Source organism: Bacillus sp. T17B1, assembly GCF_026796395.1.
In the GTDB taxonomy this organism is placed as follows: domain Bacteria; phylum Bacillota; class Bacilli; order Bacillales; family Bacillaceae; genus Bacillus; species Bacillus spizizenii_A.
Genome location: NZ_JALAYA010000057.1, coordinates 1 through 56781, shown reverse-complemented (window position 1 = coordinate 56781; position 56781 = coordinate 1). Strand labels below are relative to the sequence as shown.

Sequence of the window (56781 nt, the reverse complement as noted above, 5' to 3'; positions counted from 1 at the left end):
CGTGACTGAAGAAATAACAGGCCTGGACTTAGTTGAGCAGCAGCTGCGGATTGCTGCGGGCCATACACTCACATTCTCCCAAAAAGACATTAAACGAAACGGGCATGCGATAGAGGTTCGAATATACGCGGAAGATCCCAAAACCTTCTACCCTTCACCAGGTACAATCACTGCGTTTTCACTCCCTAATCAAAAAGGGGTCCGACACGAATGTGCGGTAGCAAAAGACAGCACCGTCACCCCTTTTTATGACCCGATGATCGCCAAGATGATTGTCAAAGGCCAAACCAGAGCGGAAGCCATTGAAAAGCTGGAGTCAGCGCTCGGCGACTATCGAATAGAGGGAATCAAAACAAATCTTCCGCTTCTCATACAGGCTGCGGCATCAAAAGCATTTAAAGAAGGGGATGTCACGACTGACTTTTTGAAACAACACCTATAAAGGAGGCAGTTGTCATGACGGTTAAGATACAAATGGCGGGAAACCTGTGGAAAGTGCACGTGAAAGCCGGCGACCACATTGAAAAAGGCCAGGAAGTTGCCATTTTGGAATCAATGAAAATGGAAATCCCAATCGTTGCAGACAGAAGCGGAACCGTAAAAGAAGTCAAAAAAAATGAAGGCGATTTTGTGAATGAAGGTGACGTGTTGCTCGAATTGAACGATTCCACTCAATAATCTGGAGGAAGACCATGTCATATCCTAAAAAAGTAAAAATCAAAGAAGTCGGTCCGCGTGACGGCTTACAAAACGAGCCCGTATGGATACAAACAGAAGATAAAATTGCTTGGATTAACCAGCTATCCCGGACAGGGCTTTCGTATATTGAAATCACATCCTTTGTTCATCCAAAATGGATTCCGGCGCTTCGAGATGCTATCGACGTGGCAAAAGGCATCGACCGTGTAAAAGGGGTAACGTACGCGGCACTTGTCCCGAATCAAAAGGGGCTGGAGAATGCGCTTGAAGGAGGCATTGACGAAGCTTGCGTATTTATGTCCGCCAGCGAGACGCACAACAGAAAAAACATCAACAAATCCACTACTGAAACCCTTCATATTCTCAAACAAGTAAACGAAGACGCAAAAAAAGCAAACCTCTCAACAAGAGCCTACCTCTCAACCGTTTTCGGCTGTCCGTACGAGAAAGATGTCCCCATTGAACAAGTCATCCGCCTTTCTGAAGCCCTATTTGAATTTGGGATTTCTGAACTGTCGCTTGGAGATACGATCGGAGCGGCAAATCCCGCCCAAGTTGAAACCGTGCTTGAAGCTCTTTTGGCACGATTTTCGGCCAATCAAATTGCCCTGCATTTTCATGATACGAGAGGAACGGCTCTGGCCAACATGGTCACAGCTCTCCAAATGGGCATCACTGTGTTCGACGGCTCGACAGGCGGACTTGGGGGCTGTCCATATGCTCCCGGTTCGTCCGGAAACGCTGCAACTGAGGATATCGTATACATGCTTGGACAGATGGACATCAAAACAAATGTAAATCTTGATAAACTGCTATCCGCAGCCAAATGGATAGAAGAAAAAATGGGCACACAGCTGCCAAGCCGAAATTTACAGGTTTTTAAATCATCATTATAAAAGAGAGGGCAAATACAATGGGAGAATCAATTCTTTTTACTATCCAAAATGAACATATTGCATTGATCACCTTAAACAGGCCTCAGGCTGCAAACGCTCTTTCAGCGGAAATGCTTCAAAACCTGCAATTGATTCTACAGGAAATTGAATTCAACTCGAACATCCGCTGCGTCATCCTCACAGGCACCGGTGAAAAAGCGTTTTGCGCAGGGGCAGACCTAAAAGAACGGATAAAACTGAAAGAAGATCAGGTCCTGGAAAGTGTATCTCTCATTCAAAGAACGGCGGTATTACTTGAAGCCTTGCCGCAGCCAGTCATAGCTGCGATAAACGGAAGCGCATTAGGCGGCGGGCTTGAATTGGCATTGGCATGCGACCTTCGAATCGCAGCCGAATCAGCCGTGCTGGGCCTTCCGGAAACAGGGTTAGCTATTATCCCAGGCGCTGGAGGGACCCAAAGGCTGCCCCGGCTGATTGGCAGAGGAAAAGCAAAAGAATTAATTTATACAGGCAAACGTGTAACCGCACACGAAGCAAAAGAAATAGGCCTTGTAGAGCATGTCACGGCTCTCTGTGACCTCATGCCAAAAGCAGAGGAACTGGCCGCAGCCATTTCCGCCAATGGGCCAATCGCTGTCCGCCAGGCTAAATTTGCAATCAATAAAGGGTTGGAGACAGATCTTGCTACAGGTCTGGCGATTGAACAAAAAGCATATGAACATACCATTCCAACAAAAGACAGGAGAGAAGGGCTTCGGGCGTTTCAAGAAAAAAGACAGGCCGTATATAAGGGGATATAAAAGGGGGGCATTGCTCATGGATTATGAAAAGGAACGAACAGAACGGGCCGAACGGATCCGAAAAGGCGGGGCGGAAAAGTATCATCAGAGCAACAAAGAAAAAGGCAAGCTCTTTGTCAGAGAGCGGCTTGCTCATTTGTTTGACGATGACATTGAATGTGAAGACGCATTTTTTGCGGAATGTATGTCAGACGGGCTTCCCGCTGATGGAGTGGTGACGGCCATCGGCAAAATCGGCGGCCAAACCGTTTGCGTTATGGCCAATGACTCAACAGTGAAAGCAGGCTCATGGGGAGCAAAAACCGTTGAAAAAATCATCAGAATTCAAGAAACAGCCGAAAAATTAAACTGCCCGCTCATTTATTTAGTTGATTCGGCTGGCGCCAGAATCACAGACCAAATCAATGTATTTCCAGGGAGACGCGGCGCGGGAAGAATTTTTTACAATCAAGTCAAATTATCGGGACGCATTCCGCAAGTTTGCCTGCTTTTCGGACCGTCCGCAGCAGGGGGCGCTTATATTCCGGCCTTCTGTGACATTGTCGTTATGGTAGAGGGTAACGCCTCCATGTATTTAGGCTCGCCGAGGATGGCGGAAATGGTCATTGGCGAAAAAGTGTCTCTCGAAGAAATGGGAGGGGCCCGTATGCATTGCTCAATCTCCGGCTGCGGAGATATTCTTGCAGAAACTGAAGAAGAAGCCATACGTCTGGCACGGACTTATTTATCGTACTTTCCGGCTAATTATCAAGAAAAAGCGCCTATGCAAGAGAAACGCCCGCCAAAACAATTCGACATCCCGCTTGCCGACGTCATTCCGCAAAACCAAAATGCGCCTTTTGATATGCAAGAGCTGATTGAGCGGGTCATTGATGAAGGCTCATTTTTTGAGATTAAAGCCTTATTTGCACCGGAAATATTGACGGGACTCGCACGAATTCACGGACAGCCTGTCGGCATTATCGCTAATCAGCCAAAGGTAAAAGGAGGCGTCTTATTCCACGATTCAGCAGACAAAGCGGCTAAATTTATTACCTTATGTGACGCGTTTCATATCCCATTGCTGTTCCTAGCAGATATCCCCGGCTTTATGATCGGCACAAAGGTAGAACAAGCGGGGATTATCAGGCACGGTGCAAAAATGATTTCAGCAATGTCGGAAGCAACTGTTCCAAAGCTCTCTGTCATTGTCCGAAAAGCGTACGGAGCGGGGTTGTACGCAATGGCAGGCCCCGCATTTGAACCGGATTGCTGCTTAGCGCTCCCAACCGCCCAAATCGCCGTTATGGGCCCTGAAGCAGCTGTAAACGCCGTCTATGCTAAAAAAATCGCCGAGCTGCCGAAAGAAGAGAGGGCGCAATTTATCAACAGCAAACGGGAAGAATACAAAGAGGACATCAATATATACCGCCTGGCTTCAGAAATGATCATTGATGCCGTGATACCAGCCAATTCGCTGCGTGATGAGCTGGCCAAACGGCTCAAGGCATACATGACAAAAGAAATGACATTTACCAATCGAAAGCATCCGGTTTATCCTGTATAAATAAGCAGGGACTTAAGGAGCGCAAAAAGCGTTCCTTATTCATTTACAATAATTATATTATGTAAACAAATTACCCTTGCATAAAACACCATGTTTTTTAGAATAGTAAATAAAAGCTGCCGCACCTCTAGCGGCAATTTCCAGTTCATCATAAAAAGGGGCCTGCATGATGTATCATTTATATTCACATAACGACTTGGACGGAGTAGGTTGCGGAATCGTAGCAAAATTGGCATTTGGGAAAGATGTTGACGTCCGGTATAACTCTGTCAACGGCTTAAACGCTCAAGTGCAGTACTTTTTAGAAAAAGCGAAAGAAAGTAACAGACAAGACGCATTATTCATCACCGATCTCGCCGTCAACAAAGAAAATGAAGAGAGATTAAATGAGTATGTTCATGCGGGAGGAAAAGTGAAGCTGATTGATCATCATAAAACAGCGCTTCATCTGAATGAGCATGAATGGGGATTTGTCCAAGTGGAATACGACGATGGAAGGCTCTCATCTGCGACATCGCTTTTATATGGCTATCTCGTTGAAAATGGCTTCATGAAACCGACAAACGCATTAGATCAATTCACAGAGCTCGTACGCCAATATGATACATGGGAATGGGAACGATATGAACAAAAACAGGCGAAGCGGCTTAATGATCTTTTCTTTCTGCTGTCAATCGATGAATTTGAAGAAAAAATGATTCAGCGTCTCTCTGTGCATGACGATTTTTTCTTTGATGATTTTGAAGAAAAGCTGCTTGACCTAGAAGACGAAAAAATCGAACGCTATCTCCGCAGAAAGAAAAGGGAAATGGTGCAAACCTTTGTTCATGAACACTGTGTAGGTATCGTTCACGCAGAATCGTACCATTCAGAGCTTGGAAACAGGCTTGGAAAAGAAAATCCCCACCTTGATTACATTGCAATATTAAGCATGGGGTCAAAACGGGTCAGCCTGCGCACCATACATGATTACATCGATGTGTCAGAAATTGCGGGCCGATACGGAGGCGGAGGGCATGCAAAGGCATCCGGCTGTTCTATAACCGACGAAGTCTATGAATTGTTTGTTGCTGAAGCATTCCGGATTGAACCTGTCCGCCCAGATGCTTTCCGTAATATATATAACCTAAAGGGATCGGCGAACGGAGCATTATATGAAAATCGCGCACAAATGAGATTTTTTCTGTTTCCATTAGACAACGAGTGGAATATCCAAATTAACGGAGAAACCCAGGATAAAACATTCGCAGCTTTTGAAGAAGCAGAGTGGTTTATAAAAAGAAATTATGCAGCATCACTCGTGTGGGATGAAGTATTTGTCGCATTTTTAGCGGAGCATTTGAAGCAGGCAAATCAGCATCGCAGATAAAAAATATGCATAGGGGAGAATCAATCATCCCTATGCACATCCGCTAGCTATCGTTTAAATATAGCTGCACGTTTTTTAATCAGAAAATAAAGGGCGATAACGACAATAGCCAGTATCATAATCGGCGTAGTATAAGTGCCCGCTATGTTCTCAACGTCATCCCACTGACTTCCGAGCTGAATGCCTAAATAAACAAAGAGGATAGACCATGGAATGATAGCAAGTACAGTCAGTACCACAAATTTAAGAAACGGCATTTTGGCAATGCCTGCGGGAATGGATATCGCATGTCTGACAACTGGTATAAAACGTGCCGAGAAGACAACACCCGTTCCGTACTTTTGAAACCAGTTTTCTGACATGTCAATATGATGCTTTTTAATCAATAAGTACTTCCCGTATTTGTCCAAAAACGGTCTGCCGCCATAGCGTCCGATCCAATAAATAAAGATCTGGGCAATGGTGCCCCCGATAACACCCGCAATGATTGCGCCAATAAATCCAATCGTGCCTTCCGATACCATATAGCCGCCATAGGCCAATACAATTTCACTCGGAATAATTTCAATCATCAAGCCAATCGCAATGCCCGCATATCCCATGTTCGTCAGCCATGTTAAAATTTCGCTTATCAAACTGCCCACATTCTTCACACCTGTCCTAATCTTTTTCTCTATTATATGACTGATTGACGAGCAAGATGGTTACAATTTTTTATCGCAGCAATTCTTTCGTTTCCCGTTTGATCACATCTTCTAAATAGGCCAAAAGCTGAGATCTCATTTCGGGGCGCATTAAGCCGATTTCAGTGCTCGCTTTAAAACAGCCCAGCTTATCGTCAATGTCATATCGATTTCCTTCCAGCAGCCGGGCATGGATAGGCTGCTCACGGCAAGCTTCACGAAGCGCATCTGTAAGCTGAATTTCGTTGCCCGCGCCTCTGCCAATGGACTTTAAAACGGGGAAGATCGATGAATTCAGCACATAACGTCCCATCACGGCGATTTCCGAAGGTGCTTCTTCAGGAAAAGGCTTTTCCACTAAATCTTTCACTTCAAATACAGATCCGTGAGAAGCTGATGCATTGATAATACCATATTTACTGACATCCTCAGGCAGAACGGACTGTACACCGACAACCTCTGTACCGTATGCATTGTATACATCCATTAATTGCCGAAGAGCCGGTGTTTCAGACACCATAATATCATCGCCTAAAAGGACCGCAAACGGCTCATCGCCAATAAAATGTTCTGCGCACAAAACGGCATGTCCCAATCCAAGAGGCTCCTTCTGTCGAATATAATGGATATTCGCAAGATTTGCAATGTCCTGCATCTCGTCTAAGAGATCTGTTTTTCCTTTTTCAATCAAATTCTGTTCAAGCTCAATGGATCGGTCAAAATGGTCTTCAATCGCTCGCTTATTACGCCCTGTAATAATCAAAATATCCTCAATACCTGACTGAACCGCTTCCTCAACGATATATTGAATAGCAGGCTTATCAACGATAGGGAGCATTTCCTTAGGCTGAGCTTTCGTTGCCGGTAAAAAACGTGTTCCTAAACCTGCTGCTGGGATGACGGCTTTTCTGATTTTTTTCATTTCCTTCACTCCATTTCAATTTTCTTACATCAACTCTGATTTTTTCAGCGGATCGCGGAAGACCCAGAGACGATTCCCGATAAAATTAATGATCATACCGCCGACAGTTGCAATCAATTTGCTGATGAGAAGAGACAATCCGGCTTTTTGAAGTCCGGATAGCAGCAAAAACGTCATGCCAGACGCTGCGAGATTAACGGCGATAAACCGAATCATTTCCTGTTTGTCGGCTTTTTCTTTCACTTCAAACGTCCAAATCCGATTCCAAATATAACTGTTGGCGATTCCGGCCGTATAAGAACAAACCTGGGCAATGAGATATGGCACATGTAAAGCGGTTAAAAGGAAAAATACACAAAAGTCAATAAGCGTGTTGCCAACGCCAACGGTACAAAAACGTATAAGCGTAGTGGTTTGTTTTTTCAGCATAACGGCATACCAATTTACCTCCAATCGAAGAGCAGTAGTGGCCGCGGAAGCCATCTTGTATAATTACTTTAAAGAATAGAGTTGAATAAACAATTACTAAAATATGAACAAACCATTAAAAAAGAAGGAGAGGACGATAACGAAAAACTTCTGCAGCCTGTGTTTATTTTTCTTAGTTTACATAATATATATTCTAGGAAGTAAACAAAATAAAAGAATTTCTGTCTCAACTCAAAAGTATACTTAAGTTAGTGAGACAGAAGATGAAATTTTACTATTGAGTGTCCAAATCAAAAAAATGGCGTTGTCAATCCATAATATATTGCTTCTAAATCTCCCAGCGTCATATCGCCATATGCGCATTTGATAACCGAGTCAGCAAATACATCGTAGTCATAATCTGTAGAAAAACTTTGCTGCAGCTGTTTTTCATAAGCTTCAATCTGTTCTTTTTGATGTTGGATATCATTTTCCTTACCCGGATAGTCCGGACCATTTATCGCATTATTCATTTCTTTGAACAGCATCATATACTGCTTCAGTGTTTCATCCACAACCTAACCTCCTTTTTTTGCTGTATAAGATGATGAAAACGGACATCATTGCTGATGCCCGCCAAAAGCTAAACTGATCTGGGTTCCGTTCCCCAAATAAGTTTTCCATGTTTATATAGTGTGATTTTTTTCATTGATTTAAACGCATTTGATTGGAAAAAATCCAATCCTCGCGTTGTGCATAATTGCTCCAGTCATCATTCTGAAGACAAAGCTGTATATTCTCTGTGCTGTGTTTGCTCGCTCCTGGTGACAGCGTTCCATTTTTAAACCCTAGTTCCAGATCTGGTTTCCGTTCGTACTACCATCACCTGCTCTGTATTGCACAGAGAAGCTGTTTTTTTGTTTGGGTTAATCTTGTGTTGGCGTTTCAACGCTTCCCTTCATCGAATTTTGGTGCCGAGAATGTTTTCTCTTACGAACGTTCCTGAAGCGGATAAATCTGATAACAGCCACCCTCCTGTTTTAGATGCTCCCGGCTTTAAAGCTGAAGAAGATTCCTGCTTATCAGAAAGGTTCCAGTTTACCCAACTGATGTTCTTGCTGTTGAGATAATTTAGCCATTCCCGTGACTGGTTAAGAAATACTCCGCCATTTCCAGAAGCATCGCTTGTCCCCCACTCCGTCACAAAAATAGGTGCTCCTTTGCTGAGTGCATAGTTTGCTTTATCCCGTAAAAACTGGCCATGTGTGCCGGCATAAAAATGAAGCGCGTACATGACATTTGCATCCTGAAGCTGATCATCGGCAGCATCATTCACATCTTGGCTCCATGTGCCGGTACCGACAATGATGATATTGTCGGGATCGTTTTTGCGGATAACGGGAATCACTTCTTCCGCATACGGTTTAATATCACGCTTCCAGTTCACATCGCCGTTTGGTTCGTTCGCAATTTCATAAATCACGTTTGGCGTGCTTCCGTAAAGGCTTGACATTTCCTTGAAGAATTCTTTTGCCTTCTCTTTATTTTGGTTAGGATTGCCGTCATTTAAGATATGCCAGTCAATGATGACATATATCCCAAGCTCTTTTGCCGCTTCAACCGCTTCTTTTACTTTGTTTTTCACAGACGGATTATCAATATAACCGCCGTCTGCCGTATACATCGCCGCTCGGAAAACCGTAATGCCCCAATCGTCTCTCAGCCATTTTAAGGTGTCTTTATTGACAAAATCACCATACCATTGCAATCCATGTGAACTGATCCCCTTCAGCTGCACCGCCTTTCCGTCTTGATTGACTAGCTGTGTTCCTTTTATGCTTAGCTGCCCATTTATGGATACTGGCGTTTCCCCCCCTGCTGCAGATGCTTGTGGAGCAGGCATACCGCCGATTGCTAGTAATGCAATGAATAAACATACGATTAAATTAGAGACTGAACGTTTCATATAGAATATTCTTTCCTCCTTTAAATCATTATGTGCTTAGCAACTCACAGCTCTCCTCCCTTTTTTGTAGCACGGACTCATTGTAAAAAACCTTTCTCATGATTGTCTATCAACCTAATTTCTTGTTTTTAGGCGGTTTAAAAGGCTGCCAATTTGCTCTTTTTGTCTTGTTTCAGATACTGCTAATACAGGTAGACCACATATAAAAGTGTTTAACCAGGACTTTACACGTTGCTTTTTTATGAAATCATAACATTCCGCTTCTTTTCGCCAAATAAAAAGGCTGCATTCAATTTGAATGCAGCCGAGTTCTTATACTTCTTGTCTTTCATCATCCCAAGTTTCAGTGTTTTTAAGACCCGGGATGTTTTTCGCTTTGAATACAGGATCAAGTCCTTGTTTACGCTGTTTCGCGTAATCTTTATACACTTTGTGAGCAACGTTCGACAGCAGTGTAATAACAATTAAGTTAATCAGCGCCATGATCCCCATAAAGAGGTCCGCCATGTCCCATACAATCTGGAACCCTGCTACACATCCAAAGACCACCATAGCAATAACCGCGATGCGGTAAATATTCAGCCATGTTTTGCTTGTTTTAATAAATTCAATGTTTGTCTCACCATAATAATAGTTTCCGACAACTGAACTAAAGGCAAACAAGAACATTGCGATTGCTATAAAACCAGGCGCCCAACCTCCAATATGATGGCTCAGAGCAGCCTGTGTCACTTGGATGCCGTCTCCTTTTGGTGTTACACTGTATAGTAAAATGATAAACGCTGTAGATGTACATACGATAAATGTATCGAAAAACACGCCTAATGTTTGAATAAAGCCCTGCTTTGCCGGATGCGAAACATGAGCTGTCGCAGCAGCGTTAGGCGCGCTACCCATTCCCGCTTCGTTAGAGAAAAGCCCGCGCTGTGCACCGATGACGATGATCGCTCCCAGTCCTCCGCCAACAACTTGTTCAAATCCCAAAGCATTTTTGACAATTGTCGCAATTACGCTTGGGAATGCAGAAATATTGGTGAACACAACATATAGTGCAATGAGAATATAAAGACCCGCCATTACCGGAACAATCAATTGTGTCACTGCGACTACACGTTTTAAACCGCCGAAAATAATAAAAGCCGTTAAAGCAGCAAGAACAATAGCCACAACTGTTTTGTTCACATGAAATGCGCCTTCTAACGCTCCCGCAATTGTATTGGATTGAACAGCGTTAAAAATTAAACCGAATGATACAGTAATTAAAACAGCGAATACGATGCCGAGCCACCTGACTCCAAGACCTTTTTGAATATAGTAAGCCGGTCCGCCGCGGAAATCGTTTCCGTCCTTCACTTTAAAAAGCTGTGCTAACGTACTCTCAACAAAGCTTGAAGCCATACCTACAGCAGCTACAACCCACATCCAAAAGACAGCGCCTGGACCGCCTGTCGCAATTGCTAAGGCAACACCAGTCAAATTGCCTGTCCCGACTCGGGATGCGGCAGAAATAAAGAACGCCTGCATAGATGTTACACCTTTATTTCCTTCAGACTTCTCACCTACTATTCTGAACATTTCAATAAAATAACGGAATTGGATAAAACCAAAACGAAGTGTAAAAAATAGTCCAAGTCCTATTAAAATATAAAATAAATAGTTCCAGATAAAATCACTTGGAATATTGATCAAACTGTTGAAAAAAGACTCCATATTGACCTCCCGTTTTCATCAATTCATTGTGAATTCATATTTGATGTTAGATTTTTTAACATAACGAGTTTTATTATATCACAATATGTCGAATTAGGAAGTTTTTTCGTGAAGGTTATTGTCTTAGACTGATGTTTTACTCCTTTTATCCCCTCATTCTCTATTATTTTCCTATGAATAAAGGTATTTCTTATAAGTAAGAGTTCTCTTTTTATAAAGTAAGATTTCTTTCCTGCCACCTTCTGTTCTTTGATAAATAAACTCATAAATCCTAAACAACCAACATATCTTTTAAAATGTGTTTTTATTCACATCTTAGATCGGGTATACATACACTAATAAAAGAAATTATCCTTTCAAAAATATGCAAAAAGATATATACTTAACAAAGTGAAATTTATTTTTAAATTTAATAAATCAAGTTTACTTTTAGAATGGATTAGGGTATTATTATAAAAATATTCAGTAATATTAAAGGAGGGGAGATCAATTGAAAAAGTAACGATACTAAAAGCGTCCATCTTATTTTTGGCGATTGCCAGTTTTCATTTGTTCTCAATTCCCCACGCCTTTGATATCGGCCATCATTATAAAGCTGTAGCTGACCAGCAAGAAATGCATGAGATGAAAGCCGGCCAAAATGCTGATGATGAGAAGAAATCCTTCACAGGAGCATTTGCGCTTACTGCTTTATGGGCAATGGCTGTTCTGCTTCTGACCGCTGAAAGCAAAAGTACGGGCTACTCCCGTAGGCGCCAGCGGAAAAAAAGCTTTATACTGGCCAAATTTTATCAATCGTCTTATTTCGGCAAACCTCATGTTCAACATCACCCGATTATATAACGAAAATATGAGGAGGCTGTTAAACATGTTGTTTATCTTAAGAATGGTGATTTTAGGCTTGTTTTCTTTCACAGCACTGAATTTATTTGTATGGCAAGGAATCGAATTTGTTCATGCCTTTACAGATCTTTTCACCAGCCATGAAAGCTAATTGAAAATGAAAAACGAAACCCGCTCATATCACATGAGCGGGTTTTTTATTATTGTTCTGTATGAAGGCGCCAAACAGCTGTAACCTTGCCTGATTCCTCTTCATCAATAAAGAAAGAGCCATTGCTGTACCTGTCGTTGGTCCGCAGGTCTTTTGCCAGCAGTTCTTTTCTTTCGCCTTTTTCGGTTTCCACCATAAGTCGCTGTTCAAGACCGCAAGCGAACAGTGCTACGACCCGGTGAGGATTTTTCTTCAGTTCCCTTAGCATAACAACACCGCGTTTTGCACGGGATGTTTTTTCAAACTCGGAAAGACTCATGCGTTTCACCGCTCCCCGCTGTGTGAACAATACAATTGAATTAGATTCTTGAAGAATTTCCCCGGAGACAACAAAGTCATCTTCTTTTAAGTTAATCCCTTTGACACCAGCAGCGCGCGCGCCAACTACATTTACTTCGTCTTCTCCAAACCATAAACCGTACCCTAGGTGAGTGGCCATAAAGATCTGGCTTTCCCCATTTGTTACATGTACATCAATCAGTTCGTCTTCACCCTTCAGATTTAAGGCCACAAGCGCTTTAGAATAACGCTGTGCTTTATAATGAGTGAGCTCTGTCTTTTTCACCATTCCGTTTTTCGTAAAGAATAATAGATACGCCGACGGATCAAATTCTTTTATCGGTATGGCCTTTACAATCGTTTCATCACGGTCAATGGTGATCATATTTGAAAAATGCTGGCCCATGTCCTTCCATCTAATATCAGGCAGCTGGTGAACCGGACAATAGATGTAGCTTCCTTTGTTCGTAAAGAGCAGCAGCACATCCGTCGTATTCATTTCAAACTGATGCAGCATCCTGTCCGTATCTTTCATCCCGAAATCCTGGCCATTGGAAGCGGCAAATGAGCGCTGGCTCGTCCGTTTTAGGTAACCATCCTTCGTAACGGTCACATATACATCCTCAGACGCAACCATAACTTCAAGGTTAATCTTAATTTCCTCAATTTTTTCTTCAATGACGGAGCGTCTCGTGTCTGCATATTTCTTTTTCAATGCTTTTAAGCTGTTTGTAATCACTTTTAACAGCTTTTTATCATTGCTCAGAATGGATTCGAGCTCTTCAATTTTTTTACCAAGCTCTTCTGCCTCTTCTTTCAGTGCTGTGATATCTGTATTGGTTAAACGATAAAGCTGCAATGACACGATGGCTTCAGCCTGAGGCTCTGTAAATTCATATTTTGCAATTAAGTTGTTTTTAGCGTCACGTTTATCGCTTGAAGAACGAATTGTTGCAATGACTTCATCCAGAATGGACAAAGCTTTCATGAGTCCTTCTACGATGTGATGTCTGTCTTTTGCTTTTTGAAGCTCATAAACGGACCGGTTTGTGACGACTTCCTTTTGGTGGCCGATATATGCATCCAAAATAGACGGCAGGCTCATCAACATCGGGCGGCGATTATGAATAGCCACCATGTTAAAGTTATAGGTGATTTGCAAATCAGTATTTTTATATAAGAAATTCAAAATGCCATTGGCATCCGCTTCTTTTTTCAGTTCAATGACCACTCTCAGCCCAGTTCGATCCGTTTCATCACGAACCTCTGAGATGCCTTCAACCTTTTTATCAATGCGGTACTCGTCCATTTTTTTCACAAGGTTTGCTTTATTTACTTCAAATGGAATCTCCGTAATGACAATTTGTTCACGTCCGCCTCTGATTGTTTCAATTTCAGCTTTTCCGCGGATAATGATTTTTCCTTTTCCGGTTTCATAGGCTTTTTTTATGCCGTCAACGCCTTGAATAATACCGCCTGTCGGAAAATCAGGCCCTTTAATGACTTCCATGAGTTCATCAACAGAGCAAGATGGCATTTGAATGCGCTTGATAACAGCATCAATGACTTCTCCCAGATGATGAGGGGGAATGTCGGTCGCATATCCCGCTGATATCCCGGTAGATCCGTTGACCAATAGGTTAGGAAACATCGCCGGGAGTACGACAGGCTCCTTGCTTGTATCATCGAAGTTCGGCACAAATTCAACTGTATTTTTGTCAATATCCCGAAGAAGCTCAGAAGCGATCGGTGATAATCTCGCTTCTGTATAACGCATGGCTGCCGGGGGATCCCCGTCGATGCTTCCGTTGTTCCCATGCATTTCAATTAACACATTTCGCACTTTCCAATCCTGGCTCATCCGCACCATTGCTTCATAAACCGAACTGTCACCGTGCGGATGATAGTTACCGATGACGTTACCAACCGTTTTAGCCGCTTTTCTGAAGTTTTTATCAAACGTGTTTCCATCTGTATGCATCGCATACAGAATTCTGCGCTGTACGGGCTTTAAACCGTCTCTTGCATCAGGAAGCGCCCTGTCTTGAATAATATATTTACTATAGCGTCCAAAACGGTCGCCGATCACCTCTTCTAATGGTAAATCATGAAATAATTCTGGCTGTGACAACATTAAACCTCCTCAGCGACCGATAAGTTTTCATTTTCTAAAATATTGCTTTCTTCATCTAAGCCGAAAGCGACGTTTTTCTCAATCCACTTTCTGCGCGGCTCAACTTTGTCTCCCATTAGCGTAGTAACACGTCTCTCTACTCGTGCCGCATCGTCAATTTTGACTCTTACAAGCGTACGGGACTCCGGATTCATCGTCGTTTCCCACAGCTGGTCTGCGTTCATCTCTCCAAGACCCTTATATCGCTGAATGGTATAACCTTTGCCGACTTTTTTCAGCACATCATCCATCTCTTCATCAGACCATGCATATTCAATGATTTCCTTTTTCCCGCTACCTTTACTGACCTTATATAAAGGAGGAAGTGCAATGAACACTTTGCCATGTTCAATCAGCGGCTTCATATAGCGATAGAAAAAGGTAAGAAGCAGCACTTGAATATGAGCGCCGTCCGTATCTGCATCGGTCATAATGATGATTTTGTCGTAGTTGATGTCATCGATTGAGAAATCCGCTCCGACTCCCCCGCCGATCGCATGAATGATCGTATTGATCTCTTCATTTTTAAAGATATCAGCAAGCTTAGCTTTTTCCGTATTAATGACTTTCCCGCGTAAAGGCAGAACCGCTTGGAATCTGCGGTCTCTTCCCTGCTTTGCTGACCCGCCTGCCGAATCACCCTCAACGAGATACAATTCATTTTTTGCCGGGTTTCTCGAACCCGCAGGCGTCAGCTTCCCGCTTAATGTCGCTTCTGATTTTTTTCGTTTTTTGCCGCTTCTTGCTTCTTCGCGGGCTTTGCGTGCCGCTTCGCGGGCCTGGCTTGCTTTGATTGCTTTTTTGACAAGAAGCGTTGCAGTATCCCGGTTTTCCTCTAAAAAGTAAGCAAGCTGCTCTGAAACAACCGCATCAACTGCTGATCTCGCTTCACTAGTACCAAGCTTTCCTTTTGTTTGTCCTTCAAATTGGAGAAGCTCCTCAGGAATCCGAACAGAAATAATGGCTGAAAGCCCTTCTCTTATATCGGTGCCCTCCAGGTTTTTATCTTTTTCTTTCAGCAAAGCCACTTTTCGCGCATATTCATTAAAAGCACGTGTCATCGCTGTTTTTGCACCTGACTCATGAGTCCCGCCGTCTTTTGTTCTTACGTTGTTAACAAACGATAAAATGTTTTCAGAATAGCCGTCGTTAAACTGGAACGCAAAGTCCACTTCTATTGAGTGATGCTCCCCCTCAAATGAGACCACTTCAGACAAGGCGTCTTTTTCCTCATTTAAATAAGCGACAAACGATTCTATGCCGTTCTCATAATAAAAGACCTCATGCTGATCATTGCGCTCGTCAATCAGCTCAATTTTTAATCCTTTTAACAAAAACGAAGATTCTCTTAAGCGTTCAGAAAGCGTTTCAAAATTATAAGTCGTTGTGCTGAACATCGTAGGATCTGGCTTAAAGTGCGTTAACGTTCCTGTCTTTTTTGTTTTGCCGATCTTTTCGAGAGATGTAATTGGTTTTCCTCCGTTTTCAAAACGCTGCTGATAGACGAAACCGTCCCGCTCAATGGTAACCGTCAGCCATTCAGATAAAGCATTCACAACTGATGCACCAACTCCGTGCAGCCCTCCGCTTGTCTTATAGCCGCCTTGACCAAACTTTCCTCCGGCATGAAGCACCGTTAAAATCACTTCAGGGGTTGGTTTGCCGAGCTTATGCATTCCGGTTGGCATGCCGCGGCCTCTATCCTGTACAGATATACTGTTGTCTTTATGTATTTTGACGATTATGTGATCTCCATGGCCGGCAAGCACCTCATCGACAGAGTTATCTACAATTTCATAAACCAAGTGGTGCAAGCCCCGTGCGTCAGTAGAGCCAATATACATACCCGGTCTTTTTCTGACGGCCTCAAGGCCTTCGAGCACCTGTATGGCATCTTCGTTGTAATCAAATTGCTGTTTTCTAGCCAAACGTACAAACCCCTTTCAAAAACTAACATTGTCTTTCTCTTTTTCAGTGTTACACCATCAATTGTATAAAGTATTTGTTATAAACCTCGCCTCGAGCCGGTACTGCCTTGGACTCCTCATTATAACCAATATGTTGGCAATCGCAACATAGCGCTAACGAATCAGTTCGCAAAACATCGAATAGTGCTGTTTTTACACTATGAGAACGTATGTTTGTTTATTATATATAAAGCAGCAGACCTTCGCAAATCGAACGGCCGAAATCCAGCTAGACAAGGTATTCAAAAAAAGCTGTTCAAGCTTTATTGTATCTGTTTCACCGTAATACGCAAACAATATCTTAAAATTAAAAAGCAAAAATCCTTGAGTTCACAAGGATTTTTGCAGTTCTGCACCTATTTTGTTACAGCGTGCGCTACTTTTATGCACAGATCCATGATAACCGTTCTGTCTTTTTGCTTTAGCATCTGGTAAGCTTCTTCGTTTACCAGCCCTTGCTGTGCCCAAAATACTGGAGCGTCTGTCTCCAAAAACTCTTCCGCCACGACTGGCAGCTGTTCTGAGCGCCGGAATACATTGACGATGTCAATCGTACCCTCAATCTCTTGTAAAGATGAAACGGCTTTGACACCAAGTGCCTCATTAATTGTAGGATTGACGGGAATGATTTCATAGCCCGCATCCTGCATTGCTTTGGAAACCATATGCGACGTTCTATCCGGCCGGTCTGAAAGCCCCACTACCGCAATTCGCTTGCTTTGATCAAGAATCTCTTTAATTTCCGCTTTGGAAGGGTTTTGCATCATGTACCACTCCTTTTCATCTATTTTACCCGATCAAAATGTAAGAAATCAAAATATGATGCATGTTTGATTGGATTTGTAAGCAAACTTTACAAAAAACTTATCATCAGATTATGATATCTCATGTTAAAATAGAAAGAAGGGAATTTGAAAAAGGAGAAATGTAGATGTTAATTGCTTTATTGATTATTTTGGCCTACCTGATAGGCAGTATTCCATCTGGCTTAATTGTGGGCAAGCTTGCCAAGGGAATTGATATTCGGGAGCACGGAAGCGGCAACTTAGGAGCTACCAATGCATTCCGTACATTGGGCGTAAAAGCTGGTTCGGTCGTTATAGCCGGGGATATTTTAAAAGGAACGCTGGCAACTGCATTGCCTTTTCTCATGCATGTTGATATCCATCCGCTTCTTGCAGGAGTCTTTGCGGTTTTAGGCCACGTGTTCCCCATCTTCGCCAAATTTAAAGGCGGCAAAGCCGTGGCAACGTCCGGAGGCGTTTTGCTATTTTACGCACCTTTGTTATTTATCACGATGGTCGCGGTATTTTTCATCTTTTTATACTTGACTAAATTTGTTTCTCTGTCATCAATGTTAACAGGGATCTATACTGTTATATATAGTCTCTTTGTCCATGATAAGTATTTATTGATTGTCGTTACCCTGCTCACTATATTTGTGATATACAGACACCGGGCGAACATTAAACGAATTATCAATAAAACAGAACCTAAAGTGAAATGGTTATAAACCTTCTCTTTTGACACAGATTAGCCTAGTACGTTTATAATAGAGAAAATTCAAAAGAAGAACGAAGGGGTGTTCTGTAATGAATATGACAATTAACGAAGACGCACTGAACTGGTATAAGGAAGAGCTCGATTTAGAAAGCGGAGACCAAGTTCGCTTTTTCGTCCGCTACGGCGGCTGCAGCAACGTTCAAAAAGGATTTTCTCTCGGAGTGGCGAAAGATGCCCCACAAGAGGCTGGAGCCACTGCAGAAGCCGGCGGCATCACCTTCTTTATTGAAGAAAGTGATCTATGGTACTTCGATAACCACGACCTACTAGTCAGCTATTCAGCGGACGCTGATGAACCGGTTTTTGAATACCAATAAAAAAAGAACGCACGTTAAGTGCGCTCTTTTTTTTATAAATCAAATCTTATCAGATGATCTGTCAGGTTTTCTTGTTCCAAAATATATTTTTGTGTCTCTCCCAGCAGGTCAAAGTGAGGAAATTCACTTTTTTTATGTATCCATTCTTTTTTTAAACCGTACGCCGCTCCCCACTGAATCAGCTTATCAATATCTGCACAGCCTGCTTTTGTCACAGTCTTTGCTCCCGGAAACCGGTCATCCAGCCAGTAATGTGTTAAAAATGCGATTTCTCCTCTTTTCACTGCTTGTTTCCAGCGGTTGAGTTCTTCACGTTTCACACCAAACGCCATATCTTGTTCACTTCCCTATTTCTTGGCCTTTTCATATGCTTCGTGCCAATCAGGGAAAGCTTTACGGAACTGAATAGGCTTAAAGCTCTCTTTATCTACACAAATATGAGATGAGGTGGCTTCGATGGAAAGCTCACCGGCCGGATTGTAAATGTGATATCCATAGATGGTTTTAAAGCCGTTGTATTGCTCTATCCATGTGTGCACAACCGCAGTTTCTCCATAATGAAGCGGCTTTTTATAAGAAATATTGATATCAACGACTGGAGACAGGACACCTTTCTTTTCCATATCACTGTATAAAAATCCTAAATCCTTAATCAGAGCCGTTCTGCCGACCTCCATCCACACAAGATAATTGGCGTGATAGACAATCCCCATTTGATCTGTTTCTGCGTAACGCACTTCTATTTCTTTTTTTGATACATGCAATATTACTCTGCTCCCTTAATGTCAATTTAGCCCCATTTTACCATAATCAAATCAGAAAGAAAAAAACCAGGTTTCCCTGGTTTTTAAGAGCGGTATCCGTTTTCTCTCGCTGCAGATTCGTCTTGAATTTCATTGCGAAATGCTTCGATGCTTTGTTCGCGTCTAGCATTTTTTTCTTTGATGCGCTGTTTATCTTCTCCTGAAGCAAACTCCATTGATGCTTCTGCTTCTTCTATGTTTTCAATTGTATTTTGAACCATATCCTGCAATTTTTCTACATTATCAGAACGGTCATCAGGATTAGACTGCTGATATTGATTTTGGTTCTTTGTCATTCGGATGTACCCCCTAGAATTAAACTTGATTCGGCGCTACTCGCCTTTTGTCTGCATGATGATCGGCTGCTGTCCGGAAGTATCATGCATTTTTTCCCCTTTATTGGCTTTATATTTTACAGGCTTTGTACCCAAGTGGCTTGGCGCATATTGAGGCTGACCGTTTTTCTTGTTGTTTCCCATGTTTATCCCTCCTCAACAGATAGGATTCTCTAAAGGAGGGGTAAACATGAATACAAATTAAAGGTTATTTTTGCTTAAATCGCTGTTCAAGCTTTTCCTCAAGCTGATTTAAATACTCCGTATTGGTCATCAGCTCTTTTTTGTTTTCCATGACGAGCTCATGAAAGGAACGCTTTCTCATCTTCTTCACCCTACTCACCTCCGCATATTCTTTTATTTTTCCCAATTCTGAAAACTTGTAAGCATATCTGAACATAAAAAAACTGAATCTAATCAAGATCCAGTTTTTGTTCCATTTCTTTTTTTGTCATAGTGCCAATGTGTATGTCTTGAATAACACCTTTTTCATTTAAGATATACGTCGTTGGGTATGACATCACATTATAATCAGCATTGACCCCTTTTTTATCAATCAAAATAGGAAACGTTAAATCATACGTATCGGCAAATGTCCGGACCTGTTTCTCGCTTTTCTCAGCTGAAGTGAAATTTACCGCAACAACCGCAAGTTCGTCGGCGTGTTCTTTTTGCAGCTGTTCCATCGCCGGCATTTCCTGGCGGCACGGTTTACACCAAGTCGCCCAAAAATTGAGCAATACTTTTTTGCCTTTTGTGTCCTGTAAGGAACTTTTCTCTCCCGATAGCGTTCTCAAAGAAAAGTCAGGTGCTTGCTGTCCCTCTTCAATCCCAACTTCTTCTTTGCTGTACGTTTGATACAAATTCCATCCCATATAACCGGCAAGCATGATAAGCAGGATCCCTGCGAGCCATTTTTTTAGCATATGCCACCTCCGCAGCACACTTTGTCATAAAAAGAAGAGAAAGCAGAATGCCTTCTCTTCCTATTGATTCATCAGGACTGTTTCATTTTTTCACGAAGCACCATTTGCAGGATGCCGCCATGGCGATAGTAATCAATTTCCACTTCACTATCAAAGCGGACGACTGCTTCAAATGTTGTTACATGACCATCTTCATTGATTGCTCTTACTGTCACAAGGTCACGAGGACGAACTGTTTCATCAACATCAACCTCGATAACTTCTTTACCTGTTAAACCGAGTGTTTCCGCATCTTCCCCTTGTTTAAACTGAAGCGGCAGCACACCCATGAATACAAGGTTGCTTCTGTGAATTCTTTCAAAGCTTTCAGCAATTACCGTTCTGATGCCGAGAAGGTTTGTTCCTTTTGCAGCCCAGTCACGTGAAGATCCCATACCATAGTCTTTTCCTGCTAATACGACAAGACCTGTTTTATCTTCTTTATATCTCATGCACGCCTCATAGATGGACGTTACTTCACCAGTCGGCCAGTACGTTGTATATCCGCCTTCTGTACCCGGTGCGATTTGGTTTTTGATGCGGATGTTTGCAAATGTTCCTCTCATCATAACTTCATGGTTTCCGCGGCGGGAACCGTAGGAGTTAAAGTCGCGAGGGGAAACGCCTTTTTCTTGCAAATACTTTCCGGCAGGCGTGTCTTTTCCAATTGCCCCCGCAGGAGAAATATGGTCAGTTGTGACTGAATCGCCGAATTTACCGACAACACGCAAACCTTTTAATGGTTCAACCTTACCTGGCTCAACAGACATTTCTTCGAAGAATGGCGGATTTTGAATGTAAGTTGACTCGTTATCCCATTTATATAGCGCTTCATCTGTTGTTTCAATTTCGTTCCATCGCATGTTGTCATCAAATACTGTTTCATACTCTTTGCGGAAGAGCTCAGGCGTAACAGTTTGCTTAACAAGTGAATTGATTTCGTCCATTGACGGCCAAATATCGTTAAAGTATACGTTTTGACCATTTTTGCCCACACCGATCGGATCAGTTTTCAGATTAATGTTTACCGTTCCAGCCAGCGCATATGCTACAACGAGCGGCGGAGAAGCAAGATAGTTGCCTTTAACAAGCGGGTGAATACGCCCTTCAAAGTTACGGTTTCCGGAAAGGACAGATGTAATCAGAAGATCATTTTTCGCAACCGCTTCTTCAATTTCTGGTGAAAGCGGACCTGAGTTTCCGATACATGTTGTACATCCGTACCCCACGAGGTTAAAACCAAGCTCTTTCATGTATGGAAGAAGGCCTGAATTCACAAGATATCCTGTAACAACTTTAGATCCCGGTGCAAGTGACGTTTTTACGTAATTAGGCACTTTAAGCCCTAACTCAACCGCTTTTTTCGCTACGAGTCCGGCACCGATCAGAACGTACGGGTTGGATGTATTCGTACAGCTTGTGATCGCAGCAATGGCGATCGCTCCCGTTTTCATAACTGTTTCTTCGCCGTTCAGAAGTTTAAACTTAATTTCTTTTTCTTCTTCTTCAGCATCCATACCAAATCCTTGGTTACCCGCAGGGCTGACTAAATGCTTTTTAAACGTTTCCTGCATGGCAGAAAGCGGGATCAAATCCTGAGGGCGTTTTGGACCTGATAAGTTTGCTTCAATTTGAGACAGGTCAATTTCAACCACATCAGTAAATTGAGGGTCTTCCACATCTGGAGTGTAGAACAAGCCATTGCTTCTGCAGTATGCTTCGACAACATCAATGTGTTCAGGATCACGGCCTGTCAGGCGCATATAGTTTAGCGCTTCTTCATCTACTGGGAAGAATCCGCATGTAGCACCGTATTCCGGAGCCATGTTCGCAATAGTTGCACGATCTGCAAGCGGCAGTTCAGCAACTCCAGGCCCAAAGAATTCGACAAACTTGCCGACAACGCCTTTTTCACGCAGCACCTGTGTCACTTTTAACGCCAAGTCAGTAGCTGTTGTTCCGTTCGGAAGCTTGCCGACAAGTTTCGCGCCAATAACCTCAGGAACTGGGAAGTAAGAAGGCTGTCCAAGCATTCCCGCTTCAGCTTCAATTCCGCCGACACCCCAGCCAAGAACGCCAATACCGTTAATCATTGTTGTATGTGAGTCTGTTCCGACAAGCGTATCAGGGTATGTTACAAGTTCACCGTCTTCTTCAATTGCATGGACGACACTTGCCAGGAACTCTAGGTTTACCTGGTGCACGATACCTGTTGCAGGCGGCACTGCCTGATAGTTATTAAACGCTTTCTTTGCCCAGCTTAAAAATTTGTAGCGCTCTGCATTTCTTTTGAATTCCAAGTCCATATTAATAGCTAACGCATCTTCTGTGCCCGCTTTATCAACCTGTACTGAGTGGTCGATAACGAGATCAACAGGAATTTCGGGGTTAATTTTATCAGGATCTCCGCCGACAGCTGCCATTGCTTTCCGCAGTGAAGCAAGGTCTACTACTGCCGGAACCCCTGTGAAATCTTGTAAAATAACACGAGACGGTTTAAACGGAACGTCGATTTCCTTTAATTCGGCAGTTCCCCATTTTGCCAAATTTTCCACGTGTTCTTTTTTGATGACGAATCCGTCAACTTGACGCAATACTGATTCTAATAGAACTTTGATGGAATAAGGAAGCTTCGAAACCTTCCCGATACCTGAATCTTCTAACGCCTTTAAAGAGTAGTAATGATATGTTTTCCCATTAGTAGTAAACGTTTTTCTCGCTTGGAAAACGTCTTTTGTTGCAGTTTTTTGCTCGTTTGCCATTCTCCAAAATCCCCCTTCAGATCAGATCATTCTCAGATGAAGTAAATTCCATCACAATTTTCTCACAATTTCATATTAAAACAAAATCATACATAAGTAAATATCAATGTTTTTATTAAATACAATAAGTTCGGCTTATCGGACAAATGTACCGGTAATTATTACTGTTTATGCTCCCTCATATAACACAACAAAAGGAGCCATATTATGATTGAGGTGATAATGATGGTCAAAAGAAAAGCGAATCACGTAATCAACGGAATGAATGACGCGAAAAGCCAAGGCAAAGGCGCCGGCTACGTTGAAAACGACCAGCTTGTACTAACTGAAGCTGAACGCCAAAATAATAAGAAAAGAAAAACCAATCAATAACACCGGACTCTTTTAAGGAGGTTCTCATGATATGACCAATAAAAATACAAGTAAAGATATGCATAAAAACGCCCCTAAAGGACACAACCCGGGTCAGCCGGAGCCTCTCAGCGGAAGCAAAAAAGTGAAAAATCGAAACCACACAAGACAGAAGCACAACTCAAGCCATGATATGTAAGAAAAGCAGACCTTAGTGTCTGTTTTTTGATGCGTTCACCCATTTCTGATAATCCGCATATGATGTAAAGCAAGGTTGATATGTGGAGGAATGCTTCCATGACCCATTCAAAACGTAATGATGCTAATGATTTCGATAGTATGGATGAATGGCTTCGGCAATTGTTTGAAGACCCCTTCGCCTGGTACGACGAAACATTGCCTATTGATTTATATGAAACAAGTCAGCAGTATATAATTGAAGCGGATCTGACTTTTTTACAGCCGACACAAGTAACAGTTACCCTGTCTGGCTGCGAGTTCATCTTAACAGTCAAATCGTCAGGGCAGACTTTTGAAAAACAAATAAGGCTTCCTTTTTATTTTAATGACAAAACCATTCAAACCGAATGCGAAAATCAAATACTCACAGTTGCCGTCAATAAAGAAGTAGGAGATGGTTCTTCTTTCTCTCTTCAATTTCCTCTCAGCTAATATAAAAAGTCACTTTCATCCCCTATTATGAAAGTGACTTTTTTTCCGTCCATTTATCGTCAAATACCCTCTAGTGACTCTCCCATGGCCAAATAGCAGATTCACTATACAATAGGATATGATCTACTATCTCTTTTGACTAGACGTCTATCACTTTTTTCTATTCTTTTTTTACTGTGTTCTTCTAATCTCTCTTCGTATACAATATGGTTAGAATAAGGGGGGAATGATTGATGCTGGAAGGCTGGTTTTTGTGGTTTATTCTGTTTTGGGTGATCATGATGGTTGTCTTATTATCAATCGGCGGTTTTTTTATGTTTCGAAAGTTTTTAAAGCGTTTACCGAAAGAAGACGGAAGGTCAGAGCTTGATTGGCAGGATTACTATATCGAAAACAGCATGCATTTGTGGAGCAATGAAAACAAACAATTTCTTAACGAATTGGTTTCGCCGGTTCCGGAGCTGTTCAGAGATGCAGCAAAAGCCAAAATCGCAGGTAAAATCGGTGAGCTTGCATTAGAAGAAAAGGTATCAAAGATTGATCAGCAACTAATGATCAGAGGTTATATTCTCGCAACTCCTAAAAGAGACCATACCTTCTTAAAAAGACATCTGCAGGACAAAAAAATTGATCTCGAACCTTATCAGACCCTTCTCAAATAAAAAACCTTTCCTGATAGAAGGAAAGGTTTTTTAATTCATTTGAATATTAGCTGACTGCAGCTCGTTATGAAGTTTTCGATATGATAAATACATGGCGATTCTCCACGGTACAATCATACCGAAAGCCAAAATCCAAAACATTCCGCTCAGTGCGCCGTAATCAATTGTTGTGCTCAAGATCGATTTCATCACGATTCTGATCACCAAAAGACCGACTAATATAAATGCAAATGCTTTAGAACGTTTCATGTAAATTTCATTATTTCTAATTTCAAACTTAGACGTTTTGATGAGAAAAATTGAGAAAATCACGCCTAAAGTGATCGCTTCTAAAAACTCTGCACCAGTGACCCAAAATACCGGAAATAAAAACATTAACGCTCCCGTACTCATAAAAATCGGCGGAAGAATGATTTTTTTCGGTGAGACGGGCTTGTCAGAGGACTTTATTCTGATCACCATCACAGCTACAGCCATTAACACAGCAATAATCGATGAAACTATAATCATCATACTTATCATTCCTTTGTTTCTAGGAGTGTTGATACTATATACTATACTCCAAAATAATAAAAAAAACCATTTTGAAAAGAAATGACGTTACTATCCCATAACGCGGCTAATAGCTTCTAACACTTTTGTTTCCTCGAACGGCTTGACAATAAAGTCCTTTGCTCCCAACTCAATCGCTTCCGTTACAATTCTTTGCTGGCGCATGGCGGTGCACATGATGACCTTCGCTTTAGGATCGAAGGTTAAGATATCACGAAGCGCCTTAATGCCGTTTTTCACCGGCATTGTAATATCCATAGTCACGATATCTGGCCGCAGTTTTTTATACAGGTCCGCTGCTTGCTCACCGTCCGCCGCTTCTCCTGCAATTATGTAATTTGCCTCTTCCAAGATCTCTCTGATTTTCACCCTCATGAACTTGGCGTCGTCTACAACTAAAACTCTTGTCATATTCCCCTCCAACAATCGATTTCCACAGATAATAGTCTTATTGTACCAAAAACAAAAGGACTAGTAGTAGTACGAAAGTAATTTACGGTTAAAAACCAGTAAATCCTCCAAAAAGATCAGACAGCAAAATAATGATTAGGCTCATCCAATTAAAGAATAACAGCACACCAATCACAATCATCAAAACGCCGCCTGCTTTCATGATCAAAAGCTGATTCTTTCTTATCCACTTCAGCTTTGTGATAAAGAAAGACAATAAAAGAAACGGAACAGCAAAGCCAAGTACATATAACATCATGTATGGTACCGCTGAGCCTGGATTTGTGCTAGCAAGTGTGATAACAGCAGCTAATATCGGGCCGGTACATGGCGTCCATCCCGCCGCAAATGCCATTCCAATTAAGATAGAACCTAAAAACCCGGTTGGTTTATGCTTAAAATGGATTCTCCGCTCTTTCATCATAGCCTCAGGCCGGAACACACCGAGCGTAATAAAGCCGAACAAAATAATAAGCAACGCGCCAATTTGCCGTATCGCATCGTGATAATCCCTAAACAGGCTGCCAACAAAAGATGTTCCATAGCCTAAAGCGATAAAAATGACTGAAAAGCCAAGCAAAAAACACAAAGTATGAAACAAGCTTCTTTTCTGTAGCAGCAGCTTTTCTGTTTTCACATCATCCATACTGACCCCTGTAATATATGACAAGAAAGCTGGGTAAAGCGGCAGGCAGCAAGGCGAAATAAAGGATAAAAATCCCGCTCCGAATGTCAAAAAATAATTCACGTCTCCCATGTCATCATCCCTTCATGATTTGACATTCCTTCAAGTTATGACAAAATCATTTCATTTTTTTAACACTTTCACTTGAAGGATTTCTATTTTCAGAAAAAACTTATATAATTTAATTTGACATTGAGATATTGTACTCCTTCTCATTTGAAAATTAGTATAAATATGGATATAATATAAACATTCACTTTGAAGATCTAATGTATGAAAGGATACATCCCTGTGATTAGAGAGCATCTATTAAATGAAATTGAAAAAAAAAGAGCAGAGCTGCTGCAAATTGTCATGGCGAACGGAATGACATCTCATATAACGATAGAGCTCAGTCAGGAGCTTGACCATCTTCTCATACAATATCAAAAGCAGCGCCTTAGAGCAGTAGCGGGTGATGAATGATTGCAAAATAAAAAACCCGTATAAGGGTTTTTTATTTTATAACCATGTTTCTCTATATCATAATCTTTACGTATTATTTCGTTTGATTATTCATGGCTTTCATCATTTGATTGATTTTCTTTTGAGAAGGTTTCATTCCCATTTGCATCATCATCATACGTAACATTTGTTCATTAATAGGCGGATTCTTTTTAAGGTAGCTCATCATATATTTACGAGCAATAAAAAACCCGAGTGCAACACCTATGAGCAATGCAACTACGCCCACTAGGATGCCAACCCATAAAGTCATTTTATTTCCTCCTTCATGTTGTCTAGTTTAAAGTGTACTAAACCAAAAGCTATTATACAACATTTACATCTCTTTTTCTTCGGTTTTAGACAAAATTTCTTTCTTTCACCGGATTTAGCCATCCATAACGCTTCGAATTAAAATCCATAGCCAGAAAGCAAGGGCTTACTTTTCTCAACACTTCAAAGAAGATCGTTTCTGCCTCGTAATCCCCCGAAGCCACTAATTCTATCATGTGCTCCTTCATCATAAACGTCGCGTGGCCTTTTGCATTCGGCAAAGCTAATCTATAAATATAATCCAGCTGTCTGTAATCCGTATTGTGTAAATTCATTTTTAACCGCTGATGCATATGTAAAATCGGAATTGGCTGTGTAATATATTGAATCTGTTTCTCTGTCATTTCATACTGCTGCTTTGTCAGGCTTGTCCAATGATAGTCTTGAAACAGCTCAAACATAACCGATTCCCGCCCGAAATAGTGATTAGCAAACTCCTCTTTAATCAGGTACGTATAATAGTGACGTTCCATCTTTTCATCCCCTTTTCCAGCAGCATTTCATTTGCTCTCTATTATACAAAAGAAGAAAAGAAAGAATTGTCTATTACTGTTTAACAGCCAATACTATTTTTGTCGGATAAACAAGAAAAAGAGGATGATTTGACTCATCCTCTTTAAAAGACTTTTACTTATTGATTAATGCTTTAACTCGGCTCACTACGTTTGGAACTGAGAAGCCGTATTCATTGATGACGGTTTCGCCAGGAGCAGATGCACCGAATCGGTCTATGCTGAGCACGTCTCCTTCAAGCCCTGTGTATTTGCCCCATCCAAATGATGAGCCCATCTCAATCGCAAGACGTTTTTTCACACCTGCAGGAAGGACAGTGTTTTTGTATTCAACAGATTGTTTATCGAAACGGTCCATTGAAGGCATGCTGACAACAGAAACATCGATATTTTCTTTTGCCAATTCAGCTTGTGCTTCAATCGCAAGACCTACTTCAGATCCTGAAGCGATAAGAAGAGCGTCAGGTGTTTCGTTTTTAGATTGAGAAACGACATATGCACCTTTTTCTACTCCTGCCAATGCTTCTTTAGCTGTTTGGTCAATCGTTGGAAGGTTTTGGCGTGTCAACACTAGCGCTGTTGGCTGGTCAGTGCTTTGCACTGCAAGCTTCCATGCTGCGGCTGTCTCATTTCCGTCTGCAGGACGGATCAAGGAAAGATTAGGCATTGCACGGAGTGAAGCAAGCTGTTCAACAGGCTCGTGCGTCGGGCCATCTTCACCTACCGCAATACTGTCATGTGTGAAGACATAAGTGACAGGAAGACCCATTAACGCTGCAAGGCGAATCGCCGGACGCAGGTAATCAGAGAAGACAAAGAAAGTTCCGCCGAATACACGCAGTCCGCCATGGAGCGCCATACCATTTAAGGCCGCGCCCATCGCAAATTCACGAACACCGAACCAGAAATTTTTGCCTGAGTAATCAACCGCTGTAAAATCACCGGCATTTTTAATTGTCGTTTTGTTTGATCCCGCTAGGTCAGCAGATCCTCCGACAAAGAATGGAATTTTTTTCGCAAGTCCGTTGAGAACTTCACCGGAAGAGGCGCGGGATGCCAGGCTGCTTCCTTTTTCATAAACAGGAACCTCTTGATCCCAGTCCTTCGGAAGCTCTCCTTTAATTGCCAGCTCAAGCTGTTCAGCAAGTTCAGGATAAACTTCTTTATATTTAGCGAATTGAGCATTCCATTCCTGTTCTTTTTTCTCTCCTGATTCTTTAACCGCTGAAGCAAAATGCTCATATACTTCTGCCGGTACGTAGAAATCTTCTTCATATGTCCACGCATAAGCTTCTTTTGTTAACTTGCTTTCCTCTTTACCAAGCGGAGCTCCGTGAACACCGGATGTGCCGGCACGGTTAGGTGAACCGAAACCGATTGTCGTTTTCACTTCAATTAATGTAGGTTTCTTTTCATTTTGGCGTGCTTTTTCGATAGCTGCTGTTAATTCTTCGATGTTGTTTCCATCCTCAACATAAAGAACTTCCCAATTCATTGCTTCAAAACGCTGTTTCACGTTTTCAGAGAATGAACGGTCAAGGTCCCCATCTAGAGAGATGTCATTAGAATCGTATAATACGATCAGACGGCCAAGCTGAAGATGGCCTGCGAGTGAAGCGGCTTCAGAAGAAATACCTTCCATTAAATCACCATCACCGCAAATACTGTATGTATAATGATCGACTACGTTAAATGAATCGCGGTTGTAAGTCTCCGCTAAATGGCGTTCAGCGATAGCCATTCCGACCGCCATGGCAATTCCTTGTCCGAGCGGACCTGTTGTGGCATCCACACCGGCAGTATGCCCGAATTCTGGATGTCCAGGTGTTTTGCTGCCCCACTGGCGGAATCCCTTAAGATCTTCGATGCTAAGATCAAACCCGCTTAAATGAAGCATGCTGTATAAAAGTGCTGATCCGTGTCCAGCAGATAAAACAAAACGGTCACGGTTAAACCAGCCAGGGTTTGCCGGACTTACGTTCATAAATTTTGTCCACAGCGTGTATGCCATTGGAGCAGCCCCCATTGGCATTCCTGGGTGACCAGAATTTGCTTTTTCAATAGCGTCTATTGAGAGTGTGCGAATGGTAGCAACTGATTTCTTTTCAATTGTATCCATAAAAATCCCCTTCCTTATGTGTTGTACCCTTACATCATAAATGTCTGACGACTTTTTCTCAACTGTTTCAGCTTAAATTCGAGAGAAACTTGTTGAATTTTGTCACATAAGAGTTTTGCTCATAGTATATGCAAAAGAGGAATACGATATTTCCGTATTCCTCTCATATTAGTGAAGTTTGTTATTTCTTTGTTCTTTTTTTAGCTTTTCTGGTGTCACATCATTGCCTTCTGGATCAATAATTTTCACACTTTTCAACGTGTTTTTCATAGATGAGCGAAAACCTTTTAAGTACTCTTGACGGAGCTTTTGCTGTTCGGCTTTTTCTTCTTCTGTTATAACGCCAGCTTTGGCTTTAGCAGCAAGTTCATTAATTCTGGCAATTTTAGCGTTTGAAATCATGTTAAACTCCTTTATTGCATTTTGTCTATATAGTACTAGATCAAAAAGAGTTTTACAACCGATTCACTCGGCTGTCTCATCATTCTCTATGTACTCTTGATACCGCCGGTGGACGGTAGCTTTAGACACATCATAGCCAAACCCTCTTAGCGTTGCCGCAATTTCTGCAAACGTCAGTTTATTCGCTCTTAGGCGGACAATCTCTGAGATTGGGACCTCTATTCTATCTTTTCCGCTGTTTTCATGTTGGTTTTTCAAGTTTTTTTGCGGTTTAAAGCCATTTTTTACTGCACGCTTCATTCCCCGCTTGATTTTCATGTTGTGAATTTTGCGCTGATACTCTTCCACTATGCTGACGATCTCCAGCACCATAGAGTCAGCCTCCGATAGCTCCAGTTCACCTCTGTGAGCCGTTGTATAGACTTTCACACCTTCTCTGTAGATACAATGGAGCAGGGCAATTTTTGCATTTCCCCGACCGAGCCTAGTCTCATCCTGAACCAAAATAACATCAATACCCGAATTCTTGATCTCATCCAGCAGCTCAAATACACCGTCCCGATCCATTTCGTATCCACTGGCTTTTTCAGAAATCACTTTGACGGCTTCCATGCCGTTCTCTGCTGCAATGGCTGTTAGCTCCTCCACCTGCCGCTTTAATGAGGTTTCCTGCTGTTCTTTATTTGTGCTTACGCGGGCATATATGAGTGCTTTCATTTTTTTCTATCTTTCCTCTCTATCTTACAGTTGCTAATTCATATGCATCCTGATGTTTCTTTTTCAATGGGATCACCAGCTCGTCTCCCGGCTGGATATCAGACGTCTGAAGATGATTTTTATCAGCTACCCATTCAATAAAATCGTTTTTGTTTATCTTTTTTGTATCTGCAACCTGATCAGCAATTGACCAAAGTGTGTCGCCTTGCTGGACTTCTATTTTAGCATACTGATTAATGTCCTGACCGCTGCTTGTATATGACAGCAAAAGGATAACTGCGCTCAAAATCACTGAGAATAGACCGACAAAAATAATAGATTCTTTACTCATGCTCATAACCTCCAACAGGAATGTTTGTTCGCCTTTTTATAATTTCAGTATATACGAACAAACGTTTCTGTCAATTGTTTTTTCGAACCTATGTTTGTACTGTAAGGAAAATCATGCTATAATCTTCTTAAAATCGACGTTTTGAGGTGCAAAAAATGACGAAGCTATCAAAAAGGCAACTAGATATCCTCCGTTTTATTAAAGCAGAGGTAAAATCAAAAGGATATCCGCCTTCCGTGAGAGAAATCGGAGAGGCTGTTGGGCTTGCGTCCAGCTCAACTGTCCACGGCCATTTGGCCCGTTTGGAAACAAAAGGGCTGATTAGACGGGATCCGACAAAACCTAGAGCAATAGAAATCCTTGATGAAGAAGTAGACATTCCGCAAAGTCAGATCGTTAATGTACCCGTCATCGGGAAAGTCACGGCGGGATCTCCTATTACAGCAGTAGAAAATATTGAAGAATATTTTCCGCTTCCTGATCGTATGGTTCCTCCGGACGAGCATGTATTTATGCTGGAGATCATGGGAGACAGCATGATTGATGCTGGTATTCTCGATAAGGATTATGTCATCGTTAAACAGCAAAATACAGCGAACAACGGGGAAATTGTAGTTGCGATGACAGAAGATGATGAAGCTACGGTTAAACGTTTCTATAAAGAGGATACTCACATTCGCTTACAGCCTGAAAACCCAACGATGGAACCTATCATCTTGCAGAATGTCAGCATTCTAGGGAAAGTGATTGGCGTGTTCAGAACCGTCCATTAACCTATTGATCTATCAAATGCATGAAATAACCCCCTCTTCCTTTACGGAGAGGGGGTTTATTGTACAAAAAGCAGGCTCGCCCTGACTTTTGGGTGCGAGCCTGAATAGGAGGAAAAAGAACATCATGTTTACACCATAATTATCCACCAAACAATTGTTGAAGTCAAGAAATTTTCTTTCCTTCAGGAAACTTTTATCAGGATATTGTTGTTTAAAATATTAGACGTTATTTTCTTGAAAAATGTTTCATTCTCATAGGGCGTGGAATAGCGGGGCTTCATGTATATTTATGGAGCGCGACATTAAAATTTAATGAAAATTTAGTACACAGTAAAGTTAGTTCAACATAGTCTAAAAACACAGCTCACCTCTCCTAATCAACGTGAGCTTCAATCAAATTGTAAATACTGTACACCATAACTGCCCTTTACCCGAACACTTGTGCAGTTTTCTGAGTGTTCTTCTGCAAATATACGGTATCGGTGAAATGGATCGATAGAAACCTTATCCTGAGCACTAAAATCAAACCAGCTTCCGCTGAATTGCTTCGTGCTCAGCGTGGTATATTCTCCCGTAAGCCTCATTCGCTGAAGTTTAATCTCAACTGAGCAAGTATTGGCTCCCAAGATCGTAAACTGATAGCCTAAAATATAGTCGATCGCCGGAACATCATTAATATTGTCCAGAACAAACGATTTTGTGCTGTCATTTAAAATAAAGTCTGTTTTGTGATCAAAATCTAAAGCTGACACGTGGGTACTGCCAATGCCGAAAAAACACATCAAAACTGCTGTTAAGCCCAAGATTTTTATTTTCAATCACATCCTTTCTTTACCATATTTTAACCTTTCATAAGATTTATGTACATGTTCTGTGTAATACCAAGAGGTTGATTTCAATCATAAAAATCCATATGCTTTTTCTCCTGTTTATAATAACGAAGCCTGTCCTGAAGGGTTCCTGTATGAAATTCAAATTTGTGACCGTCTGGATCGGTAAAATAAATTGATTTTCGATCGCGTTCATCTCGTTCTCTGCCCGGCAGAATATTGACATGAAGCCTTTTTAATTTTGCTGACATTTCTTCAAACTCATGATCTTCGATAGTAAATGCAATATGGGTATAAGACGCCTTAATGTCATTTCTCGGAATGTCAGGTTCTTCATTAAGCGCAAGCCATATGCCATTTAAATCAAAATATGCTGTTGTTTTTCCCTTTACCAGAAGCTTGGCATCAAATACTTTTTGATAAAAATCAATCGATGTATATAGATGAGAAACTGAAAATAATAAATGGTTGATTCCTTTTACCTTCACAAATCATTCCCCCTTGAAAGCTGATCATCCATATGTACGACTTTTTCCCAAAAAAGTTTCAGTCAGCAAAAAATACCAGTGTAAACAACATCGGATTGTTTACAATAATGACTGTCGAACGTTCTTTATCATTTATTTACAGTCAAGGGTTTTCTTCAAAAATAACAATTTAGGTGGTTAAATGAAACATATCATTGCTCTTGCTTCAAAGGTTGCTTTCACTTTTGCCCTTTTATATGTGATATTGGACAGAGTCTATCACGCGCCCTTTTTAAGTGTGATGTTTATAGCACTTTTCCTAGGTTTTGTTTCCTATCTATCCGGTGACATGCTCGTCCTTCCGCGAACAAACAATATTACAGCTTCAATGGCTGACTTTGGACTTTCATTCGTTATTCTTTGGGTCTTTGTTTTAACCCAAACAAGAAATGATTTCCCACCGTTTGCAGCTGCTCTACTTTCCGCTGCCTGTCTTACTGTTTTTGAATACTTTTTTCATCGGTATTTGCTAAAAAATGTGCTGGATGAAACCTTTCGAAATGAACTGTCAGCCAGGGATAACACTCTGCAGTATCAAACAGAAGCCGCAGACGAGCTGTTTCCTGACGTTACGAAGGAGAAGCACGAGGAATAGGAGGCTAAACGCCTCCTTATTTTTCAGTAGCTATTATTGATAAAACGGGACAGCACTTCTGTAAAATCGTAAAACCTCTCATTTTGAGTGACAGACCTGCTTTTTAAAGAAAAAATGCCGAACAAAGATTTTCTAAAACCAGTGCTCATTTCTAACTGGATACTCAAACCTGTTTTTGATTTATTTGCGATGTTATTCGGACTTACACCTGCGTGCGGATGATCCATACCGAGCAGTACCGCAGGAAAACCGGCATTTTGCAGTCTTTTAACTAAATCTGCCGCTCTTACGCGATCTGTACCGCCGACTTCGATCTGCTGATCTTCTTCTGCATATCCGTGCAATGATATGACATATTCATGACTTCCCGTCATTTTCAGGGCCCGAGGCTCATCAAAACGCGTGCTCGTAATATGCAGCACTGAGTTTCCTGACGATTTTAAGCCTTCAAATAAATACAACGAGTACTCTTTGCTGATTTCTCTCGCTATTTCACTTGTCCCGCCCTCAATACCTCCTCCGTGAATGGCTAAAACAAGAACTGGGCTGCTTGTTTGTTTCGTGACAATGCCGTAATCAGAAGGATCTTCATTGTTTTTTAATTCCTCAAAATCCTGATATACATCTTCAGCAAATATGGAAGAAATCGGAGCAAACACCATAAAAATAAACAACAATTTTACAATTTTAAGAGTTGATGGAAAACGTTTGGCTATGTTACAATCAACATGCTTCAAGGAATGGAGCAAACGGCGGAGCAGGGATACTTTGGCCGGTTTCATCTACTCCGCCTCTAAGTCCAAATTTACAGGATGTCGGTTTCTTTGAGGCCTTAGCACGAAATTCTCGCCCTCCTTGTTAAATTTTTGTTAAATTCACAATATTATATACCATTAGCCCGGGCGCTGTTCTTCCTATTTCTGAATTTATGAAAAGTAAGTTGGCACCAACAGCCTTTTACCCAATTCCCATATCAAACAGAAAAAAATGCACCTGCCCTTCGGCCTGTGCATTTTTATTTTCGTTTCATTCTTTGTTTCATTTCTTTATTCAATTCCATAAGGTTTTTTTCAATCTTTCTTATTTTTCGCCTCTGCGGGATAGTTTTCACTTCATCATAAACAGCGATAAACCCGCTTAATGTCACTGTTGCAATGTAAAGGACACGCTGTTTGATCCTCCGGTCAGCGTGCGCATGATCACCCGCTTCTTTTTCCAGTCTTTCGGTTACGCCTTTATCAAACAGCTGATCGACATACACTTGTTTCATTCCCACTATAAATCCCGCAACCAGCCAAAGGATCAGAAAACAACCGATATAAAACATCATTAATCCTTCCTTTCCCGTCTAGATGCGGCGCAGAATTAAAATGTCGCTGATCTACTCACTAAGCAGCTGGCTGACGAATCCTCTTCTTTGTGTTAGGTTCTTCATTTGGGCGGACAATATGTAATGATGTAATGTACAGTTAGAAATTTTATTCCAAACAGCCACATGTGATGAACAGCGGTTAATTTGTCGTCCTCCATAGCTGCTATCAGAAAGGTTTTAGATAAAGGAAGCGGACAAGTTCCTGCTCTTGTTTGCAGATAAATCCCCTCATCTCCGGCTCTGCTTTTTCTCCGCCTGCTTGTCAAAACCAGTTTCTCATGATGATGATAAGGTTTTAAAATGCCTGTCATACTGCTGAATGGAAGCGGTAGAGAAATGTTCATATACCCTTCGCCATTTGAACGATACACTGAATATAGAGCGGTAAAAATGGTTTCGTTTTTTTCATTTGTTCTGATCCAGGCACGCACTTTTTCTCTTCCGTCTTTTATCGAATGAACACCCTTTATCGTACTGTACATCCTATACCAGTCAGGGTTCGTCGACAGATGTATTTGGCCGGTTCTTCTGCTGAACCATTCGTAAACCATTGCAAGCGGCCGAAACCACGTGCTCCACGCCACTTTTGCTTTTACATCATAATTTATGGTTTGTTCATAAAACGATAGAATGAACGGTGCCAGTTTTTCGGGCGAAAAATCTTTTGCTCGAAGGCTTCCCATATCATCCACGAGCCCTCTGTACTGAACGTTATTTTCAGCTTGAATGTTAGCTAAAAAGTTTGTTCCAATCCTTCTACTTCCGTAGATACGGCTGAATGTCTTTACGCTGTCTGCATCAAAAGGCTTCGGATCTACTATTCTCCATCCTATGAGAGCAGGCACTATAACAAAAAATGCGTTAACAAAACCGTGTATCCAAATCATCTGATTAATGGTCAATGTGACGTTTTGCCGAAATACACCAAATGAATAAAGCATCGAGAAAAAGATCGTTATCAGTAGAACGGCAGAAGAAAGCCGAATAAGAAATGTTCCCGTCTTGCGGTGAAAAGCTGTAGTGAACACCAAAAATGCGTGCAGATAAAGTGCCGCCATGTAGATGCCAACCGCAATGACATCAAGTGTTTTTGAATATGTGATACCAAGCGCGATCAGAAGGGGTGATAACAAAATCACCCATGTTATCCAACTGTACAACATCCGATTTTTCCTAGTAATTCTCCCGAGCAAGCCGTTAAAGATTGGGATCAGAAAGGCTGAATAATGAAAGTGGACAGCAGTCAGCAAAATGATGAGAGGGCCAAATTGCATGATCTGCAAATGTGCAGCATAAGCAAAAAACCAAAAACCTCCTCCCGCCAAATAGATAAGCCCGAACAAAACTGATGTCTCTTCGATTCTATGTATCTTTGTTTCCCAGAGGCGAAGGATCGCAAACAGAGCCATAAAAGCTGTGTATATCCACCAGATTAGCGCGAACCCTCCGATGTCTGTCACAAGAGCCAGTACCGCAAAAAAAGCGGCAGCCGGATAGCACTTTATCAACCCAGATTCTAGAGATTGAGCAGACCGAAGCTGCGATTGATGAAAGACAAAAGGAAAAATTCCCGGCACGAAAAAAAGAATGGATACCAAAACAAGTGCCTCTGCCACTGATATATGGGGTGCTTCCGCTGCAAGATATCCTATAAAGCAAAGCGCACTGATCATTCCATTTCGTTTTAGCATGATTCTCTCTCTTCTTCCTGAAACATTCCATGATAAAAGAAAAGGGTGCCGAGTATTGTATTTTGGACACGCACTTGTATGGTGAAGCAATTCTTGCTTTCGTCAAACGTTTCGCAAACAACGGATGTACCGGTCAGCCATTTTGGGAGCGCTATTCTTTTTCCTCCTATCAATAGCCATTGCTTTCCCGATGTAATCGTAAGAGAGCCGTCAGCAGATGCCTCGAACGCTAAAACAGACAGCAAAACATGAGGTTTGCCGAAGAAATCAAGTACCCTATCTTCTTTTTCGTCGTATACCATAATCGCGTCAAAGTAACGTTTTTTGCCTTTAAAGAAAAATGTACGATTCCATTCTATCCCGGTATGTTCCCGATTCATTAGACAAGCTCTATTTTGTATCGTAAAAGGGATGTCTTTGCCTCTTTCTGAAAAAAAACACCTGAAAAAAACCCCCAGCTTTAGAAGCATTCTAACCAGAAAAGTGCCTCCGCTTATTTCTGACATCGTTCCTGTCCCGCTGAATGTATGAGACTCGTCTAATTGATATCGTTTTTGCAGCTTGGGGTGCAGCAAATGATAGTTCTTGATTGTTTTTTCATAAATCGAACTCACAATGTCACTTCTTTCTCTTTCGTTTTGTGTTCCTGGCACTAGGGAGTTGCAGACTAACAATGCCGCTTGCCGCAGAAAACACACTCAACAGTATCCACAATACTATTTCGAAACCTAAAATAGCGAATCCGGCAAAGAGACAAGCCTGGACAGCATGAATGATCCATTTTCTCTTTAATGGAATCAGCCACAATATACCCAATCCTATATCCGCTGTTCCTGCCAAAATGCTTGTTTCAAAACCTGTAAAACCTTGATAAATCCAAAACAGACTGAAAAACAGACACATGAACACATAGACAATAGCAGATCGAATGAAGTATTTCGGATGTTTATTTTGCTCAATCCAAAGTCTTAAAACATCGAAGCTCCATGCAGTCGCCCAGCCGAGAAGCGGCCGAAATAATAAACGATCGATCCATCTTCCCGGCAGCCCGTAGGCTGTTTTGTATTGGTACTGTGTTAAAAACGTCAAATTCCCGTTGTCTTGCTGTATATATTTCCAGTACCCGCTGCCATGCTGAATTAGAGATAACGGATGATCAGAGCCAAAAGCCAGTGAGGAAACTCTTGCAGATGACGATTTGTCGAAAACACCGACTGTTTCTCCTGTACCCGATACCTTTAATCCAAAGCCTATCCTTGTTTCGTAAAGAAACTTCTGCTTTTCGTATGGCGGCCTATATAAATACGTGATATTTGAAAACCGGAGGTCCCATTCCCTATGCAGTGATGGGTTTTGTGTATATTCCCAAAGCTTATCCAGATCGGATCTCATTTCGATTTCTACATAAATCGGTTTCTGTTTCACAGCCCCTCCTCCCTTCAATTTGAAGCAATTCCTATATTAGCATATTGACCATTCAAAAAATCCATTTCCTTCAAAAAAAAGTATATGAATCCTAAACACGCAAAGAAAAAGAAGAGATAGTTGCCTTCTCTTCTTTTTAAGCGTCTATTTGATTCATCACTGTGTTTTAACCATTCTATAATGAGTAAGTGTGGCGTTTACGCTGTACGTGATGGCAATTTTACTGAAGGTGTTATCCCAATTATCTTTCCATAAGTCCGGATGCTCAAGCCTTAAAGATTCATCAAAACCCGCAACATCTGCTTTATATTCATGCTGGATTTTTTTAATACATTACTGACTATTTTCTTTCCTTCGTTTTCAGTATTTGTTTCCATATGTTTTAAAAACTGAGTGTCCACCGCCTCATTTGTATTCCAGTTTCATAGGATTATTTTTCCCGTGTTCGTCTTTTTTCCCAATAAAAAAAGCATGATGAACGTCTTCATCACGCTTTAAAGAAGTCAAATGTAAAGATGGTTCAGAAGAAAGCCGCCAATTACACCGGTGACGACAATCACCCAAGGAGGCAGCTTCCAATAAGCAAGCATACTAAACAATAAAGCCGCCAACGCAAAATCAATCGGATTCAAAATCGCACTTGTCCAAATCGGAAAATAAAAAGCTGAAATTAAAATTCCGACTACCGCTGCATTCACTCCTACAAGAGCTCCCTTTAGGTTGGAATTCCTCCGCAAAACCTCCCAATAGGGCAACGCACCTAAAATCAGCAAAAACGCAGGCAAGAATATGGCAATAGCAGCTAACATTCCGCCCTGCCAGCCGCCCATGACTGCACCTAGATAGGCAGCAAAAGTAAATAAAGGCCCCGGCACAGCTTGTGCTGCACCATATCCTGCTAAAAATGCTTCTTTGCTGATCATTCCAGCTGGTACAAATTCCTGTTCCAGTAACGGCAATACAACATGTCCCCCGCCAAAAACCAAGGAACCTGCCCTGTAAAAACTGTCAAACATAGAAAGCCAGCGCAAATCTGAAGTTTCTCGCAGAACAGGCAAAAGAACAAGCAATCCGAAGAATAATGAAAGACACACAGTCCCAAATGTCTTAGAAATAGGAAAATGGAATGCTGATTCCTTTTTGTCGATAGACTCTTTAAACAACAGAAAACCAATCGCTGCTGATATGATTATAATACCTGCCTGGGTAAACGCAGTTTGCCATAAAAGCGAAACAACCAATGCAAACAAAGCAATCGTTTTTCGCTTAACATCAGGTGCCAGTTTTTGAGCCATTCCTGTTATAGCATGTGCAACAACTGCAACCGCCACGATTTTCAAACCATGAATCCAGCCGGCTTGCTCTATATCGGTACTTTTTAATAAAAGTGCAAATATGATTAGTGCCAATACAGAGGGCAGTGTAAAGCCGAGAAATGAAACGATACCGCCAAGTAACCCGCCACGCATAACTCCAATCCCAATCCCAACTTGACTGCTCGCCGGTCCAGGCAAAAATTGGCACAAAGCAACCAAATCAGCATAGCTTTTTTCATCCAGCCATTTTCTTTTGCGAATATATTCTTCATAAAAGTAGCCCAGATGAGCAATGGGACCTCCGAATGATGTAAACCCAAGTCTTGTTGAAACAATTAATATTTCTATCTGAGTTTTAAAGCTGTAACGCTTATGTTTGTGCATTGCTCCCTCCCATGTTCTCAGCATTTAAAAAAGCTGAAATACTCCACTTAAGTATAAAAAAATGAAACATGTTTGCAAGCGCTTATTTAAAATGATAACAAAACTTAACTTTATTATATTAAAAAGGCTCACATGAGCGGTTAGGAATAGATTAAAATTCAAGCTTGAAGCTTTCTTCCTGATCTGACACTTCCACAGGTATTCCCATTATCGTTTTCGGTTTGGGAACGTAAACAAAACGCATCTCTTTCTCTAGTTGCTGAAACGTTTTTTCACTGACTATAATTCTAGCCGGCTTTCCCGGACTGTTATCAATGGCTGCTTTAATGTTTCCAAGCATAAAAAAACCTCCTGTTTTAAATTAAACCTGAGATATGACCATAAACAAATTGATGATAGCTAAAACTCCTGAAACATAGGCTATACGTTTGTTTCTCCTCCAGAAAAACAGCACATTGGCTAATAAAACAAAACTGATGAAGGCATCAAATCCACACAAAACAATTTGGCTGGACAGAATTTTCGGTTCAAAAATAACAATTGCAACTGCACAAACAACCATGAATGAAAAGACGAAAAGATACACTTTCCACTCTCTCACTGTATTTTCTTTCTCGTACATGAAAAGCACTCTCCTTAAACAGACCCAACTGATGGGACTGATACAGTGTTCATCAACCAAGCCATGGCATGATCTTATTAGTTATTATATGATGTAATCAAAAAAACATCATATGTAAGAATACGAAATTGATCAAAATCGCGATAATAACGAAAAACATTATCCTAGAGGCACCTATTCAGAAAGTCTGGGAAACAGTTCCACTTCAGAAGGCATCGCTAAGTGGTTTATGTCCAATGACTTTCAGCTGAAAGACAGACAAGAATTACAATCAACGGTTGTCTCCTTGTAAATTTTTCACTGTCCAAGTTCCCACTAAACTTTCATTTAAGTGGGATATAGATTGATGGGTCGTACTTTTCAATTAAACGACTTGGGAGAAAAACGAGGTTTACCCTTATTCACAGCGGCTGGTAGGAGCCAAATAAAGTGATTGGCAAAGCAAACGAAAAAAGCTCCGTCCGCGATAAGATGGATGGAGGCTGAATCGGCATTTAAATGAACAGCTTCATAAGACTGTCGAAGAATACAAAAGAGATAGGTTTCTCTCTCTTTGTTTTCAAAGATTATACTTCCCAGTTTGAGTTCGTCAATCATAAAACGTAACTGTTTTAGATTTACCAGAGTATTCGGTAACAAAGAACTCTGCCCTGTTATTGCTCCCATCTACAAATTTTCCAATACTGCTAAAAGTGTGGCATTCTCCAGGTGAAAAATAGTTTGCTCCTACATAATCATCAGGATTGTCACCGGCATCATCCTCATATAAGTGCAGCGAGACAGAAAAAGGATTGCTTCCTGAAAGGCAGACTCTAAAATCTCCTCCGTTCGAATATACTGTAGAACTTGAATAGGTATATGTGTAAGCCCCCAGCTTATCCCACTCCCCAGCCCCAGCAGTTCCCATTTGTTCTGCTTGTGCCGTTAATGGACAAATTGCAGCGAATCCTAAAATAAACAGAAATCCAATTACGTTAATAAATCGCATCATCCAGATTTCTCCTCTCTTTCTTCCAAAACATCACCATCACAGTACTATACGTATCATTTCTTTGAATCTGATTTGCCACCCAGTATAGCCGATAAGATCCTTATACCCCCGTGCCCAGCCATAGATACTGGCCAGCGTCACCAACATTTGATCCAGACCATCCTCCGCTTTTTTTTGCAAATGGCATTGGACATTATATTCGGCTGCAGCCATTTTATGAATCATCAACTCTTGTGATATCATTGCACCAACTGCTGGCTTTTAAAATGTTCAAAATAAAAAATACGCGTTATTTTATTTGTAAACTTTTTCGTGTTTGGTTCTGATAAATGCCGCTTGACCGTTATGCAGGAAGAGCCTTATCAACAAGCGACCATCGGACAGACTAAAGATGTATGAAAAAGTGATTCAGAAAACAAGGAAGAATAACAATATAAGATAAATAATTTAGGCCGATGAATAATCGGCTTTTTATGTTGATTTGTTTTTGTGTTATCTGCCTCTTTTTCTATGATTTGGATAGCCCTTTTTTTATTCTATGATTCTAACTGTCCAAGCCGCACAATCAATTCGCCATATAATAAAGCGTATCAACAATAAAGGAGGAGTAAATATGGGTTATTACAAAAAATATAAAGAAGAGTATTATACTGTAAAAAAAACGTATTATAAGAAGTATTACGGATATGACAAAAAATACGATGATCATGATGATAAAAAATATTATGACTGTGATAAAAAATATTGTGACTGTGATAAAAAACATTATGATCACGACAAAAAAGACTATGATTATGTAGTAGAGTATAAAAAGCATAAGAAACATTACTAAAAACTCCCTTAACATCTCCTCGATTCTCTTTTTACCCGGCTAATGCCGGGTTTTTTTGTTGTTTGATCTACTATATAATCTGAAGTTTCTAATGACTGAATAAAATTACAATGAATATTTAGTACATAGTTTAATTAGTTTGTATAAGCGGAACTGGTTCTTCTTCCAAGTATTGCAGTTTTAAAGAAACTTTTGTAAACTCTTTATGGGCCATACTTAAAAGGAGAGATTCTTTGTCTAAAAATATAGTATTTTATCTCATAGTACTTTGTTTAATTATATCAATTACCATGAAAAATTTTGATGTTATACAAATAATTTCTAATGTTAGCTTTTTTGTTTTCGTTTTGCTGTATGCTAAAGAGGAATTGAAAACATATACACGCAAATCGTTGGTGATCCTCAGCATTTGTTTTCTTTTCTTAGTCGGTATCTGTACTTTTATGATTTTACAAGGGCAAGCATTTATTAAAGATCATCCCCTCATTACCGGCTGGGAAACAATAGCCAACATTCTTTTGATTATCGTTTCTATAAGCATTTGTGTTTTTATTTTGAGAAAGATCTCAGATCGGTTACCCTAGTGAGCTCTTCCTATCATCTAGTAAGTGTATATAGTTTTTCATATTTGACCCATAAACCATCTAACATGAAACTTATTGGTAAAATGAAGTATTTTGCGAAGGGAGAATTTTAATGAAAAAATATTGATTGCAGGTGCAGTAGGAACAGCAGTTCTTTTCAGAACATTTTTAGCGGGTATTCCTGGCTTGCCCGCGGCAGACACTCAGGTCGCAAAAGCAGCCACCCAGCTGCCTAAAGGTATTGGCGGCCGCGCCTACCTGAACAGTACAGGCACTGTTTTTACAGCTAAAATCAAGCTTTCCGACACCGTAAAACATGAGGACTCGTTCTCTACACCTTATATTTATTCAGGCTTTAGGGCAACAAGCGGAACTGAGGCAGACATCGGGCTTCAGTACAGCAAACAATCATGAAGGCTGGGGCCAAAAATGAAGAAACGTACATCGAAGGCAATGACAAATTTAATTTTATTAGGATTACTTACTTTCAAAATCCAATGAACAATAAAGAGGCAGCATTAAACTGCTACCTCAAATAAAAGCTTGTCCCCATGCTTATAGTTGAATAACTTGAAATCATCAATGGTAAAGTCATAAAAATCTTTGACTTCAGGATTGATCCATAATTCAGGTGCTTCAAACTGCTCTCTTTCCATTTGGATTTTCAAATTGTCTATATGCCGTGTGTACACATGGCAATCCCCAATGTTAAAGATATATTCACCAAGCTCATAACCAGTGACTTGAGCAATCATGCGCTGCAAAACATTGTATTGGAATACATTGAATGGATTCCCCAACGCCATGTCATTGCTCCGTGCTCTTACCTCGAGGTGGAGCTTGCCTTGCTTAACATACCATTGAGTTTCGTATACGCATGGCGTTAAGGCCATTGAATCTAATTCATCTGGATTCCATAGCATTGTAATGTGTCTGCGTGAAGATGGGTTGTTCTTCAATTGATGAAGAAGATAATCAACCTGATCCACCTTTTCTCCATTTAGATTTCTGTTTTTCTTGCCCAACTGAAATCCATAAGCATTGCCGATAGTGCCGTCTTCTTGTTTCCACTGATCCCAAATTTGTACACCCATCTTGTTTAATTCAGTAACATCATTAGATTTTAGCTGCCAAATCCAAAGCAACTCTTTAATGGCTGTTTTCCAGGCAACCTTTTTTGTCGTTAAAATAGGAACTTCTGAGTTGTCGAATCTCATTTGTTTACTAATCACGCTTAGTGTATGAGCCGGTGTTCCATCAGAGTCCCACTTGGTTCTTACATGAAATTCTTCATCTGAGATCCCATTATTCATAATATCCTTTATGATGGAATTGTATTGTTTATCGAATTGAGTCATGACTATTCATATCCTTCTTTCATTTTCAGTTACTTGGCATAATTTATTACGAAAACAATATTAACGCAAATACGAAGCACGTGCAGATAAATGAGATTCTTATTCCAATCACGTGTGAAGAGGGAGGAGTCAGCCCCCTCTTTTACACCTGTATTTCTTCATAACATAGTCTCATAGTTACCCGCAAGTTTGATGCATACAACGTTTATAATAAAGAAATCACTAGATATTGAGGCACATGAACATTAAATAGGGAGGTGTTGGTGTATACCAAATTGGATATTGTCTAAACACATTACATCCACTCGCTCCCTCTGGTTTAATGCATTTTATTTTACCTATATCAATTGTCATTTGTCTATGTGCAATTGGGCTTTCTTTCAAACAAATCCCCTCTCCTTTCATTCATTTGATCATCGACACTTTATTTCGATATTTGGCAGAAATTCATTCTCCTTCTTTCATCCATTTCTGACCGTTGTTGACGTCTTACTTTAAGTCTTTCAAAAAGCAGCGTCAGAAATCACATCATAGAGTGCTTGAATCTTAACCAAGACGTTCAAATATTATTCAATTAGAGAAAGTCTCTCTTTACGTATATTAATCTTCTCCATACACTTTATTATTTTACAGGAATTACGTCCTTTCTCCCTCTCTTATTTTGATAAGCAGTTATCCGTTTTGTTTTCAGAAAGTTTTTAAAGCCTCTTTTTACTATTTTTTGTCCATTTGACCATACCATATCATTTAAACTTCATAAATTAATATTGAATAACATAAAAGGAGGAATTTAATTGGGTTATTATAAAAAATATAAAGAAGAGTATTACACTTTGAAAAAAACGTATTACAAAAAGTATAACGACCATGATAAAAAGCATTGTGATTGCGACAAAAAGTTTCATGATGATGATAAAAAACATCGTGATTGCTACAAAAAGTTTCATGACGATGATAAAAAACATCGTGATTGCGACAAAAAGTATTACAATGACGATGATCATTATTATGATTTTGTCAAATCGTATAGAAAACATTACTAAATATCTTAAATCTCTATTTATTGCCCCGGTGACATACCGGGGGTTTTTTTATAATATCTGTCGACGTACTCTAATTTTTTGTGAAGTCTCGTGTCTCATTTCGTCAATATTTGAAATTGTGTTATGGCTGCTGTAAATTCAATTATTAATGAACACATGTCATTTATCTTGGATTGTAATTAGTGTCATTACTAATGTTTATTTTATCGACTCCTCAATCCTAAATGTGGTAAAATAAATAAAAATATGAAAAATGTAGATATAAGAAAAAGGAGCATTGATATGTATATTAGTATTATAATTTTAGCATCCATGCTTTTATGGGGTGCGGTTATTCATGAACTAAATAAACCTTCAAAAAAGCAAAGCACCCGAAAAATTGTTTCTTTGACATCTTTAGGATCTTTATCTACTTTAGTCATTACTATTTTACTATTTCAAAGCTTCCCTTTTTAAAGTTTGTTTAAAATGAGATGCTTCGTATTAAATATTCATTTTATACATATCATTATATGTACCTTGGCTGAAACCTCCATTGTTCAGATCACAGCATGAAAACAGCCAAGGTTTTTAAATTTGCTTACATTGTTCCCGTTGAACCGTGTCCGCCTCTATCTTCATTCCCTAAACGCTCAACTTCAATTAATTCAACTGCCGGCATCTTTTTCATGATTCTGAACTGGCAGATCCGCTCCCCTTTCTTAATCTCTGTGTCACGTAACGCATAAGCAGGAAAGAACCAAAAATCGTTGTCTCCCTTGTACGACTCATCGATAACACCCATTGAGTTTGTTTGAATAACGTTAAAGTTCTTATAAGTACTTGAACGAGGAACAACATGTGCTTCGTAACCTTCAGGCAATTCCATAGCTACACCTAATGGGACAAGCTTAAATTCACCTTTTTTTATTGCTATATCTTCAGCTGCCCGAAGATCAATCCAGTCTCCTTGCTCAATTTTGCTGATTCTTTTTTGTGTTTCATCTAGATATTTGATTTTAATTTGTATTGTCATATGTATTACTCCTTATCATTTTTTGCATGATCATACGGTAAGACCTGTTCTTGTGTCGTTTTCATCAGTTATAAATTGAACTTCTTCAAAATCATTCTTTAAAGCATTGAAGTAAAGTTTTTCAATGGCATTTTTGTTTTTACATTATATCGAAACATAGCTATTATCTGCAATCAAAAGGACAAGTTCGCAATCACGGCTAATAAACTCTTCATATGTCTGGACTTTTATTAACCGTCTTTCCAGTTCAACGAAAATGGTATAGTACTGATTTGTTTTATATAATTAGCTATATCTAACGGCTGCAGTATTCTCCATAGATAATTTCCATATTCATTCGGTATCTGAAAACTAACTCCCCTTTTCATATTTACTCCTCACTTAAACAATTTTCTGAACCGATTGATTCCAATCTTCTTTCACATTTTCTCAGCCCTTCCCATTTAAAAAGTTCTTCTAACGTTCAGTTAGGCGTTCCTCAATTCTTTATCAAGAAGAGTTAGCCCAGCCAGTACCTTCAGTTTCACGTTTGGAAGCAGTTATTTCGGTATCGATGAAGCCTTCTCGTGTATCATAGATTTGCTGTTGAATGAATTCAAATGGAGTTGAATAAGATAAGATCGAAACTATCCAACAATTAACATTTATTTTGCGGTTAAATGCGTTTTTTATTATTCCATAAGAAGGAAGGAAGCGTTAATGACAAAGCTTTGCCGAGAAGTTTGGATTGAAGTCAATCTTGATGCCATAAAAAAAAATTTACGAGCGATTCGCCGTCATATTCCAGATAAGAGCAAAATTATGGCTGTCGTAAAAGCAAACGGTTATGGTCATGGGTCTGTAGAAGTGGCGCGCCATGCACTGGAACATGGGGCGAGTGAGCTCGCTGTTGCCAGCGTGGAGGAAGGAATCGTTTTACGAAAAGCGGGGATTACAGCACCTATCCTTGTGCTTGGATTTACCTCCCTTAGTTGTGTGGAAAAGTCAGCAGCTTGGAATATAACATTATCAGCATTCCAGGTTGATTGGATTAAAGAAGCTAACGAGATATTGGAAAAAGAAGCGAGTACTGACCGGCTGGCTATTCATATTAACGTGGATACTGGAATGGGACGATTAGGTGTACGCACAAAGGAAGAACTTTTAGCAGTAGTGAAGGCACTAAAGGCAAGCAAATCTCTCAGATGGACAGGGATATTTACACATTTTTCTACAGCTGATGAAGCTGACAACACACTAACCAAGCTGCAACACGATAAATTTATTAGATTTCTCAGCTTTTTAAAGAACCAGGGCATTGAACTGCCCACCGTGCACATGAGCAACACGGCTGCAGCTATTGCTTTTCCTGAATTTAGTGCTGATATGATTCGTTTAGGTATCGGCTTATATGGGTTATATCCTTCAACCTATATCAAACAACTAAACGTCGTGAAGCTTGCTCCTGCATTAAGTTTAAAAGCGCGTATCGCTTATGTGAAAACCATGCGGACAGAACCCCGAACCATCAGCTATGGCGCGACATACATCGCAGAACCCGACGAATTCATTGCCACCCTTCCGATCGGATATGCTGACGGTTATTCCCGTGCACTTTCAAATCGCGGGTTTGTTCTTCATCGCGGAAAACGAGTCCCGGTGGCGGGAAGAGTGACGATGGATATGATCATGGTGAGTTTAGGCGAGAGCGGTGAAGGTAAACAAGGAGAGGAAGTCGTGATTTACGGCCAGCAAAAGGGAGCAGAGATTTCTGTTGATGAAGTTGCTGAAATGCTTAATACGATTAACTATGAAGTGGTGTCTACATTAAGCCGCCGCATCCCTCGTTTTTATATAAGAGATGGTGAGATTTTCAAGGTATCAACTCCAGTATTATACGTGTAGGTTTGCACTTGCGTTTATGCCTTTTATGCTGAAGCAAGCTTCCTCTACCGGAGGGATTTTACTTTTCTGAAACCAAACAAAAAATCCCTCCTATAGGCAGAGAGATTTCATGCGTCAGTTTCATGATTGTATTATAAATCATGATACCTCAATAGCTGATTTTTCGGGGGTATCTTTATCATGTTGAGAACGGAAATGCTCTTCAAGTTCTTCAAGTGTACGCCCCTTTGTTTCCGGCATGAATTTGAAACAAAACCGAGTGCCAATATACCCAACGCCACGATATAAAGAATGTAAAAGACAAACCTACAGATGAAGTTTGTCTTCATTGTGTGTACAATGGTTGTTTTTTTTTTGATGAGGGTATGGTATTTATGATGAATTGAATAATTTATTAAACTAGTTTCTATTTTCTTTGTCAATTAAGCTTCTTAAGAATGGACAATTAGGTAGTTCAGTGTCACTATCTCTTAGAAAATACTGTTTCCATTCGTGATTATCTACATTCCCGTAACTGTTTAAAGCAGGATGAATGGGAATAGTATCATATTGATTAATTCTTTTTCTTACTTGTTCTTTAATCTTTTTAGCGTATTTTTCGTTCTTATTAAATTCTTGAAGAACCCAACGTGGGGTAATGGCCATCATCATATAAGGAAAATGCCTACTCTTTCTCTCTTCATGCTTTGGGGTGGCACAATACATAAAATACTGCTCCCCATGAAAACAATATTCCCATTCATGTTCTGATGGATTCTGGGGAATATGAATGGGCCAATCCTTCTCATCTAGGTCATGCAATTTGTTAAGTTGCTCCCAAAACAATAATTCAAAATCCTCTACGCTGCTTTTATTAATAAGATCTTGAGGCGTGTCAAAGAATACAATCAACGTTGTATACTTCCCGTAATCCCTACAGTTTATCGTGAACTCTTTTAGTAAATTGGCTAGTTCTAGGGATGTTTGGTCATATTGAGGTTGCCCTACAAATCCATACCTGAGATGCCCAAGTGAGAAAGATTGAGTAGCTGGAATACATGGAAAAAGATGCTCTTTATCTTTCATTTTGTTACTAAAAGCATTCAGTGCATCCTTTTGCCAAGGTAAAAGACATGCTTGGGCAGCTGCTTCAATTCCTTTCATTAAGTTTGTCATACGATAGCCTCCTTACATCATTAGACTATCGCAAAAGTGTTGTATAGGTGTTTGTCCTGTTAATAATTAGGCACTGTTCCACAACACTTTTATGGTTGAAAGATTTCCACTTTACATGTAAGAAGGAGATCATATTTTACGATTTATGTCCACCAGTCAGCCCTGCTCTGTGAAGTGCAGTTCCTGCAGGTGTATAAGAAACGGCTCTCAGAATCGCTTTCGACCCATATTTACTCCTAATCCCATCCATTACAAATCCGAGTTTCCTTCTCTTTTCATTATCCACTTCAAATAAACTCAACTGCTGATTAACATCATCCTCAATATTTGATAACGTAACTGAGATACTTCTCACTGTTTTACCCGAGTAAAACTTATGAAAGAGCATCAAGCAGCATCTATAAATGTCCATGGTAATATTTGTGGGAAGATCAATTGTTTTGGATCGATGAAATCCACCACCAAGCTCATCTTTACTGTATCCAATTCCGAGGCTAATTGTTCGACCAACTTTGTTGTGTGTACGTGCCCTTCTTGCGACTTCCTCGCAAATCTCCAGAAGAACAGCCTTAATCTCTTCTCTCCTTGTGTAATCCCTCAGTAAAATCTGACTCTTACCGAAACTAATCTGTCCTTGCATTAGTGGAGCTCCAATTTCTGATAAATCAATTCCATGGGCATGATAGTACAACTGGTTTCCCATTATGCCGAACTTCTTCTCAAGCAACGCTAAGGGGTACTTAGCTAACTGACCTACAGTTGATATTCCCATCCGATTTAGGTTTCTTTCCATCCTCCCTCCTATCCCCCACATTTTAGACAAAGGGCGAACCTTCCAGAGTTTATTTGGCACATCTTCATATCTCCAACGTGCAATCCCACTCTTCGTTTTCTTACTCTCCAGGTCAAGCGCAAGCTTACTGAGTAACATATTATCTCCAATACCTACTGTGCACATTAGGCCAAATTCTCTCCACATGCTGCTTTGGATGGCTTTGGCCATTTCTTCAGGATTTTCTTTTCCTGCATCTAAAAAAGATTCATCAATTGAATACGTATGGACACATTTTTCAGGAACAAATCTGTAAAACAGTTTTGTAATCTCAGTTGAAACTCTGATGAAAAGCTTCATTTGCGGATTTACAATGTGTATTCTTGGATCTTCAGGTATCTCAAATAGTCTCGACCCTGTTTTGATTCCAAAATCTTTTTTAAGTGCAGGAGATGCAGCTAACACTACACTTCCCTGTCTCTCCGTGTTTCCTACAACAGCAAGATAGCATGTTAAAGGGTTAAGCCCCTTTGTTACAGCCGATACAGAAGCATAAAAGGATTTCATATCGACACAAAGTATATTCTTACGTGGAAATTGTGAGTAATCAATCATTGTATGTAACTCCTATGATGTCTTTCATGTTGATATAAACTGTATTGTCGTTCTGGTCTTTTACGTGTAGCTTTTGTTGCTCAAAATTAATGTAATGCACTCTGCCGGCGACAATTTCAACAAAACCATCGTTGAAAAGCTTGAATTGCAGCTCTTTATAAAATTCCAATGCCTCAGAGACGAGAAGCTCCATCTCTTCAATTTGTTGGTCATCTAAGGACGGCTTTTCAATTTTTGATACATCAATTAAATCTTGTTTAAGCTGGGTTAAATGTTCCGGAAGCATCATTGATGTCCATTTGATTGTTCCTCGATCTCTAAGCAAATTGGCTCACTCCCTTATTGATCTAATATTAACAGAACAAACGTTCTTTATTCAATAACAATAGGAACAAAGGTTCGATGTAAATGTTGGTAATGCCATTCCATATCCTAGAATGACCCTTACTTAACAAATACACCTCTAACAATTCGAAGACACAAAAAAACAAGGGCATCAAAACCCTTGTTATTATTGTTGCGGCCGAGAGGGCTTGAACTCTCGTTATTCACCCACTAGGCCATCAACATTTAATTGTGTATCATAAAATGAAAGAATTAAGAAATAGGTACTATTCGATACCTATTTTTTATATTTATTTTAAACGTCTAGTGAATTTCGGCAGACCAAATATAATTGCTATGATACCGCAGATCCCGATTATAACAGGATAGAAAGAATAATGCACGATACTGACAGGCGATATTTTTCCAAACTTCCCTGCCGATAACATCTGCGCGCCATAAGGTATTAAGCCTTGAATTACGCAGGAAAAGATATCTAAAATACTTGCTGATTTTCTATTGTCGATTTTAAATTCATCAGAGATATTTTTCGCAATTGGCCCGGCTGCAATAATAGCAATTGTATTATTGGCAGTAGCTAGGTTTGTAACGCTGACCAATCCGGCAATACCAGCCTCAGCGCCTTTTCTCGAATGGATTCTTTTAGAAATGAATCCCATTAAAAAGTCAATCCCTCCGTTTTGTTTCATGACGCCGACCATTCCGCCAATTAACATTGAAAGAATGATAAGATCAGACATTCCTGCAATCCCATCCGTAATTGCTTTAAAATAAGATGCAAGCGTCAAGCTTCCGCTTGCAAACCCTATAATTCCTGTTAAGATCAATCCGCAGAAAATGACAGCCACCACATTAAAACCAATTAACGCAAAGACTAACACGGCAACATAAGGAAGTACTTTAAACCAGCTGTAAGATTCAGCTCCGGTATGTCCTACGTGTCCTGTCGGTATAAAAAATAATAAAATGACAGTTATGATAGCAGCAGGCAAAACGATCAAAAAATTTGTTTTAAATTTATCAATCATTTGTGTTTTTTGTGACCGTACTGCCGCGATGGTAGTGTCCGAAATAAAAGAAAGATTATCTCCAAACATAGCTCCGCCCACAACAGCTGCTATAGCTATTGCAGCGGACAAGCCAATTTCTCCGCTCAAACTGGCGCTAATTGGAGTAACTGCCGCAATCGTGCCCATTGATGTTCCCATCGAAACAGAAATAAAACCAGAAATGATAAAAAGCCCTGGCAGCATAAACTGCTGCGGAATAAAACTCAAAGCAAGGTTGACGGTTGAGTGTACAGCTCCCATCGCCTCAGCCGCAGAAGCAAAAGCACCTGCTAATACAAAAATGATAACCATAATAATAATGTCAGATTGTCCTGCACCGGAAGCAAACCATTCTATTTTCTGATTGAGCGATTGCTTTTGGTTTAATAAAAGCGCAAAAGCTGATGCTATAATTGCTGCAATCAATATTGGCAATTTATAGAAATCTCCAGTTATTACACCAGAGCCGACAAAAAGGCCTACAAATAAAAATAGTGGAAATAGCGCCCAAGGATTTCCATTTTGTTTCATCTAAGCAGCCACCTCTAATTTCAGTATCAAAGTCGTCTAAACAACATTCCATACTTTAAAAGGCTACAGTAAAAAAGTCAAGCAGAAAATAGTATAGTCATTATTGCATCAATAACAGAGAAGAAAGAAAAATTTTTTTAAGGAGAGGAATAAACACTCTCATCAACAGGTTATGGGGAGGTTCCATATTCAACTAAAAACTGTTTTTTGATGAGATGCGAATTTCCTTATTAAACATTAGGGAAGCTGTCAACATGACACGATACTGGACATAAAAGCTAATTTTGCATTTATCAAAAATAAAAAAAGGAAAGGAATCATACTCTAAACAAGACAGTGAAATTTCAGAAAGCTGAGAAGCATTTACTAGAGAATAACTTTTAAATTACTAAGTTCTCATTCTATTAATCAAATCAAAAAATCCCCTGACACCATAGTGCCAAGGGATTGAGAGATTAATATTGAGACATATACTGTTCGCGCTCCCAAGGATGTACTTGCGTGCGGATTATAACCTAGGCAATATATCAATGTCATAGTGCATGCTAAACGTTGAATTAAAAAGGTTCTCTTATTTCTCTTCGAATAAGAAATCATCAAGTATATTATAATTGTGGGTGTTTTGTGGGTGTCTTTGTGGGTGCCCACATCTATTCATTTTTAGATTTTTATTGTAATCTAAAGATATACATATAAAGGAATAACACCTTAAAGACTTAGTGGAGGTTTTTTTAAGGGGAATTAAAAACGAGTTTTATACGGTTCAGTGGCGCTTTCAGTCGGAGTTACAACATTCTCTTCAAATTCACTATCAGGAACACTTTCGTCTTCAATGATTTCTTCTTGCGCTACGTCCTCTAATAAATCCTCATCTTCATAGACTGGAGCATCTGCTAAATTAGCTAATACGAATCTTCCGAAACATCAGAGTAATCTTCGTATGTATCCTCTTCGTAGTTAAAGTCATCCTCATACTCTTCATACTCGGAATCAACTGGATTTCCATCTGATCCTTGAACTTCTGTTCCAGGTTGAACCGGTTGCTCAATTGACTGGGCTTCAGCAAAGTTGGGTAATACAAAAGTTAGCAGCAGAAGCAAACTCAAAACGACACTCAAAATCTTCTGATAGCTTTTCATTAATTCCCTCTTTTCTTTAGAATTTTTAACACATTTCCATTCTAGTATATGATGTTAAAAATAAAAAAATAGGAAAATGATAATTATTTTACAAGAAGTCTTTGAGTTGATCTAATATAATCTCAGTATCTTCATTTTTGGACTTTCCTAACTCATTAACAGCTTCTTGTACGACAGCTCTTAGATTATTAGATTTTATTTGATGTGAATATGAAGAAACAATTGACATCAACACGTCAGCCAATTCAAAAGCCATGTCACCTTGTGCTCCTATAGAATTATCTTTAATAATGTTCAGCAACCACTTTAGGTCTTCAACACTTTGGATTGGAAAAAGAGAAATCCTATGAATCTCCATAGGGTTCTTATTAGCCAGGATTTTTTCAATACCTTCCTTCTTAATAGCTTCTGGATCATTTGGATCAATACTTGGAATTTCATCACAATCTAAATTTTCGTCTTCTTGAACTTCTTCGTATTCGTGTGTATAGAGTTTAGATAAGAATTCATCAAATGAATCTGCAATCTTAAAATTATTATTTAATTCAATATCAAAGTAATGAACAGGTGGATTTTCATTAGTTAGACGATAATCTAAGGCGACCCAATTATGTCCATCCCCCTGTATTAACAATAATCTTTGTGGTAGCCCCCACTCTTTTATTAGATATTCACTCTCTAAGATCCCTAGATCCTTTCCTATACCTCTAATATGATCAACTTCAATATGGTCGTCTGCCCAAGATGTTTCCCGATCTGTTGGGAACGCATTAAAACTAATCAATCCACCATTTTGTTGGACAACCAATTTTTTATATTGTTCAGGCAACGTTAAGTTTAACTCTTGTTCAACATTCTTTATTTCATCTTCACTAATGTCTTTTAACCTAAAAGGATCATATTCACTGCTCTCCCAAAACTCACTCATTGTATTACCTCCTAAGGCTATGTAATGATTCTCCAAGACTATACGCTTTTAAATTCGGAAAGTTTCATCAAAGTTGTGATGGAAAATAAAACAGGCGGTGATGTTTTTCACTTGAGGCTTATCTTAGAAGAAAAGCCAGAGAGTATGTGAGGGGACCCTCTGGCCTATGGTTGATACACCCACTATGATACATCTACAGGATACTTTATATTTGTAATGTATTCAAGCAGCTTCAGCTTTGAATAAAATGGGAATTTTATTTAGAGTCAAAAGGAAAAATCCATTCCAAAAAAATGACAGAGACTCACTTGTCTGAATTTTTGATTATCCCTCGAAAGACTAAGTGCTAAATGGGATATGTTACAAACGAAAGGTGGAATAATATGGCTAGTTTCAGAAAAAGAGGAACTACATGGCAATACAGAATAAAACATAAAGACCCTTTAACACAAGAGCAAATTGAAGTCTCCAAAAGTGGATTTAAAACAAAAAAAGAGGCACAGTTAGCTGCAAGAAAAGAAGAACAAAGATTGATAGGTGATTTAGAAATTAACGGAGGAGAAACCCTTTTAAAGCATTATCTTAAAGATTGGCTCGCTCAATATAAACAAGGAAATGTTAGAAAAAACACTTACATTCTCTACGAACGAAATGTTAATACAAAAATTCTTCCCTATTTTCAGGACATTAAACTAAAAGATATTAAACCCTTACGTTATCAAAAATTCATTAATTATTTAGCAGACCAAGGGTACAGCAAAAGAACAATTGAAATCATTCACGGGACAATGTTCAACGCTTTAGCTACTGCAGTAAAACCTCTTAAAAAAATTGAAGAAAACCCATGTGAAGGGGTAACAATTCCTAGAGCTAAAGCTAAGAAAAAAGAAAAGTTAGAATACATTAAGTCAGATGATATTCCCCTCTTCCTTAAAGTTGCAAGACAAGATACTTATTTGTACTATATCTTCTTTAAAACTCTACTTGAAACAGGTATGCGTAAAGGAGAAGCAGCTGCTTTACAAAGAAAGGATATTGATCTAAAAAATAACTTCATCAACATTAACAAATCTTTAGACTTCCAGGTTAAAGAAGGAGAAGAAATATTCGGGGAAACAAAAACATATGAACCCGAAAGAAGAATTAAAATCAGCAATTCATTAGCAAAAGAATTTGCAGCACACATGAACTACTTAAATGATAATAGAATAGTTTTTAATGAGATTTACGAACATGAAATAGATCTAGTATTTTGCAGACAGGATGGAAAACCTTTGCCAAAGTCTACCCTCTTCAATGCACTCAATCGCATTCTGAAGAAAGCTGGATTAGAAAAAATGCCAATTCATGGTTTAAGACATACTCATGCTGTCCTTCTTCTAGAATCAGGTGCAAGTATGAAGTTTGTTCAAGAAAGACTCGGACATAAAAATATAACCATCACATCAGACGTATACTCTCATATATCTGAGAAGCTTGAAAATACATCAGTGGATGGTGGGACTGACCCCCGTTTTTG

At 40.1% G+C, this 56781-nt stretch carries 66 protein-coding genes and 6 pseudogenes (1 of these 72 only partly in view); 24 read left to right on the top strand and 48 right to left on the bottom strand.

Going from position 1 to position 56781, the window contains the following annotated elements; genetic code table 11:
- From MOF34_RS20130 to nrnB, 6 genes are all read left to right on the top strand, one after another.
- Positions 1–442 carry the 3' portion of an acetyl-CoA carboxylase biotin carboxylase subunit gene (locus tag MOF34_RS20130; protein WP_268401492.1) on the top strand. The gene continues 893 nt to the left of window position 1, outside the view, so only the last 442 of its 1335 coding nucleotides appear in the window; its start codon lies off the left edge, out of view; its stop codon occupies positions 440–442.
- Between the two features lie 14 nt (positions 443–456).
- Complete coding sequence (locus tag MOF34_RS20125; protein WP_019714554.1) at positions 457–678, top strand: acetyl-CoA carboxylase biotin carboxyl carrier protein subunit; 222 nt, start codon at positions 457–459, stop codon at positions 676–678.
- 14 nt (positions 679–692) lie between these two features.
- Positions 693–1595, top strand: a complete 903-nt coding sequence (gene ldeG, locus MOF34_RS20120) for a hydroxymethylglutaryl-CoA lyase (RefSeq protein ID WP_268401491.1) — start codon at positions 693–695, stop codon at positions 1593–1595.
- Positions 1596–1612: 17 nt separating this feature from the next.
- Positions 1613–2395 carry an enoyl-CoA hydratase gene (locus MOF34_RS20115; protein ID WP_268401489.1) on the top strand — a complete coding sequence of 261 codons (783 nt, stop codon included), beginning with the start codon at positions 1613–1615 and terminating at the stop codon, positions 2393–2395.
- Between the two features lie 10 nt (positions 2396–2405).
- Entirely contained in the window at positions 2406–3941 is a 1536-nt protein-coding gene (locus MOF34_RS20110) for an acyl-CoA carboxylase subunit beta (RefSeq protein WP_268401487.1), read from the top strand.
- A gap of 169 nt (positions 3942–4110) precedes the next feature.
- Positions 4111–5310, top strand: a complete 1200-nt coding sequence (gene nrnB / locus MOF34_RS20105; protein WP_268401486.1) for an oligoribonuclease NrnB — start codon at positions 4111–4113, stop codon at positions 5308–5310.
- 47 nt (positions 5311–5357) lie between these two features.
- On the opposite strand, the gene MOF34_RS20100 is transcribed toward nrnB, so the two are convergent.
- The 6 genes and pseudogenes from MOF34_RS20100 to MOF34_RS20075 all read right to left on the bottom strand — a co-directional run bounded on the left by MOF34_RS20100 (position 5358) and on the right by MOF34_RS20075 (position 10999).
- Positions 5358–5954, bottom strand: coding sequence for a DedA family protein (locus MOF34_RS20100; RefSeq protein WP_019714549.1), 597 nt, complete (start codon positions 5952–5954; stop codon positions 5358–5360).
- Between the two features lie 70 nt (positions 5955–6024).
- On the bottom strand, positions 6025–6915 hold the full coding sequence (galU, locus tag MOF34_RS20095) for a UTP--glucose-1-phosphate uridylyltransferase GalU (protein ID WP_268401485.1): 891 nt from the start codon (positions 6913–6915) through the stop codon (positions 6025–6027).
- Positions 6916–6939: 24 nt separating this feature from the next.
- Positions 6940–7344: a GtrA family protein gene (locus MOF34_RS20090; RefSeq protein WP_268401483.1), complete on the bottom strand. Its 405-nt coding sequence runs from the start codon at positions 7342–7344 to the stop codon at positions 6940–6942.
- A gap of 290 nt (positions 7345–7634) precedes the next feature.
- On the bottom strand, positions 7635–7898 hold the full coding sequence (locus MOF34_RS20085; protein ID WP_268401482.1) for a YnfE family protein: 264 nt from the start codon (positions 7896–7898) through the stop codon (positions 7635–7637).
- Between the two features lie 68 nt (positions 7899–7966).
- A pseudogene (locus MOF34_RS20080) lies at positions 7967–9289 on the bottom strand (glycoside hydrolase family 5 protein).
- Between the two features lie 312 nt (positions 9290–9601).
- Positions 9602–10999 (bottom strand): alanine/glycine:cation symporter family protein, encoded by a 1398-nt coding sequence (locus tag MOF34_RS20075; RefSeq protein WP_268401481.1) that lies wholly within the window; start codon positions 10997–10999, stop codon positions 9602–9604.
- 489 nt (positions 11000–11488) lie between these two features.
- Between MOF34_RS20075 and MOF34_RS20070 the strand changes: the two genes are divergently transcribed.
- Positions 11489–11842, top strand: coding sequence for a hypothetical protein (locus tag MOF34_RS20070; protein ID WP_268401532.1), 354 nt, complete (start codon positions 11489–11491; stop codon positions 11840–11842).
- A gap of 25 nt (positions 11843–11867) precedes the next feature.
- Positions 11868–11993, top strand: a complete 126-nt coding sequence (locus MOF34_RS20065; RefSeq protein ID WP_014113948.1) for a hypothetical protein — start codon at positions 11868–11870, stop codon at positions 11991–11993.
- A gap of 49 nt (positions 11994–12042) precedes the next feature.
- Here MOF34_RS20065 and parC read toward each other — a convergent pair whose 3' ends face one another.
- From parC to MOF34_RS20050, 3 genes are all read right to left on the bottom strand, one after another.
- Positions 12043–14463, bottom strand: coding sequence for a DNA topoisomerase IV subunit A (parC, locus tag MOF34_RS20060; protein WP_268401479.1), 2421 nt, complete (start codon positions 14461–14463; stop codon positions 12043–12045).
- Between the two features lie 2 nt (positions 14464–14465).
- Entirely contained in the window at positions 14466–16433 is a 1968-nt protein-coding gene (gene parE, locus MOF34_RS20055) for a DNA topoisomerase IV subunit B (protein WP_268401478.1), read from the bottom strand.
- A gap of 395 nt (positions 16434–16828) precedes the next feature.
- Positions 16829–17236, bottom strand: a complete 408-nt coding sequence (locus MOF34_RS20050) for a CoA-binding protein (RefSeq protein ID WP_268401477.1) — start codon at positions 17234–17236, stop codon at positions 16829–16831.
- A 167-nt stretch (positions 17237–17403) separates the two neighbouring features.
- Between MOF34_RS20050 and plsY the strand changes: the two genes are divergently transcribed.
- Both plsY and MOF34_RS20040 read left to right on the top strand, forming a co-directional pair.
- Positions 17404–17985, top strand: a complete 582-nt coding sequence (gene plsY, locus MOF34_RS20045; protein ID WP_252685486.1) for a glycerol-3-phosphate 1-O-acyltransferase PlsY — start codon at positions 17404–17406, stop codon at positions 17983–17985.
- A gap of 79 nt (positions 17986–18064) precedes the next feature.
- Complete coding sequence (locus MOF34_RS20040) at positions 18065–18352, top strand: HesB/YadR/YfhF family protein (protein ID WP_014113944.1); 288 nt, start codon at positions 18065–18067, stop codon at positions 18350–18352.
- A gap of 32 nt (positions 18353–18384) precedes the next feature.
- Here MOF34_RS20040 and MOF34_RS20035 read toward each other — a convergent pair whose 3' ends face one another.
- The 7 genes from MOF34_RS20035 to acnA all read right to left on the bottom strand — a co-directional run bounded on the left by MOF34_RS20035 (position 18385) and on the right by acnA (position 23217).
- On the bottom strand, positions 18385–18684 hold the full coding sequence (locus MOF34_RS20035) for a hypothetical protein (protein WP_268401476.1): 300 nt from the start codon (positions 18682–18684) through the stop codon (positions 18385–18387).
- Between the two features lie 15 nt (positions 18685–18699).
- Positions 18700–19116, bottom strand: coding sequence for a YbgC/FadM family acyl-CoA thioesterase (locus MOF34_RS20030; RefSeq protein WP_268401475.1), 417 nt, complete (start codon positions 19114–19116; stop codon positions 18700–18702).
- Between the two features lie 83 nt (positions 19117–19199).
- Complete coding sequence (gene tlp, locus MOF34_RS20025; protein ID WP_019714534.1) at positions 19200–19451, bottom strand: small acid-soluble spore protein Tlp; 252 nt, start codon at positions 19449–19451, stop codon at positions 19200–19202.
- Between the two features lie 36 nt (positions 19452–19487).
- Complete coding sequence (sspN, locus tag MOF34_RS20020; RefSeq protein ID WP_003221249.1) at positions 19488–19634, bottom strand: acid-soluble spore protein SspN; 147 nt, start codon at positions 19632–19634, stop codon at positions 19488–19490.
- A gap of 64 nt (positions 19635–19698) precedes the next feature.
- Entirely contained in the window at positions 19699–19824 is a 126-nt protein-coding gene (locus MOF34_RS20015; protein WP_003244964.1) for an FbpB family small basic protein, read from the bottom strand.
- Between the two features lie 79 nt (positions 19825–19903).
- Entirely contained in the window at positions 19904–20416 is a 513-nt protein-coding gene (locus MOF34_RS20010) for a redoxin domain-containing protein (RefSeq protein ID WP_268401474.1), read from the bottom strand.
- A 71-nt stretch (positions 20417–20487) separates the two neighbouring features.
- Positions 20488–23217 (bottom strand): aconitate hydratase AcnA, encoded by a 2730-nt coding sequence (gene acnA / locus MOF34_RS20005; RefSeq protein ID WP_268401473.1) that lies wholly within the window; start codon positions 23215–23217, stop codon positions 20488–20490.
- Positions 23218–23442: 225 nt separating this feature from the next.
- Here acnA and sspO point away from each other — a divergent pair, with 225 nt between their 5' ends.
- The 4 genes from sspO (at position 23443) to MOF34_RS19985 (ending at position 24902) form a co-directional block, all read left to right on the top strand.
- Positions 23443–23589 carry an acid-soluble spore protein SspO gene (gene sspO, locus MOF34_RS20000; protein ID WP_003221239.1) on the top strand — a complete coding sequence of 49 codons (147 nt, stop codon included), beginning with the start codon at positions 23443–23445 and terminating at the stop codon, positions 23587–23589.
- A 31-nt stretch (positions 23590–23620) separates the two neighbouring features.
- Positions 23621–23767 carry a small acid-soluble spore protein P gene (locus tag MOF34_RS19995; RefSeq protein ID WP_003221237.1) on the top strand — a complete coding sequence of 49 codons (147 nt, stop codon included), beginning with the start codon at positions 23621–23623 and terminating at the stop codon, positions 23765–23767.
- Between the two features lie 80 nt (positions 23768–23847).
- On the top strand, positions 23848–24240 hold the full coding sequence (cotM, locus tag MOF34_RS19990) for an outer spore coat protein CotM (protein ID WP_268401472.1): 393 nt from the start codon (positions 23848–23850) through the stop codon (positions 24238–24240).
- Between the two features lie 233 nt (positions 24241–24473).
- Positions 24474–24902 carry a DUF2621 domain-containing protein gene (locus MOF34_RS19985; protein WP_003221232.1) on the top strand — a complete coding sequence of 143 codons (429 nt, stop codon included), beginning with the start codon at positions 24474–24476 and terminating at the stop codon, positions 24900–24902.
- Positions 24903–24932: 30 nt separating this feature from the next.
- On the opposite strand, the gene MOF34_RS19980 is transcribed toward MOF34_RS19985, so the two are convergent.
- From MOF34_RS19980 to ccdA, 3 genes are all read right to left on the bottom strand, one after another.
- The gene (locus tag MOF34_RS19980) at positions 24933–25424 is read right to left on the bottom strand and encodes a CcdC family protein (RefSeq protein ID WP_080010291.1); all 492 of its coding nucleotides are present in this window, start codon (positions 25422–25424) and stop codon (positions 24933–24935) included.
- Between the two features lie 81 nt (positions 25425–25505).
- Positions 25506–25865 carry a response regulator gene (locus MOF34_RS19975; protein WP_019714527.1) on the bottom strand — a complete coding sequence of 120 codons (360 nt, stop codon included), beginning with the start codon at positions 25863–25865 and terminating at the stop codon, positions 25506–25508.
- An 88-nt stretch (positions 25866–25953) separates the two neighbouring features.
- On the bottom strand, positions 25954–26661 hold the full coding sequence (gene ccdA / locus MOF34_RS19970; RefSeq protein ID WP_268401471.1) for a cytochrome c-type biogenesis protein CcdA: 708 nt from the start codon (positions 26659–26661) through the stop codon (positions 25954–25956).
- 219 nt (positions 26662–26880) lie between these two features.
- Between ccdA and ynzD the strand changes: the two genes are divergently transcribed.
- On the top strand, positions 26881–27054 hold the full coding sequence (ynzD, locus tag MOF34_RS19965) for an aspartyl-phosphate phosphatase YnzD (protein ID WP_024121579.1): 174 nt from the start codon (positions 26881–26883) through the stop codon (positions 27052–27054).
- A 73-nt stretch (positions 27055–27127) separates the two neighbouring features.
- Here the strand turns inward: ynzD and MOF34_RS19960 are convergent, their stop codons facing one another.
- The 6 genes from MOF34_RS19960 to yneA form a co-directional block, all read right to left on the bottom strand.
- Positions 27128–27346, bottom strand: a complete 219-nt coding sequence (locus MOF34_RS19960) for a YneF family protein (RefSeq protein WP_003221221.1) — start codon at positions 27344–27346, stop codon at positions 27128–27130.
- Positions 27347–27431: 85 nt separating this feature from the next.
- Positions 27432–27878: a sporulation inhibitor of replication protein SirA gene (gene sirA / locus MOF34_RS19955; protein ID WP_019714525.1), complete on the bottom strand. Its 447-nt coding sequence runs from the start codon at positions 27876–27878 to the stop codon at positions 27432–27434.
- Positions 27879–28032: 154 nt separating this feature from the next.
- Complete coding sequence (tkt, locus tag MOF34_RS19950; protein ID WP_268401470.1) at positions 28033–30036, bottom strand: transketolase; 2004 nt, start codon at positions 30034–30036, stop codon at positions 28033–28035.
- A gap of 168 nt (positions 30037–30204) precedes the next feature.
- On the bottom strand, positions 30205–30438 hold the full coding sequence (locus MOF34_RS19945) for a DUF896 domain-containing protein (RefSeq protein ID WP_019714523.1): 234 nt from the start codon (positions 30436–30438) through the stop codon (positions 30205–30207).
- A gap of 63 nt (positions 30439–30501) precedes the next feature.
- Positions 30502–31155: a YneB family resolvase-like protein gene (locus MOF34_RS19940; protein WP_019714522.1), complete on the bottom strand. Its 654-nt coding sequence runs from the start codon at positions 31153–31155 to the stop codon at positions 30502–30504.
- Between the two features lie 19 nt (positions 31156–31174).
- Positions 31175–31492 carry a cell division suppressor protein YneA gene (gene yneA / locus MOF34_RS19935; RefSeq protein ID WP_080010290.1) on the bottom strand — a complete coding sequence of 106 codons (318 nt, stop codon included), beginning with the start codon at positions 31490–31492 and terminating at the stop codon, positions 31175–31177.
- A gap of 149 nt (positions 31493–31641) precedes the next feature.
- On the opposite strand from yneA, the gene lexA reads away from it, so the two are divergent.
- Entirely contained in the window at positions 31642–32259 is a 618-nt protein-coding gene (lexA, locus tag MOF34_RS19930; RefSeq protein WP_019714520.1) for a transcriptional repressor LexA, read from the top strand.
- A 389-nt stretch (positions 32260–32648) separates the two neighbouring features.
- Here the strand turns inward: lexA and MOF34_RS19925 are convergent, their stop codons facing one another.
- Positions 32649–33077: a hypothetical protein gene (locus MOF34_RS19925; RefSeq protein ID WP_268401469.1), complete on the bottom strand. Its 429-nt coding sequence runs from the start codon at positions 33075–33077 to the stop codon at positions 32649–32651.
- 77 nt (positions 33078–33154) lie between these two features.
- Positions 33155–33577, bottom strand: coding sequence for a FosM family fosfomycin resistance protein (gene fosM / locus MOF34_RS19920; RefSeq protein ID WP_019714518.1), 423 nt, complete (start codon positions 33575–33577; stop codon positions 33155–33157).
- A 181-nt stretch (positions 33578–33758) separates the two neighbouring features.
- Here fosM and MOF34_RS19915 point away from each other — a divergent pair, with 181 nt between their 5' ends.
- Positions 33759–34211, top strand: a complete 453-nt coding sequence (locus tag MOF34_RS19915; RefSeq protein WP_268401467.1) for a YndM family protein — start codon at positions 33759–33761, stop codon at positions 34209–34211.
- 23 nt (positions 34212–34234) lie between these two features.
- On the opposite strand, the gene MOF34_RS19910 is transcribed toward MOF34_RS19915, so the two are convergent.
- The 9 genes and pseudogenes from MOF34_RS19910 to MOF34_RS19870 all read right to left on the bottom strand — a co-directional run bounded on the left by MOF34_RS19910 (position 34235) and on the right by MOF34_RS19870 (position 41021).
- Positions 34235–34993: a poly-gamma-glutamate hydrolase family protein gene (locus MOF34_RS19910; protein ID WP_268401465.1), complete on the bottom strand. Its 759-nt coding sequence runs from the start codon at positions 34991–34993 to the stop codon at positions 34235–34237.
- Between the two features lie 233 nt (positions 34994–35226).
- Entirely contained in the window at positions 35227–35541 is a 315-nt protein-coding gene (locus MOF34_RS19905; protein WP_268401464.1) for a hypothetical protein, read from the bottom strand.
- 101 nt (positions 35542–35642) lie between these two features.
- Complete coding sequence (locus MOF34_RS19900) at positions 35643–37274, bottom strand: YndJ family protein (protein WP_268401462.1); 1632 nt, start codon at positions 37272–37274, stop codon at positions 35643–35645.
- A complete protein-coding gene (locus tag MOF34_RS19895) occupies positions 37268–37888 on the bottom strand; it encodes a DUF4166 domain-containing protein (RefSeq protein ID WP_268401460.1) in 621 nt (206 codons plus the stop codon). Before MOF34_RS19895 ends, MOF34_RS19900 begins: the two co-directional genes overlap by 7 nt.
- Positions 37889–37892: 4 nt before the next feature.
- Positions 37893–38699, bottom strand: a complete 807-nt coding sequence (locus MOF34_RS19890; RefSeq protein ID WP_268401458.1) for a hypothetical protein — start codon at positions 38697–38699, stop codon at positions 37893–37895.
- A gap of 156 nt (positions 38700–38855) precedes the next feature.
- A pseudogene (locus MOF34_RS19885) lies at positions 38856–39121 on the bottom strand (Ger(x)C family spore germination C-terminal domain-containing protein); the annotation flags it as partial.
- An 81-nt stretch (positions 39122–39202) separates the two neighbouring features.
- Positions 39203–40399 carry a chromate efflux transporter gene (chrA, locus tag MOF34_RS19880; RefSeq protein WP_268401457.1) on the bottom strand — a complete coding sequence of 399 codons (1197 nt, stop codon included), beginning with the start codon at positions 40397–40399 and terminating at the stop codon, positions 39203–39205.
- Positions 40400–40550: 151 nt separating this feature from the next.
- The gene (locus MOF34_RS19875; protein WP_268401455.1) at positions 40551–40739 is read right to left on the bottom strand and encodes a hypothetical protein; all 189 of its coding nucleotides are present in this window, start codon (positions 40737–40739) and stop codon (positions 40551–40553) included.
- Between the two features lie 21 nt (positions 40740–40760).
- Positions 40761–41021 (bottom strand): hypothetical protein, encoded by a 261-nt coding sequence (locus MOF34_RS19870; RefSeq protein ID WP_268401454.1) that lies wholly within the window; start codon positions 41019–41021, stop codon positions 40761–40763.
- Between the two features lie 128 nt (positions 41022–41149).
- Here MOF34_RS19870 and MOF34_RS19865 point away from each other — a divergent pair.
- Positions 41150–41605: pseudogene (locus MOF34_RS19865) on the top strand (SRPBCC family protein).
- A 5-nt stretch (positions 41606–41610) separates the two neighbouring features.
- Here the strand turns inward: MOF34_RS19865 and MOF34_RS19860 are convergent.
- The gene (locus tag MOF34_RS19860) at positions 41611–42009 is read right to left on the bottom strand and encodes a hypothetical protein (protein ID WP_268401530.1); all 399 of its coding nucleotides are present in this window, start codon (positions 42007–42009) and stop codon (positions 41611–41613) included.
- Between the two features lie 39 nt (positions 42010–42048).
- Entirely contained in the window at positions 42049–42255 is a 207-nt protein-coding gene (locus MOF34_RS19855) for a hypothetical protein (protein ID WP_268401453.1), read from the bottom strand.
- A 370-nt stretch (positions 42256–42625) separates the two neighbouring features.
- Here MOF34_RS19855 and cotC point away from each other — a divergent pair, with 370 nt between their 5' ends.
- The 3 genes and pseudogenes from cotC to MOF34_RS19840 form a co-directional block, all read left to right on the top strand.
- Complete coding sequence (cotC, locus tag MOF34_RS19850) at positions 42626–42844, top strand: spore coat protein CotC (protein ID WP_019714508.1); 219 nt, start codon at positions 42626–42628, stop codon at positions 42842–42844.
- A gap of 233 nt (positions 42845–43077) precedes the next feature.
- Positions 43078–43428: a YoqO family protein gene (locus tag MOF34_RS19845; protein WP_268401452.1), complete on the top strand. Its 351-nt coding sequence runs from the start codon at positions 43078–43080 to the stop codon at positions 43426–43428.
- 93 nt (positions 43429–43521) lie between these two features.
- Positions 43522–43892, top strand: a pseudogene (locus tag MOF34_RS19840) (YrpD family protein); the annotation flags it as partial.
- A gap of 54 nt (positions 43893–43946) precedes the next feature.
- Here MOF34_RS19840 and MOF34_RS19835 read toward each other — a convergent pair.
- Positions 43947–44786, bottom strand: a complete 840-nt coding sequence (locus MOF34_RS19835) for a thymidylate synthase (protein ID WP_268401451.1) — start codon at positions 44784–44786, stop codon at positions 43947–43949.
- A gap of 794 nt (positions 44787–45580) precedes the next feature.
- On the opposite strand from MOF34_RS19835, the gene MOF34_RS19830 reads away from it, so the two are divergent.
- The gene (locus MOF34_RS19830; RefSeq protein ID WP_268401450.1) at positions 45581–45829 is read left to right on the top strand and encodes a hypothetical protein; all 249 of its coding nucleotides are present in this window, start codon (positions 45581–45583) and stop codon (positions 45827–45829) included.
- A 580-nt stretch (positions 45830–46409) separates the two neighbouring features.
- On the opposite strand, the gene MOF34_RS19825 is transcribed toward MOF34_RS19830, so the two are convergent.
- Entirely contained in the window at positions 46410–46844 is a 435-nt protein-coding gene (locus MOF34_RS19825; RefSeq protein ID WP_268401449.1) for a dUTP diphosphatase, read from the bottom strand.
- Between the two features lie 30 nt (positions 46845–46874).
- Positions 46875–47212 (bottom strand): annotated as a pseudogene (locus MOF34_RS19820) (DUF2691 family protein).
- 331 nt (positions 47213–47543) lie between these two features.
- Between MOF34_RS19820 and alr the strand changes: the two are divergent.
- A complete protein-coding gene (gene alr / locus MOF34_RS19815) occupies positions 47544–48728 on the top strand; it encodes an alanine racemase (RefSeq protein ID WP_268401448.1) in 1185 nt (394 codons plus the stop codon).
- A gap of 138 nt (positions 48729–48866) precedes the next feature.
- Here alr and MOF34_RS19810 read toward each other — a convergent pair.
- From MOF34_RS19810 to MOF34_RS19780, 7 genes and pseudogenes are all read right to left on the bottom strand, one after another.
- Positions 48867–49044, bottom strand: a pseudogene (locus tag MOF34_RS19810) (MFS transporter); the annotation flags it as partial.
- An 83-nt stretch (positions 49045–49127) separates the two neighbouring features.
- A complete protein-coding gene (locus MOF34_RS19805; protein ID WP_019714501.1) occupies positions 49128–49883 on the bottom strand; it encodes a YqcI/YcgG family protein in 756 nt (251 codons plus the stop codon).
- A 136-nt stretch (positions 49884–50019) separates the two neighbouring features.
- Positions 50020–51270 carry a DNA polymerase thumb domain-containing protein gene (locus MOF34_RS19800; protein ID WP_268401447.1) on the bottom strand — a complete coding sequence of 417 codons (1251 nt, stop codon included), beginning with the start codon at positions 51268–51270 and terminating at the stop codon, positions 50020–50022.
- Positions 51263–51556: a YolD-like family protein gene (locus tag MOF34_RS19795; protein ID WP_268401529.1), complete on the bottom strand. Its 294-nt coding sequence runs from the start codon at positions 51554–51556 to the stop codon at positions 51263–51265. Before MOF34_RS19795 ends, MOF34_RS19800 begins: the two co-directional genes overlap by 8 nt.
- A 349-nt stretch (positions 51557–51905) precedes the next feature.
- On the bottom strand, positions 51906–53195 hold the full coding sequence (locus MOF34_RS19790; RefSeq protein ID WP_268401445.1) for a Na+/H+ antiporter NhaC family protein: 1290 nt from the start codon (positions 53193–53195) through the stop codon (positions 51906–51908).
- Positions 53196–54097: 902 nt separating this feature from the next.
- The gene (locus MOF34_RS19785; RefSeq protein ID WP_268401443.1) at positions 54098–54334 is read right to left on the bottom strand and encodes a hypothetical protein; all 237 of its coding nucleotides are present in this window, start codon (positions 54332–54334) and stop codon (positions 54098–54100) included.
- Between the two features lie 88 nt (positions 54335–54422).
- Entirely contained in the window at positions 54423–55262 is an 840-nt protein-coding gene (locus MOF34_RS19780) for an SMI1/KNR4 family protein (RefSeq protein ID WP_268401442.1), read from the bottom strand.
- A gap of 383 nt (positions 55263–55645) precedes the next feature.
- On the opposite strand from MOF34_RS19780, the gene MOF34_RS19775 reads away from it, so the two are divergent.
- Positions 55646–56781: tyrosine-type recombinase/integrase (locus MOF34_RS19775; RefSeq protein WP_268401441.1), on the top strand; the 1136-nt coding region annotated here is incomplete at its 3' end.

Coding starts and splice junctions, on each gene's coding strand:
- MOF34_RS20115 (WP_268401489.1), top strand. CDS start 1,613: ATGGGAGAATCAATTCTTTTTACTATCCAAAATGAACATATTGCATTG.
- nrnB (WP_268401486.1), top strand. CDS start 4,111: ATGTATCATTTATATTCACATAACGACTTGGACGGAGTAGGTTGCGGA.
- MOF34_RS19960 (WP_003221221.1), bottom strand. CDS start 27,346: ATGACTTTATGGGTTGGCATCCTAGTGGGCGTAGTTGCATTGCTCATA.
- MOF34_RS19995 (WP_003221237.1), top strand. CDS start 23,621: ATGACCAATAAAAATACAAGTAAAGATATGCATAAAAACGCCCCTAAA.
- MOF34_RS19785 (WP_268401443.1), bottom strand. CDS start 54,334: ATGAAAAGCTATCAGAAGATTTTGAGTGTCGTTTTGAGTTTGCTTCTG.
- MOF34_RS20050 (WP_268401477.1), bottom strand. CDS start 17,236: ATGCAAAACCCTTCCAAAGCGGAAATTAAAGAGATTCTTGATCAAAGC.
- MOF34_RS19855 (WP_268401453.1), bottom strand. CDS start 42,255: ATGATATCACAAGAGTTGATGATTCATAAAATGGCTGCAGCCGAATAT.
- MOF34_RS19910 (WP_268401465.1), bottom strand. CDS start 34,993: ATGAAACCGGCCAAAGTATCCCTGCTCCGCCGTTTGCTCCATTCCTTG.
- MOF34_RS20065 (WP_014113948.1), top strand. CDS start 11,868: ATGTTGTTTATCTTAAGAATGGTGATTTTAGGCTTGTTTTCTTTCACA.
- MOF34_RS19805 (WP_019714501.1), bottom strand. CDS start 49,883: ATGACAAACTTAATGAAAGGAATTGAAGCAGCTGCCCAAGCATGTCTT.
- sspN (WP_003221249.1), bottom strand. CDS start 19,634: ATGGGAAACAACAAGAAAAACGGTCAGCCTCAATATGCGCCAAGCCAC.
- MOF34_RS20090 (WP_268401483.1), bottom strand. CDS start 7,344: ATGCTGAAAAAACAAACCACTACGCTTATACGTTTTTGTACCGTTGGC.
- galU (WP_268401485.1), bottom strand. CDS start 6,915: ATGAAAAAAATCAGAAAAGCCGTCATCCCAGCAGCAGGTTTAGGAACA.
- MOF34_RS19905 (WP_268401464.1), bottom strand. CDS start 35,541: ATGATGTTTTATATCGGTTGTTTTCTGATCCTTTGGCTGGTTGCGGGA.
- MOF34_RS20125 (WP_019714554.1), top strand. CDS start 457: ATGACGGTTAAGATACAAATGGCGGGAAACCTGTGGAAAGTGCACGTG.
- MOF34_RS19875 (WP_268401455.1), bottom strand. CDS start 40,739: ATGCTTGGAAACATTAAAGCAGCCATTGATAACAGTCCGGGAAAGCCG.
- MOF34_RS19800 (WP_268401447.1), bottom strand. CDS start 51,270: ATGATTGATTACTCACAATTTCCACGTAAGAATATACTTTGTGTCGAT.
- yneA (WP_080010290.1), bottom strand. CDS start 31,492: ATGAGCATGAGTAAAGAATCTATTATTTTTGTCGGTCTATTCTCAGTG.
- MOF34_RS20075 (WP_268401481.1), bottom strand. CDS start 10,999: ATGGAGTCTTTTTTCAACAGTTTGATCAATATTCCAAGTGATTTTATC.
- MOF34_RS19790 (WP_268401445.1), bottom strand. CDS start 53,195: ATGAAACAAAATGGAAATCCTTGGGCGCTATTTCCACTATTTTTATTT.
- MOF34_RS19870 (WP_268401454.1), bottom strand. CDS start 41,021: ATGTACGAGAAAGAAAATACAGTGAGAGAGTGGAAAGTGTATCTTTTC.
- MOF34_RS19945 (WP_019714523.1), bottom strand. CDS start 30,438: ATGATTTCAAACGCTAAAATTGCCAGAATTAATGAACTTGCTGCTAAA.
- chrA (WP_268401457.1), bottom strand. CDS start 40,399: ATGCACAAACATAAGCGTTACAGCTTTAAAACTCAGATAGAAATATTA.
- sspO (WP_003221239.1), top strand. CDS start 23,443: ATGGTCAAAAGAAAAGCGAATCACGTAATCAACGGAATGAATGACGCG.
- ccdA (WP_268401471.1), bottom strand. CDS start 26,661: ATGGGAGACGTGAATTATTTTTTGACATTCGGAGCGGGATTTTTATCC.
- cotC (WP_019714508.1), top strand. CDS start 42,626: ATGGGTTATTACAAAAAATATAAAGAAGAGTATTATACTGTAAAAAAA.
- MOF34_RS19795 (WP_268401529.1), bottom strand. CDS start 51,556: ATGCTTCCGGAACATTTAACCCAGCTTAAACAAGATTTAATTGATGTA.
- MOF34_RS20040 (WP_014113944.1), top strand. CDS start 18,065: ATGAATATGACAATTAACGAAGACGCACTGAACTGGTATAAGGAAGAG.
- MOF34_RS19940 (WP_019714522.1), bottom strand. CDS start 31,155: ATGAAAGCACTCATATATGCCCGCGTAAGCACAAATAAAGAACAGCAG.
- sirA (WP_019714525.1), bottom strand. CDS start 27,878: ATGGAACGTCACTATTATACGTACCTGATTAAAGAGGAGTTTGCTAAT.
- tlp (WP_019714534.1), bottom strand. CDS start 19,451: ATGACAAAGAACCAAAATCAATATCAGCAGTCTAATCCTGATGACCGT.
- MOF34_RS20035 (WP_268401476.1), bottom strand. CDS start 18,684: ATGGCGTTTGGTGTGAAACGTGAAGAACTCAACCGCTGGAAACAAGCA.
- lexA (WP_019714520.1), top strand. CDS start 31,642: ATGACGAAGCTATCAAAAAGGCAACTAGATATCCTCCGTTTTATTAAA.
- MOF34_RS19915 (WP_268401467.1), top strand. CDS start 33,759: ATGAAACATATCATTGCTCTTGCTTCAAAGGTTGCTTTCACTTTTGCC.
- MOF34_RS19900 (WP_268401462.1), bottom strand. CDS start 37,274: ATGCTAAAACGAAATGGAATGATCAGTGCGCTTTGCTTTATAGGATAT.
- MOF34_RS19825 (WP_268401449.1), bottom strand. CDS start 46,844: ATGACAATACAAATTAAAATCAAATATCTAGATGAAACACAAAAAAGA.
- MOF34_RS19980 (WP_080010291.1), bottom strand. CDS start 25,424: ATGATAAGTATGATGATTATAGTTTCATCGATTATTGCTGTGTTAATG.
- MOF34_RS19985 (WP_003221232.1), top strand. CDS start 24,474: ATGCTGGAAGGCTGGTTTTTGTGGTTTATTCTGTTTTGGGTGATCATG.
- cotM (WP_268401472.1), top strand. CDS start 23,848: ATGTGGAGGAATGCTTCCATGACCCATTCAAAACGTAATGATGCTAAT.
- ldeG (WP_268401491.1), top strand. CDS start 693: ATGTCATATCCTAAAAAAGTAAAAATCAAAGAAGTCGGTCCGCGTGAC.
- MOF34_RS20010 (WP_268401474.1), bottom strand. CDS start 20,416: ATGCTAAAAAAATGGCTCGCAGGGATCCTGCTTATCATGCTTGCCGGT.
- MOF34_RS19835 (WP_268401451.1), bottom strand. CDS start 44,786: ATGACTCAATTCGATAAACAATACAATTCCATCATAAAGGATATTATG.
- plsY (WP_252685486.1), top strand. CDS start 17,404: ATGTTAATTGCTTTATTGATTATTTTGGCCTACCTGATAGGCAGTATT.
- tkt (WP_268401470.1), bottom strand. CDS start 30,036: ATGGATACAATTGAAAAGAAATCAGTTGCTACCATTCGCACACTCTCA.
- MOF34_RS19975 (WP_019714527.1), bottom strand. CDS start 25,865: ATGACAAGAGTTTTAGTTGTAGACGACGCCAAGTTCATGAGGGTGAAA.
- acnA (WP_268401473.1), bottom strand. CDS start 23,217: ATGGCAAACGAGCAAAAAACTGCAACAAAAGACGTTTTCCAAGCGAGA.
- MOF34_RS19860 (WP_268401530.1), bottom strand. CDS start 42,009: ATGCGATTTATTAACGTAATTGGATTTCTGTTTATTTTAGGATTCGCT.
- MOF34_RS19780 (WP_268401442.1), bottom strand. CDS start 55,262: ATGAGTGAGTTTTGGGAGAGCAGTGAATATGATCCTTTTAGGTTAAAA.
- alr (WP_268401448.1), top strand. CDS start 47,544: ATGACAAAGCTTTGCCGAGAAGTTTGGATTGAAGTCAATCTTGATGCC.